Origin of the sequence: Rhizobium sp. BG4 (genome assembly GCF_016864575.1) — a bacterium.
Classification (GTDB): Bacteria; Pseudomonadota; Alphaproteobacteria; order Rhizobiales; family Rhizobiaceae; genus Rhizobium.
In genome coordinates this window covers 626,137-681,635 of the sequence record NZ_CP044127.1, presented here as the reverse complement: position 1 = coordinate 681,635, position 55,499 = coordinate 626,137, and the positions used below count along the sequence as shown (strand labels likewise).

The 55,499-nt window shown below is 58.9% G+C and carries 58 protein-coding genes and 7 pseudogenes (2 of these 65 only partly in view); 37 read left to right on the top strand and 28 right to left on the bottom strand.

Annotation, left to right across the window (positions count from 1 at the left end):
• The 4 genes from F2982_RS30950 to F2982_RS30935 form a co-directional block, all read left to right on the top strand.
• A protein-coding gene (locus F2982_RS30950; protein ID WP_203431342.1) for an amidohydrolase crosses the window boundary here: on the top strand, positions 1-11 show its end. 1,867 nt of this gene lie to the left of the window's left edge; the window shows 11 of its 1,878 coding nt (coding positions 1,868-1,878); the start codon falls outside the window, past its left edge; it ends in the stop codon at positions 9-11.
• A gap of 221 nt (positions 12-232) precedes the next feature.
• Positions 233-670, top strand: coding sequence for a DoxX family protein (locus F2982_RS30945; protein WP_203431645.1), 438 nt, complete (start codon positions 233-235; stop codon positions 668-670).
• The gene (locus F2982_RS30940; protein ID WP_203431341.1) at positions 667-2,265 is read left to right on the top strand and encodes an MFS transporter; all 1,599 of its coding nucleotides are present in this window, start codon (positions 667-669) and stop codon (positions 2,263-2,265) included. The genes F2982_RS30945 and F2982_RS30940 overlap by 4 nt, the downstream gene beginning before the upstream one ends.
• Before the next feature lie 993 nt (positions 2,266-3,258).
• Positions 3,259-3,402, top strand: coding sequence for a hypothetical protein (locus tag F2982_RS30935; protein WP_162708699.1), 144 nt, complete (start codon positions 3,259-3,261; stop codon positions 3,400-3,402).
• Between the two features lie 1,024 nt (positions 3,403-4,426).
• Here the strand turns inward: F2982_RS30935 and F2982_RS31995 are convergent.
• A complete protein-coding gene (locus tag F2982_RS31995) occupies positions 4,427-4,903 on the bottom strand; it encodes an HWE histidine kinase domain-containing protein (protein WP_348652538.1) in 477 nt (158 codons plus the stop codon).
• A 30-nt stretch (positions 4,904-4,933) separates the two neighbouring features.
• The gene (locus F2982_RS31990) at positions 4,934-5,884 is read right to left on the bottom strand and encodes a PAS domain-containing protein (protein WP_246777692.1); all 951 of its coding nucleotides are present in this window, start codon (positions 5,882-5,884) and stop codon (positions 4,934-4,936) included.
• A 318-nt stretch (positions 5,885-6,202) separates the two neighbouring features.
• On the opposite strand from F2982_RS31990, the gene F2982_RS30925 reads away from it, so the two are divergent.
• Entirely contained in the window at positions 6,203-6,421 is a 219-nt protein-coding gene (locus F2982_RS30925; RefSeq protein ID WP_203431340.1) for a PAS domain-containing protein, read from the top strand.
• A gap of 573 nt (positions 6,422-6,994) precedes the next feature.
• Here the strand turns inward: F2982_RS30925 and F2982_RS30920 are convergent.
• The 4 genes from F2982_RS30920 to F2982_RS30905 form a co-directional block, all read right to left on the bottom strand.
• Complete coding sequence (locus F2982_RS30920) at positions 6,995-7,513, bottom strand: DUF992 domain-containing protein (RefSeq protein WP_203431339.1); 519 nt, start codon at positions 7,511-7,513, stop codon at positions 6,995-6,997.
• Positions 7,514-7,560: 47 nt separating this feature from the next.
• Positions 7,561-7,821, bottom strand: coding sequence for a BON domain-containing protein (locus F2982_RS30915; RefSeq protein ID WP_112717071.1), 261 nt, complete (start codon positions 7,819-7,821; stop codon positions 7,561-7,563).
• A gap of 60 nt (positions 7,822-7,881) precedes the next feature.
• Positions 7,882-8,061: a CsbD family protein gene (locus tag F2982_RS30910; protein WP_112717069.1), complete on the bottom strand. Its 180-nt coding sequence runs from the start codon at positions 8,059-8,061 to the stop codon at positions 7,882-7,884.
• Positions 8,062-8,209: 148 nt separating this feature from the next.
• On the bottom strand, positions 8,210-9,721 hold the full coding sequence (locus F2982_RS30905) for a helix-turn-helix transcriptional regulator (RefSeq protein ID WP_203431338.1): 1,512 nt from the start codon (positions 9,719-9,721) through the stop codon (positions 8,210-8,212).
• Positions 9,722-9,876: 155 nt separating this feature from the next.
• On the opposite strand from F2982_RS30905, the gene F2982_RS30900 reads away from it, so the two are divergent.
• The 3 genes from F2982_RS30900 to F2982_RS30890 all read left to right on the top strand — a co-directional run bounded on the left by F2982_RS30900 (position 9,877) and on the right by F2982_RS30890 (position 14,572).
• Positions 9,877-10,644: an EAL domain-containing protein gene (locus tag F2982_RS30900; RefSeq protein WP_203431337.1), complete on the top strand. Its 768-nt coding sequence runs from the start codon at positions 9,877-9,879 to the stop codon at positions 10,642-10,644.
• 177 nt (positions 10,645-10,821) lie between these two features.
• Positions 10,822-13,989 (top strand): PAS domain-containing protein, encoded by a 3,168-nt coding sequence (locus F2982_RS30895; protein ID WP_203431336.1) that lies wholly within the window; start codon positions 10,822-10,824, stop codon positions 13,987-13,989.
• 388 nt (positions 13,990-14,377) lie between these two features.
• On the top strand, positions 14,378-14,572 hold the full coding sequence (locus F2982_RS30890) for a hypothetical protein (protein ID WP_112717061.1): 195 nt from the start codon (positions 14,378-14,380) through the stop codon (positions 14,570-14,572).
• 65 nt (positions 14,573-14,637) lie between these two features.
• On the opposite strand, the gene F2982_RS30885 is transcribed toward F2982_RS30890, so the two are convergent.
• Complete coding sequence (locus F2982_RS30885) at positions 14,638-15,585, bottom strand: LysR family transcriptional regulator (RefSeq protein WP_203431335.1); 948 nt, start codon at positions 15,583-15,585, stop codon at positions 14,638-14,640.
• A 62-nt stretch (positions 15,586-15,647) separates the two neighbouring features.
• Here F2982_RS30885 and F2982_RS30880 point away from each other — a divergent pair, with 62 nt between their 5' ends.
• Entirely contained in the window at positions 15,648-16,571 is a 924-nt protein-coding gene (locus F2982_RS30880; protein WP_203431334.1) for an SDR family NAD(P)-dependent oxidoreductase, read from the top strand.
• Between the two features lie 67 nt (positions 16,572-16,638).
• Here F2982_RS30880 and F2982_RS30875 read toward each other — a convergent pair whose 3' ends face one another.
• From F2982_RS30875 to F2982_RS30855, 5 genes are all read right to left on the bottom strand, one after another.
• A complete protein-coding gene (locus tag F2982_RS30875; protein WP_112717055.1) occupies positions 16,639-17,085 on the bottom strand; it encodes a carboxymuconolactone decarboxylase family protein in 447 nt (148 codons plus the stop codon).
• Positions 17,086-17,178: 93 nt separating this feature from the next.
• A complete protein-coding gene (locus tag F2982_RS30870; protein ID WP_203431333.1) occupies positions 17,179-17,616 on the bottom strand; it encodes a cupin domain-containing protein in 438 nt (145 codons plus the stop codon).
• A 15-nt stretch (positions 17,617-17,631) separates the two neighbouring features.
• Positions 17,632-18,384, bottom strand: coding sequence for an SDR family oxidoreductase (locus tag F2982_RS30865; RefSeq protein WP_203431332.1), 753 nt, complete (start codon positions 18,382-18,384; stop codon positions 17,632-17,634).
• A gap of 12 nt (positions 18,385-18,396) precedes the next feature.
• Positions 18,397-18,909, bottom strand: a complete 513-nt coding sequence (locus tag F2982_RS30860) for an Rrf2 family transcriptional regulator (RefSeq protein WP_203431331.1) — start codon at positions 18,907-18,909, stop codon at positions 18,397-18,399.
• 391 nt (positions 18,910-19,300) lie between these two features.
• Positions 19,301-19,507: a helix-turn-helix transcriptional regulator gene (locus tag F2982_RS30855; RefSeq protein WP_348652537.1), complete on the bottom strand. Its 207-nt coding sequence runs from the start codon at positions 19,505-19,507 to the stop codon at positions 19,301-19,303.
• 500 nt (positions 19,508-20,007) lie between these two features.
• Here F2982_RS30855 and F2982_RS30850 point away from each other — a divergent pair, with 500 nt between their 5' ends.
• From F2982_RS30850 to F2982_RS30840, 3 genes are all read left to right on the top strand, one after another.
• Positions 20,008-20,604 (top strand): dienelactone hydrolase family protein, encoded by a 597-nt coding sequence (locus F2982_RS30850; RefSeq protein WP_203431330.1) that lies wholly within the window; start codon positions 20,008-20,010, stop codon positions 20,602-20,604.
• 185 nt (positions 20,605-20,789) lie between these two features.
• A complete protein-coding gene (locus F2982_RS30845) occupies positions 20,790-21,368 on the top strand; it encodes a TetR/AcrR family transcriptional regulator (protein ID WP_203431329.1) in 579 nt (192 codons plus the stop codon).
• A gap of 69 nt (positions 21,369-21,437) precedes the next feature.
• The gene (locus tag F2982_RS30840) at positions 21,438-22,169 is read left to right on the top strand and encodes an SDR family oxidoreductase (protein ID WP_203431328.1); all 732 of its coding nucleotides are present in this window, start codon (positions 21,438-21,440) and stop codon (positions 22,167-22,169) included.
• A 272-nt stretch (positions 22,170-22,441) separates the two neighbouring features.
• Here F2982_RS30840 and F2982_RS30835 read toward each other — a convergent pair whose 3' ends face one another.
• The 4 genes from F2982_RS30835 to F2982_RS30820 form a co-directional block, all read right to left on the bottom strand.
• Complete coding sequence (locus tag F2982_RS30835; RefSeq protein ID WP_203431327.1) at positions 22,442-23,011, bottom strand: type 1 glutamine amidotransferase domain-containing protein; 570 nt, start codon at positions 23,009-23,011, stop codon at positions 22,442-22,444.
• Positions 23,012-23,773: 762 nt separating this feature from the next.
• Positions 23,774-23,956 (bottom strand): hypothetical protein, encoded by a 183-nt coding sequence (locus F2982_RS30830; protein ID WP_112717033.1) that lies wholly within the window; start codon positions 23,954-23,956, stop codon positions 23,774-23,776.
• Between the two features lie 766 nt (positions 23,957-24,722).
• A complete protein-coding gene (locus tag F2982_RS30825) occupies positions 24,723-24,965 on the bottom strand; it encodes a hypothetical protein (protein ID WP_112717031.1) in 243 nt (80 codons plus the stop codon).
• 161 nt (positions 24,966-25,126) lie between these two features.
• Positions 25,127-26,002, bottom strand: coding sequence for an alpha/beta hydrolase (locus F2982_RS30820; protein ID WP_203431326.1), 876 nt, complete (start codon positions 26,000-26,002; stop codon positions 25,127-25,129).
• A 533-nt stretch (positions 26,003-26,535) separates the two neighbouring features.
• On the opposite strand from F2982_RS30820, the gene F2982_RS30815 reads away from it, so the two are divergent.
• Entirely contained in the window at positions 26,536-26,880 is a 345-nt protein-coding gene (locus tag F2982_RS30815) for a Rap1a/Tai family immunity protein (protein WP_130279705.1), read from the top strand.
• Between the two features lie 233 nt (positions 26,881-27,113).
• On the opposite strand, the gene F2982_RS30810 is transcribed toward F2982_RS30815, so the two are convergent.
• Together F2982_RS30810 and F2982_RS30805 are read right to left on the bottom strand one after the other, a co-directional pair.
• Positions 27,114-27,758 carry a hypothetical protein gene (locus F2982_RS30810; RefSeq protein ID WP_203431325.1) on the bottom strand — a complete coding sequence of 215 codons (645 nt, stop codon included), beginning with the start codon at positions 27,756-27,758 and terminating at the stop codon, positions 27,114-27,116.
• Positions 27,759-28,001: 243 nt separating this feature from the next.
• Positions 28,002-28,256, bottom strand: a pseudogene (locus F2982_RS30805) (HAD hydrolase-like protein); the annotation flags it as partial.
• 524 nt (positions 28,257-28,780) lie between these two features.
• On the opposite strand from F2982_RS30805, the pseudogene F2982_RS31985 reads away from it, so the two are divergent.
• Positions 28,781-28,957: pseudogene (locus F2982_RS31985) on the top strand (SDR family oxidoreductase); the annotation flags it as partial.
• Between the two features lie 114 nt (positions 28,958-29,071).
• A complete protein-coding gene (locus F2982_RS30790) occupies positions 29,072-29,824 on the top strand; it encodes a sulfite exporter TauE/SafE family protein (protein WP_203431321.1) in 753 nt (250 codons plus the stop codon).
• Positions 29,825-29,840: 16 nt separating this feature from the next.
• On the opposite strand, the gene F2982_RS30785 is transcribed toward F2982_RS30790, so the two are convergent.
• From F2982_RS30785 to F2982_RS30765, 5 genes are all read right to left on the bottom strand, one after another.
• Positions 29,841-30,464, bottom strand: a complete 624-nt coding sequence (locus F2982_RS30785; RefSeq protein WP_203431320.1) for a hypothetical protein — start codon at positions 30,462-30,464, stop codon at positions 29,841-29,843.
• A 291-nt stretch (positions 30,465-30,755) separates the two neighbouring features.
• Positions 30,756-31,001 carry a hypothetical protein gene (locus F2982_RS30780; RefSeq protein ID WP_203431319.1) on the bottom strand — a complete coding sequence of 82 codons (246 nt, stop codon included), beginning with the start codon at positions 30,999-31,001 and terminating at the stop codon, positions 30,756-30,758.
• A 338-nt stretch (positions 31,002-31,339) separates the two neighbouring features.
• Positions 31,340-34,003 carry a DNA ligase D gene (gene ligD / locus F2982_RS30775; protein WP_203431643.1) on the bottom strand — a complete coding sequence of 888 codons (2,664 nt, stop codon included), beginning with the start codon at positions 34,001-34,003 and terminating at the stop codon, positions 31,340-31,342.
• Positions 34,004-34,317: 314 nt separating this feature from the next.
• Positions 34,318-34,653 (bottom strand): hypothetical protein, encoded by a 336-nt coding sequence (locus F2982_RS30770; RefSeq protein ID WP_203431318.1) that lies wholly within the window; start codon positions 34,651-34,653, stop codon positions 34,318-34,320.
• A 5-nt stretch (positions 34,654-34,658) separates the two neighbouring features.
• Positions 34,659-34,862: a hypothetical protein gene (locus F2982_RS30765; RefSeq protein WP_203431317.1), complete on the bottom strand. Its 204-nt coding sequence runs from the start codon at positions 34,860-34,862 to the stop codon at positions 34,659-34,661.
• Here F2982_RS30765 and F2982_RS31980 point away from each other — a divergent pair.
• Positions 34,826-35,239 carry a hypothetical protein gene (locus tag F2982_RS31980; RefSeq protein ID WP_348652536.1) on the top strand — a complete coding sequence of 138 codons (414 nt, stop codon included), beginning with the start codon at positions 34,826-34,828 and terminating at the stop codon, positions 35,237-35,239. The genes F2982_RS30765 and F2982_RS31980 overlap by 37 nt on opposite strands.
• A gap of 378 nt (positions 35,240-35,617) precedes the next feature.
• Here F2982_RS31980 and F2982_RS30755 read toward each other — a convergent pair whose 3' ends face one another.
• Positions 35,618-35,971, bottom strand: a complete 354-nt coding sequence (locus tag F2982_RS30755; RefSeq protein WP_203431315.1) for a cupin domain-containing protein — start codon at positions 35,969-35,971, stop codon at positions 35,618-35,620.
• Between the two features lie 73 nt (positions 35,972-36,044).
• On the opposite strand from F2982_RS30755, the gene F2982_RS30750 reads away from it, so the two are divergent.
• The 16 genes and pseudogenes from F2982_RS30750 to F2982_RS30680 all read left to right on the top strand — a co-directional run bounded on the left by F2982_RS30750 (position 36,045) and on the right by F2982_RS30680 (position 49,372).
• Positions 36,045-36,380 (top strand): hypothetical protein, encoded by a 336-nt coding sequence (locus tag F2982_RS30750; RefSeq protein ID WP_203431314.1) that lies wholly within the window; start codon positions 36,045-36,047, stop codon positions 36,378-36,380.
• Positions 36,381-36,989: 609 nt separating this feature from the next.
• Positions 36,990-38,267 (top strand): GAF domain-containing protein, encoded by a 1,278-nt coding sequence (locus F2982_RS30745; RefSeq protein ID WP_203431313.1) that lies wholly within the window; start codon positions 36,990-36,992, stop codon positions 38,265-38,267.
• Positions 38,268-39,008, top strand: coding sequence for a response regulator transcription factor (locus tag F2982_RS30740; RefSeq protein ID WP_130279693.1), 741 nt, complete (start codon positions 38,268-38,270; stop codon positions 39,006-39,008). It begins immediately after the preceding gene.
• Between the two features lie 111 nt (positions 39,009-39,119).
• Complete coding sequence (locus F2982_RS30735; protein WP_112716998.1) at positions 39,120-39,311, top strand: 4-oxalocrotonate tautomerase family protein; 192 nt, start codon at positions 39,120-39,122, stop codon at positions 39,309-39,311.
• 176 nt (positions 39,312-39,487) lie between these two features.
• A complete protein-coding gene (locus F2982_RS30730; RefSeq protein WP_348652549.1) occupies positions 39,488-40,198 on the top strand; it encodes an SMP-30/gluconolactonase/LRE family protein in 711 nt (236 codons plus the stop codon).
• Positions 40,199-40,340: 142 nt separating this feature from the next.
• Positions 40,341-41,354: an ABC transporter substrate-binding protein gene (locus F2982_RS30725; RefSeq protein ID WP_130279691.1), complete on the top strand. Its 1,014-nt coding sequence runs from the start codon at positions 40,341-40,343 to the stop codon at positions 41,352-41,354.
• Complete coding sequence (locus tag F2982_RS30720) at positions 41,354-42,835, top strand: sugar ABC transporter ATP-binding protein (protein WP_203431642.1); 1,482 nt, start codon at positions 41,354-41,356, stop codon at positions 42,833-42,835. Before F2982_RS30725 ends, F2982_RS30720 begins: the two co-directional genes overlap by 1 nt.
• 1 nt (position 42,836) lies before the next feature.
• Positions 42,837-43,814, top strand: coding sequence for an ABC transporter permease (locus F2982_RS30715; RefSeq protein WP_203431312.1), 978 nt, complete (start codon positions 42,837-42,839; stop codon positions 43,812-43,814).
• Position 43,815: 1 nt separating this feature from the next.
• Entirely contained in the window at positions 43,816-44,763 is a 948-nt protein-coding gene (locus tag F2982_RS30710; protein ID WP_199628404.1) for an ABC transporter permease, read from the top strand.
• 569 nt (positions 44,764-45,332) lie between these two features.
• Entirely contained in the window at positions 45,333-45,623 is a 291-nt protein-coding gene (locus F2982_RS30705; RefSeq protein ID WP_203431311.1) for a DUF1778 domain-containing protein, read from the top strand.
• Positions 45,620-46,117 carry a GNAT family N-acetyltransferase gene (locus F2982_RS30700; RefSeq protein WP_203431310.1) on the top strand — a complete coding sequence of 166 codons (498 nt, stop codon included), beginning with the start codon at positions 45,620-45,622 and terminating at the stop codon, positions 46,115-46,117. Before F2982_RS30705 ends, F2982_RS30700 begins: the two co-directional genes overlap by 4 nt.
• Positions 46,118-46,269: 152 nt before the next feature.
• A pseudogene (locus tag F2982_RS30695) lies at positions 46,270-46,479 on the top strand (aldo/keto reductase); the annotation flags it as partial.
• A gap of 80 nt (positions 46,480-46,559) precedes the next feature.
• Positions 46,560-47,054, top strand: a pseudogene (locus F2982_RS31970) (intradiol ring-cleavage dioxygenase); the annotation flags it as partial.
• A gap of 104 nt (positions 47,055-47,158) precedes the next feature.
• A pseudogene (locus F2982_RS31965) lies at positions 47,159-47,740 on the top strand (HNH endonuclease); the annotation flags it as partial.
• 145 nt (positions 47,741-47,885) lie between these two features.
• Entirely contained in the window at positions 47,886-48,113 is a 228-nt protein-coding gene (locus tag F2982_RS30685; protein ID WP_112717548.1) for a helix-turn-helix domain-containing protein, read from the top strand.
• The gene (locus F2982_RS30680; protein ID WP_112716948.1) at positions 48,110-49,372 is read left to right on the top strand and encodes a type II toxin-antitoxin system HipA family toxin; all 1,263 of its coding nucleotides are present in this window, start codon (positions 48,110-48,112) and stop codon (positions 49,370-49,372) included. Before F2982_RS30685 ends, F2982_RS30680 begins: the two co-directional genes overlap by 4 nt.
• 1,103 nt (positions 49,373-50,475) lie before the next feature.
• On the opposite strand, the gene F2982_RS32145 is transcribed toward F2982_RS30680, so the two are convergent.
• The 3 genes and pseudogenes from F2982_RS32145 to F2982_RS30670 all read right to left on the bottom strand — a co-directional run bounded on the left by F2982_RS32145 (position 50,476) and on the right by F2982_RS30670 (position 51,592).
• Positions 50,476-50,598 (bottom strand): hypothetical protein, encoded by a 123-nt coding sequence (locus F2982_RS32145; RefSeq protein WP_281438227.1) that lies wholly within the window; start codon positions 50,596-50,598, stop codon positions 50,476-50,478.
• Positions 50,599-50,926: 328 nt separating this feature from the next.
• A complete protein-coding gene (locus tag F2982_RS30675) occupies positions 50,927-51,250 on the bottom strand; it encodes a DNA-binding transcriptional regulator (protein WP_203431309.1) in 324 nt (107 codons plus the stop codon).
• Positions 51,240-51,592: pseudogene (locus F2982_RS30670) on the bottom strand (type II toxin-antitoxin system RelE/ParE family toxin). Before F2982_RS30670 ends, F2982_RS30675 begins: the two are co-directional and overlap by 11 nt.
• 603 nt (positions 51,593-52,195) lie before the next feature.
• On the opposite strand from F2982_RS30670, the gene F2982_RS30665 reads away from it, so the two are divergent.
• From F2982_RS30665 to F2982_RS30650, 5 genes are all read left to right on the top strand, one after another.
• Positions 52,196-52,459: a hypothetical protein gene (locus F2982_RS30665; protein ID WP_203431308.1), complete on the top strand. Its 264-nt coding sequence runs from the start codon at positions 52,196-52,198 to the stop codon at positions 52,457-52,459.
• A 195-nt stretch (positions 52,460-52,654) separates the two neighbouring features.
• Complete coding sequence (locus F2982_RS30660; RefSeq protein ID WP_203431307.1) at positions 52,655-52,828, top strand: hypothetical protein; 174 nt, start codon at positions 52,655-52,657, stop codon at positions 52,826-52,828.
• 10 nt (positions 52,829-52,838) lie between these two features.
• Positions 52,839-53,291: a zeta toxin family protein gene (locus F2982_RS30655; RefSeq protein ID WP_246777690.1), complete on the top strand. Its 453-nt coding sequence runs from the start codon at positions 52,839-52,841 to the stop codon at positions 53,289-53,291.
• Entirely contained in the window at positions 53,288-53,455 is a 168-nt protein-coding gene (locus tag F2982_RS31960) for a hypothetical protein (RefSeq protein WP_246777689.1), read from the top strand. Before F2982_RS30655 ends, F2982_RS31960 begins: the two co-directional genes overlap by 4 nt.
• A 415-nt stretch (positions 53,456-53,870) precedes the next feature.
• Positions 53,871-54,929, top strand: a complete 1,059-nt coding sequence (locus tag F2982_RS30650) for a GSU2403 family nucleotidyltransferase fold protein (RefSeq protein WP_246777768.1) — start codon at positions 53,871-53,873, stop codon at positions 54,927-54,929.
• 201 nt (positions 54,930-55,130) lie between these two features.
• On the opposite strand, the pseudogene F2982_RS30645 reads toward F2982_RS30650, so the two are convergent.
• A pseudogene (locus tag F2982_RS30645) lies at positions 55,131-55,499 on the bottom strand (hypothetical protein); its annotated part runs 90 nt beyond the window's last position; the annotation flags it as partial.

The following is a 55,499-nucleotide window of genomic DNA, read 5'->3' as shown; positions in this document are numbered from 1 at the left end:
GGGCCGTTTGAGGCTGACGCGATAATCGAACGACGTATCGGCCTGGGCAGCGGGAGACCGCTGCCCCAGGCTTGTTTTATAAGAGGGGAAAACTCCCGCGAATAATTGCGTTTATCGCAATTAAATCGAAACTATTGATGCAATTGTTGGCCGCAATGGTTCCCGGCAATATCGCTCCATCAGACGAACACAGCGCCGCTCGAACCGACCGGCCCAGATCGCAGGAGCAATGATGACCAGCCACTCTCCTTCAAACTCGCGCAGGCTTCTGGCCGATGTCGTTTCGGCGCCCGCCGTGCGAACGGTCGCGCTGCTCTCGCTTTGCGCCGCCTATATCCAGGGCCCGCTGACCAAGATCTTCGATTTCGGCGGCGCGATCGCCGAGATGGAGCATTTCGGTCTCCACCCGGCCCCGGTCTTTGCTGTCGCCGTCATTGCCTTCGAGCTGACTGCGTCGGCCCTGGTTGTCTCTGGCACGCTCCGGTGGGCAGGCGCTCTCGCGCTCGCCGGCTTCACTGTCCTTGCGACCTTCATCGCGCTCCGCTTCTGGGAACTGCCCGCCGGCATGGAGCGGATGATGGCAACCAACGCCTTCTTCGAACATCTCGGCCTCGCGGGCGCCTTCGTCCTCGTCACCATTTTCGATATCACCAAGGGAGCTGAACAATGAGCACCACAAAGTCGCCCGGGGGCAGCTTTGCACCGCTTGCACAACCGGTCTTCGCGGTCCTCTGGGCTGCGACCGTTCTCGGCAACACCGGCAGCTTCATGCGCGATGTCGCCAGTTCCTGGCTGATGACCGATCTTTCGGCCTCGCCGGCGGCTGTCGCCATGGTCCAGGCGGCGGGCACGCTGCCGATCTTCCTGCTCGCCATCCCGGCCGGCGTCCTGACCGATATTCTCGACCGGCGCAAGTTCCTGATTGCCGTCCAGCTGCTGCTCGCCTCTGTCAGCATCAGCCTTATGGCTCTTGCCCAGACGGGCATGCTCTCGGTCAGTGCCCTCATCGGTCTGACATTTCTCGGCGGTATCGGCGCTGCGCTGATGGGGCCGACCTGGCAGGCGATCGTGCCCGAACTCGTCAGACGGGAAGACGTCAAAAGTGCCGTGGCGCTGAATTCGCTCGGCATCAACATTGCGCGGTCGATCGGGCCGGCCGCAGGCGGTCTTCTGCTTGCGGCGTTCGGCGCGGGTCTCACCTATGGTGCTGACGTCGCGAGCTATATCATCGTCATCGCAGCACTTGTCTGGTGGCCGCGCGCCAAAAATTCGAATGATGCTTTGCAGGAGAATTTCTTCGGAGCCTTTCGCGCTGGCCTTCGCTACACCCGTGCAAGCCGCCCGTTGCATGTCGTGCTGCTGCGCGCTGCAATCTTCTTCGCCTTCGCCAGTGCGGTCTGGGCCCTTCTTCCCCTGGTAGCCCGCCAGCTTCTCGGCGGTGGTGCAAGCTTTTATGGTATCCTGCTTGGCGCGGTCGGTGCCGGTGCGATCGGCGGAGCGCTCGTCATGCCGAAGCTGCGCGAACGTTTGAGCGCCGATGGCCTGTTGCTTGGCGCAGCCATCACCACCGCTATCGTGATGTCAGTCCTGGCCCTTGCGCCTTCGAATTCGATTGCCATTATCGCTCTGCTTTTTCTGGGCGGGGCGTGGATTACCGCTCTGACAACGCTCAATGGTGCCGCTCAGGCTGTCCTTCCGAACTGGGTGCGCGGTCGTGGTCTTGCCGTCTATCTCACCGTTTTCAACGGCGCGATGACGGCCGGCAGCCTTGGCTGGGGCGCCGTCGGTGAAGCAGTTGGCGTTTCCGGCGCGCTGGTGATCGGCGCGGCCGGTCTGCTGGTCGCCGGGCTCATCATGCACCGCGTGAAGCTGCCGACCGGGGATGCCGATCTGGTCCCGTCGGCCCACTGGCCGGAGCCTCTCGTTGCCGAGCCCGTCGCTCATGACCGTGGACCGGTCCTGATCCTGATCGAATATCATGTCGAAAAGCAGCACCGCAAAGCGTTTCTGCACGCCCTCGACACGCTCTCCCAGGAACGTCGTCGCGATGGCGCCTATGGCTGGGGCGTGACGGAAGATTCCGCCGATCCAGAGAAGATCGTGGAATGGTTCATGGTGGAGTCCTGGGCCGAGCATCTTCGCCAGCACAAGCGCGTTTCGCATGCCGATGCAGACCTGCAGGGCAAGGTGCTCGCGTACCATACGGGGACCGAAAAGCCGGTTGTACGCCACTTCCTGACGATCGACAGACCAGGTGCAGCATGATCAGCTCACCCGCCACCTCGCCGACCAACGCAATCCAGTCTTTCATTTTATGGGGGTCTCGTAGACCTGCCGCGACGATCTACGTCGACCGGGTCGCCGGCCTCGTCCCGGAAAAGTTCAAGCATATCTCAGAACTCGAAGAGACCTCCGAGAAGGGAGCTGCGAGTTCAAGGTGATCGATCTTGACTAACGGGAGCCGCCTCGACAAATCGCTCGTGACCGGAAGAAAGATGCCAACGCCAAGGAGATCGAGTGGGGTGTGCATGATAACTCGGCCCTCAATAAGCATGTTCGAGGGCCGACCGCTAAGCGGCTTCTCGCCGTACGCGGGGCCCGGTTTTGACCGGCTCGCACGGGGTATGCATCAGGCGATAAGCCCACCGAAGGCTGCCGACGAAAAGACGAGGTCCAAAGGGTTCCAGCTCAGATGGGCCCAGCCCGTCGGCGGGGACCGCGTCGATGGCGTCTGTCCGCTTCCTGTCGTTGATAAACCTTGAGGAAGACGCCGAGGATCATGTTCATCTTCTCATGAAGCGACGCGTGCATTTGAACGGCCGCAGGTTTTTCATCGGCTTCCGTGACCGTGATCGCGCGATCATATGAAAGCTGTCAGATGGTGTTAGACATGCGTGAAGATGGGATCCGCGCTAGCCAATGGATGATGAACGGGTTGCTGCGCTCTTGCAGATGCCAGTCAATGCCAATAACAATATCGCATTGATGGCAAACCGTTCTCCATCAACGACTTGGCAGCCACCACGAATTAAGCCTTGTGGTGGCTTTTTTCTTGGAACCAGTAAGCTCACCGCAAGTTGTTACGCTGCCGCTCGGCGCTCTTTCAGTCGATTGTCAGAGTTTCTTCCTGCGTATGCCGAGCGGCAAACTCCTCTGTACTACCCATGCGGCATCAAAGGCCAAAAATAGTCTACCCATGGTAAGCTTCGCTTAAGATTCATTAGCAAAGATGAATATGCGGACAGTCAGGAGGTAGATATGTCGCAAGTTCATCTCGTCGATCATCTGGAAGCAGCAAAGAAGTTGGCGGAATTGAGCGACAAACCTTTTGTCGCGTACATGATCCAAATGGCGAAAGATGCGGCCTTGAGACCAGAAACAGAGCGAAAACGCGTAGCCTAGGGAACTTCAAGGCTCCACGCAGGTTGACTTTGTGCCGCCCGGCGCTTTGTTTACCTGTTCGAGCAAGCTACCCCAGTTCTTGCTAAGTCGGGCGGCAGTTCTCAACTGTATGACCAACTGCGCCGGTGGAAACACCGGCGCCTTTTTTGCAAAAAAAAGACCCCGGAACCACCTTTGCCCTGGATCCCGGGGTCTCTTCATGCGCACCAGCATTTCTCGTGATGGTTATCTCAGGTCCATCACGAGCGGATTGCTAAAATAGGGCGCAGCGATTTGTCAACATGGGTACAATCCATTTTTCCAAGATTCGATGGAACCCAACGTCACCCGAGTCGTTTAATCGGCGAACGTTATGGAAACCCAACCGCACGCGTTCAATCTCTGCTCCCCTCAGAACCCATTGGCAGAGATAATGAAAGCCCACGCGCCGCCCTCGCGTGGGCTTTTTCTATGCAGGAATGCGATGAAGCTTAGAAGTTCAGCCGGGGATACATTCGCTCTAGCTCCTTTTTGATCGCTTCAATCTCACGCCGCTTATTCTGCATTAGCCAGATGAAGTTCCCCAGAACCAGCTCAGCCCAAGCAACCCGCCGATCACTTCATGCCGAAGCCCGGCCATGCGCACGGTGATCATCCCCAGGAGGAAGGATGCAAGGCTAGCGATCACTGCAACTGCCATCGGCGATACCCATTCGAACTGATTGAAGAGACCGCCCAAGGTGAGAGTTAGAGGCAGCTTGGACGGCCTCAATGGAGCGCGGTGGAGGTGCGCTCCCGGAAACAATTTACACGATCGATGCGCGTTTCTTCAAGCGAGTTCGTCGCACGGATGGGGCTGGGTTGAGCCTTGGCTTGTGCGACGATCTCTTTGTGCGACGGGTTCACCGCCGTACCTGAAACAGTGGCGAGGCCATTTGGCGGCCGCGAGCCGCGTCGGGATGGCGGCGCGGCTGCTGCCTTCATGTCACGAAAACCGACCTGGAGTAGCGCGGTAGACCGAGCAGCGTCGTCACAGTCGCCTCCTTCAGCAAGGCTGCGTTAGTGCATCTTTTGAAGTCGTAACGGTAAACGACAGACCCTCCGGGCGAAATTCGATGTCGGCCTTGCCACGCAGGCTCGCGCCGAGCATCTGAATAAGTTTCGTTCCGAAGCCTCGTCGTCTCGGCTCCACGACAGTCGGCCCGCCGGATTCGCGCCATCGGAATTTGAAGTCGCCTCCACCGACACTCCAGTCGATATCGACGTGGCCATCCGGCACGGAAAGAGCGCCGTACCTTACCGCGTTTGTCGCGAGCTCGTGCAGAGCCAGCGAAAGGCTTGTATTCGACCGATGTGAGACCTCGAGGTCAGGCCCGTCGGACGCGATGCGGCCGGCCTCGTTGAAAGGCGCGACTGCCTGCTCCACTATCTCGCGCAAGCCGAGCGTCTCGAACTCTCGCCCGCGCAGAACGTCTGCGGAGCGGGACAAGGCTGCCAGACGTTCCGATATTGTCGACCTCATCCTCTCGATCGACTGGTCTGCACGCAGCGACTAATTGACGATCGACTGGGTGGTCGCCAGCATGTTCTTCATCCGATGTCCCATTTCCTGGGCCATCATCGCGCGATAGGCCTCCGCCTGCCTGCGTTCGGTCGTGTCGATCGAAACGCCGCTCATCTGCAAAGGCCGTCCCGCTTCGTCGAACTTCGTCTCCGCCCGGACTTCGATCCACGCAGGACTGCCATCCGGCTTGATGATCCTGTACTCGACATGAAGGTTGCCATCGGACGCCAGCGCCGCCGCAACGGTCTGCTGCCACCGTTCCAAATCATCGGGATGCACTGATGCTCGCAAATCGTCGTAGGTGAAGTTCTCGGCAGGTTGGCGTCCGAAGTTCGCCTTGCAGATCGGCGAACAGACCAGCCGCCCGTCCTGAACGTCCAGCGTCCAAACTCCAAGGCCGCCCGCCTTGAGGGTGAAGTTTAGCCTCTCCTCGCTTGCCGTCAGATCGACGATCCGGCGCTGGAGCGTGGCTTCCAGCTCCTGCTGCTCCGGACGGGACGGCGCTGTCCGCTCCGAAGTCGCGTCATACTGGGAGGCAAAGAAATAGGTCAGCTCCCCGCCGTCGAAGACCGGTGATATGAGCAGCCTGTTCCAGAACAGCGAGCCGTCCTTACGATAGTTGAGAAGGTCTATCTCGATGGGGCGTTTATCGGCGACCGCTTTTCGGATTCTTTCGACGTCGTGCGAATTCGTGCCGGGTCCCTGGAGAAAGCGGCAGTTCCGTCCCAGCGCTTCCTGGCGGCTGTATCCCGTGAGGGCGGCAAAGGCTTCGTTGACGAAAACGATTGGGTTGTCCGGGCGACGGGGATCGTTGATGATCATCGGCATCCGCGAGGCCCGCATCGCGGCAGCGAACGGATCTGATCCTGAGCTGGTTTGATTGATCTCGCGGTCGATCCGTCGTTCTTCGGTGCTGTCAATTAGCAGGTTAGTATACACCTTTTGTTCCCTTGTCACTGTCTTGGCTGATCACACCAATTGCGAGGTGCGTACGGCAAGGCGGGGCGGAGTTATGGTTGATTGAGGAGGGATTTTTCTAACCAGGACAAGAAAGGTTATAGACACTATCGACAACGTCTCTTTGTCTTCCCCGAATCCGAGTAAATGCGGGACCATATCCTGCGCCGAAACTGACCGTGTGGACTTTCAGAGGCTGACGATGCAGGACACCGACCAGAGACGGCTGGACGCCAGGACAGCTGGAAACCGCCTAGCGGATGCGCATGTGCGGGAAGACCCGTTGGCCGCGGAGCGCGCATGCCGATGATCGGCACCGATCCGAGCCAAGACGACAACTCGATTATTTTCTGCAACGCGGCGTTCCAGAAGCTGACGGGCTATTCTAATGCAGACCATATCGGCCGGAACTGTCAGCTCTTGCAGCGGGCTGAGACGGATCGGGCCGCGGTGTCGCGCATTCGTGAGGCGATTTCACTGAGAGCTTACGATCGATTTTATCGAGTCGATCAAGCGTGACGACATTCGCCTGACGCCGATACCTCGCCGGACTTCGTGCCGGCCGTGAAGGCGACGCCTCTGTCGCTCATCGTCAACGAGCACGTCGGCGACGCGGGGCGCTGGGGCCTTGGCGACGCAGGCGGGGAGATGAACCTCGTCGTACGGCGCTTCAATTGGCATTTTCATACGGGTCGAAGTCGGAGCCTGTCGAGCCGGACAACGTCAGCGCCGAACTGGGAAACAAATTGCTTCAGGCTTAGGCCAATCAGCTGAGTGCCGAATGGGCTCGGCAGATCGCGTGGTTGGGGTCTGGCGTTCAAGCTTTGTTGCGACTGAACTGACACCCTAATCTAAGGCGCTGCCGCTTTGCCGGTTTCTGCAGAAGAGTTCAATGCCATCCACTCACTTTCACCATGCCGGTGCACGTCCCAGCAGCGTGACGACTACCCTGCTCGATGCGTCTTGGCTCTCTGATACCAGCTGGGTATTACCTTGTAGTCGGCATCCAAAATCATAAGAGGGGCACAGCCTTGCCCCTCTAGTGCGCCCGGCGATCGGATTCATGGCCGTCGGGATGAGAACGATCGCGGATTAGTCTGCCTTACGGAGTTGCAGGCGCGAGACGCCGGCTGCGACATTGAGACCGGTCCCGGCTTCAGCACTGAGCGGCTGCAGGCCAAAATTGGTGGCATTGCCTCCAACCAGCGCGTTTGCCCCCAGGCCCAAACCAAGAGATGCGCCAGCGGACGCTCCGACATAGGTCCCGGCAAGGCTGCCTTCGCCAACTGTCGTCGGCTTCGTGTTGACCACGATCCAGCTCAGATAGGATTTGCCGGTCACCCCGACATCAATGCCGAGCTTTCCGATCGTACCGTTGTAACGTTCGACCTTCCCGGTTCGCTGCTTGAACTGGCAATCCACCGCGCGGCTGGAGCCGATCAGAAGGCCAATACCGCCGGCGACTTCGCAGGAAAGCGTACCCAGCCGCTCTTTCGGCTGTGACGCAACCTGCTGCTTATGCTGCCTTTTGCTGTGGTGGGTATCGGCTGCCGCGGCAACGGAGCCAAAGCCAAGTGTGGTGGCCACCGCGAGAACGAGCGTCTTTTTCATGGTCTCTTCCTTGTTTGAAACATAGCGGTTCTGTTTTGCGATCAGCTTCAGGCGCGCCTTGACGTGACAGCGACCTGCAGACCACAAATTACCTGTTTTGACGTGAAGTCGGCAGCAATCGAGGTCGCCATACGTGAGGCTTCCTCTGACGACGCCATACCGGTCAGCATGATGGCGCCGTCAACTACTTCAACTTTGATCTGACAATCTTCTAGACCGTAGGTATAGGCCAAAAGGCACCTGATCGCCTCACTACTCGCAATGGGGTCCGCAGCGGTTGCTACGCTTGCAAAAGATTGAAAAAGCATCTGGCGTGATCCTTATTGGGTGATGACGGCTCGCCTTTGTAGCGAGCCGTCATCACAACCTCACTTCAGCGCATCCTTGACGGCGTCCTTGCCCTTACCAACGGCGCCTTGTACCTGGCCGGCGGCCTTGTCGACCTTGCCTTCTGCCTCAAGTTTCTCGTTGCCCGTGACTTTGCCGGCGACTTCCTTGATCGTGCCCTTCAGTTCCTTTGCGGCACCTTCGATACGGTTCTTATCCATAATGCAGCCTTTCCTTAGACAGCGTTTCGATCACTGACCCCGGTGTCGACCGGCGCCATGAACGAGAAAATAAGGCTGCACCTAGTGAAAACTCAGAGCTGAAAGTACTAGGGCGATTAGTATCCCGTGACCTTTTTTGCGGTCGAAATCACTTTTTTCTCGGTTTTCTCCCAGGCTGCACCCGATGTTTTTGATCGGGTGCTGTAAAGCCGCGCTCACGCGCCCAAATCACCGCAGCAGCTCGGCGGTTGACGCCGATCTTCGCATAGAGCGAAGCGACGTGGTTTCGAATGGTGTTTTTCGAAAGATGGAGCGTTTCTCCCATCTCGGCGTCGCTCTGGCCGTTGCAGATCAGGCCAAGAATTTGTCGCTCTCGCTCGCTGAGCTCCAGCAATTCTGTCGTCGGGGCTGCCGACCCTTGCTTGAGCGTTGCAAGACGCTCAACGATCGAACGGCTAAACCATGACGTATCGGCCATGACACTTTCGATCGCCTCGACGAGCTGCGCCTCGCTGCGCCGGCGTTCTGTCACATCCTGAAGCGCCCAGACAACACACTGCTCGTCATTGATTTCGACGCGCTCGGCGGAAACCAGACAGTCTGCAAGATCACCGTCTCTCTGTTTCAACCGCATCGGTTCTTCCCGAACGAAGATATTGTCACGCAGCTTCTGCTCCAAAGCGCGTCTGGCGGCGATGTCCTGCCAAAGGTGAAGCTCGCCGGCAGTCCGGCCGACAACTTCCGTCAGCTGGTATCCGGAAATCTGCAGAAAAGCGTCGTTTGCTTCTGTAAATACGAAGTCGTCGAGCCGTGAAATCGCTGCCGGAGCAGGGGACAGCCGGAACGATTTTGAAAACCGCTCTTCGCTCTGGCGAAGTGCGTTTTGGGCCTTTCTCCGGGCGTCGAGATCGGCGAAGGTAAACAGCATGCACGGTTCTTCGACCACGGAAATCGGCTCACCGGCGACGATCACAAGCCGGTCGCCACCGCCAGGCAGAGGCACCAAGGCCTCGCGATGGCGTATCACCCGGCCATCGTTGAGTTTCGAAAGGGCATCATCGGCGGTTTCGCAGTTCGAAAACAGTCCGATCGCCTCGACGGTTCTGCCGATGACATCGTCCTTGGTGAAGCCGGTCATCTCCAGGAATCCCTCGTTGACACGAATGAAGCGCTGATCGTCGAGCCGGCAGATCAGGCCAGGGGCCGGATTGGCATTGAACGATCGCTCGAACCGCTCCTCCGCTTCAAAGCGTGAGGTCTCGTCTTTGACGATCAGGGCCAGTGCGTCAGGCTTGTCGCCAGCGTCGGTGATGAACATCGTGCGAACGGTGTGTACCCAGACCAGGTCAAGGTCGGCTGCCGGCGATATCTCGACTGTCACATCGTCGATTGTTTCGCCAGCGAGAAGCCGCTCTATCGGGTATTGGCCTGCCTCCAGAAGATGATTGTTACGATACCGCAGGGTGAACGTTCGCCGATATCCTGCTGCGTCGCCTCCGAGTTCCTCAATGCTACTCACTCGATGCATGGCAAAGGCTGCTGCATTGGCCCATGCTATCCGGCCTCCCTCTTCTAAAAGGATGATGCCGTCACTGAGGCCTCCGATCAGTTCTTGAAGGCTACCCTTGTTGATCTTCGGCGGCTCAGGATTTTCGCTCATGTCGTCCCTCAAGTGTATCGGTGGACCATAGGTCGCGTCCCTGGAAGCGATGTAAAGGGTGAGTGTTAAGCAACGACCGCGATTTATCGTATTGCCGAGCAACGAAAGTTTAATCGGCGATCCGGTAAGGCTTATCATCTGATGGAGGGCTCTATATGCCAACGCACTGTGATGGCTGCCGCGATGGCGCTGCTTTCGAGGTTCCTTTCTCGATGGCGTTTCAGCCTATCGTGAATATCAGGACTGGCGCTGTTTTTGCGCACGAGGCCTTGGTGCGGGGTCCGAATGGCGAGGGGGCTGGTTCGATTCTCAGCCAGATCAAGGATAGCAATCGTTATGCTTTCGACCAGCAATGTCGGGTCAAGGCGATCGAATTGGCTTCGGGCCTTTACGATCCGGCTGATGACGTGAAGCTTTCAATTAATTTTATGCCGAACGCCGTTTATGAACCGCGGGCTTGTATTCGACTTACACTGGCCACCGCGATGAAGACGGGCTTTCCTCTCGATCGTATTATTTTCGAATTTACCGAGAACGAGCAACTCGATACCAAACACGTCCTTCATATCCTTCGCACCTACAGAGACATGGGATTTAAAACCGCGATCGATGATTTCGGGGCGGGTCATTCGGGTCTTGGGCTTTTAACCCATTTCCAGCCTGACATCGTGAAGCTGGATATGGATCTGATCCGTGGGATCGATGTCGATCCGGTGAGACGCAAAATTGTAAAACACACGCTCGATATGCTCGAGGGTCTGGCAATTGTCCCTCTGTGCGAGGGGGTCGAAACGGTCGATGAGCTGGCGACGCTGAAAGATCTCGGCGTATCGCTCATTCAGGGCTATGTACTGGCAAAAGCGAGCTTTGAAACCCTGACAGTGCCTGCAGCCCCTGGCGACCAGGTCTTAGCCGTAGCTTAGCAACGAACTGCAAGCAATCGCTATCACTGGAGCTGTGCTGAAGGCGCTCAGCAACGATGCTGTCGTTTCCGATTATCGAGATCCAAATATTGGCGGAAAGCCGGGTCATCGAGAGCAAGAATCCCTTGTGGAGCGCCACACGTTGACACATGCAAAATTCCATGAGACGAGCCAATTATGGCCAAACGTCTCACACGCAATTTCACGTTGACCCCCGAACTCGAGGGGTTCATCTCCGAATGTTTGTCGTCCGGCGACTACAGTAACGCCAGTGAGGTTGTCCAGTCGGGGCTACGATTGCTTCGCGATGGACTGAGACCGGCGGCAACAGTCGCATCAGCGTGGCCGATCGGAGGCGGGGTCTGCGGAAAAATCATTCGGGAGATAGACTGGTCTGCGACTGCCCTTGGACCGATGAGCGGTTGGTCTGTCGAACTCCGCACGACTATCGCCAACATTGTGAACTCTCCGGTCGCGAAAGTGCTGATGTGGGGACCGGGCCATGTGATGGTCTATAACGACACTTACGCGAAGATCGCAGGCGATAAACATCCAGGCGCTCTCGGCAGCAACGTCGCGGAAGTCTGGCCTGAGATCTGGGACTGGAACCGCGACATGCTTGAGGCCGGCCTTGGCGGGGAGCTTCGTTCCTATCACGATCAAAGCATGACGCTCATCCGAGATGGGCGGCCTGAGGAATTTATCTTCGATCTCTTTTATACGCCGGTATATGAGGCTGATGGCAAAATCGGCGGCGTGATGTGCACGGTCGTCGACAACAGTGACCGCGTCGCGATGGAAAAGCGCATGAAGGACAGCGAAGGTAAACTCCGCCGCGTGACCGATGCTGTGCCGATGCTGATATCGTATGTGGACCGTCAGCACATTTATCGCTTCGCCAATCATGCCTACGAGACGTGGTTCGGGATGAAGCCTGATGACATGATCGGTAGACACATCGGCGCAGTGATTGGCCAGGGGCCGTACGAAAACCGGCGGCCTGACATTGATCGCGCATTGGCTGGTGAAGTCGTGACAGGCGAGGCCGACATGCCGGTCAACGGCGGCGCGCCGCGTCGTCTCGAGATCCGTTACGTACCCCATGTCGAGGCCGACGGGTCAGTACCGGGCGTCTACATCCTTGGCATCGATATCGAAGATCGTGCTGTGCGCGAAGCCGAGCTGGAAATGAGCAATAGCCGCTTTCGCACGGCTATGAACGCGGTGCATGGTGTCCTCTGGACCAATAGTGCCGATGGTAGAATGGTCGGAGAACAACCGGGGTGGGCAGCACTCACCGGTCAGACTTTTGCTCAATATCAAGGTTTCGGTTGGGCGCAAGCGGTGCATCCGGATGACATGGATGCCTCAGTCGCGACCTGGAACGCGGCTGTCGAAGCCAAATCCATGTATGTGCATGAGCACCGCGTCCGCCGACACGATGGCGCCTGGCGCCAGTTCGCCATCCGGGCCTTGCCGATCATCAGTTCAAATGGCGATATCGTCGAATGGGTGGGCGTACATACCGATATCACCCATCAGCGCGCGGCGGAGGCCACTTTGCGCGATCAGGCGGACGTGCTTGCTCGCCAGGTCCGTCACCGAGAACGGGCCGAAGAGCAGCTCAAGCAGCTGAATGAAAATCTTGAGGCGCGGGTTATCTCCGAAGTCGCCGAGCGCCGTCAGGCCGAAGTAAAGCTGGCGCAGGCCCAGAAGATGGAAACAGTCGGGAAACTGACCGGCGGCGTCGCGCATGACTTTAACAACCTGTTGCAGGTCGTGAGCGGCAATCTGCAACTCCTCTCGAAGGAGGTCACCGGCAACCAACGCGCCGAGTCGAAGATCGCAAACGCCATGGCGGGCGTATCGCGTGGCTCCAAGCTGGCAAGCCAGCTCCTAGCCTTTGGGCGCCGTCAGGCGCTAGAGCCTAAGGTGGTCAACATCAGCCGGTTCGTCCGCGACATGGATGATATGATCCGACGCGCAATCGGCGAAGCCATTGAGGTTGAGACGGTTGTTGGAGGAGGGCTTTGGAATACCTTCATCGACCCGACGCAGATCGAAAATGCTCTCCTTAATCTCGCGATCAACGCACGCGATGCCATGGAAGGACGGGGTAAACTCACCATCGAGCTGTCGAATGCGCATCTTGACGATGCCTATGCGCGCTCGCATGACGAGGTCACCCCCGGTCAATATGTAATGATGGCGGTGACCGATACTGGGTCGGGCATGCCGCCTGAGATCATCGAGAAGGTGTTTGAGCCGTTTTTCTCGACGAAGGCAGAGGGCAAAGGCTCCGGTCTCGGCCTGTCGATGGTCTACGGCTTTGTCAAGCAGTCGGGCGGGCATGTCAAAATCTACTCGGAAGTTGGTCACGGCACGACGATCAAGCTTTATTTGCCGCGCGCGATGGAGGCGGAAGATGTCGAAGTCGCCGTCGATAATGGGCCGATCGTCGGGGGCACGGAAACTGTCCTTGTCGTCGAGGATGACGCGCAGGTCCGCGAGACTGTCATCGCGATGCTGACCGACCTCGGATATCGCACGCTGAAGGCGGTTGATGCATCGAGCGCGCTGACGGTGATCGATAGCGGCATTCCGATCGATATTCTTTTCACTGACGTCGTGATGCCAGGCACGCTCAAAAGCCCCGAACTCGCCCGCAAGGCGAAAGAACGACTGCCGAATATCGCTGTCTTGTTTACGTCTGGCTACACCGAAAACTCGATTGTTCACGGCGGTAAGCTCGATGCAGGGGTCGAGCTGTTGTCGAAGCCCTATACCCGTGAGGCGCTTGCGCGGAAATTCCGGCATGTTTTGGCCAATCAAGCTCAGCGTAAAGATCAAAAGTCAACGGGACTTCCGCCGGAGCCCCTGCCACAACTGGACACGCCGGTGACGTCCGCCAAGAGCGCAGCGGCGGTGACTGCGGAACACGTCGCACGCATAACTGTATTGCTGGTCGAGGACGATGCGCTCATCCGCATCAATACGGCCGAGATGCTGCAGGATGCCGGATTGATTGTCGTCGAGGCGGGAAGTGCTGAGGAAGCCGAAGCGGCTCTGCAGACGATGAAAGTCGATATCCTCATGACCGACCTCAATCTACCAGGCGCATCGGGATTAGAGCTGGCGGCTGAGGCCAGGGCTCTGAACCCGTCAACGACGATCGTATTCGCCACCGGGGATCCGACGGCTGTGCGCGGTGAGACAGGTGCCATCGTTTTGGCAAAACCCTATGACGCCGCGAAACTCGCTGAGGCCTTAGCCACTACAGGGGCATATCGTTTCGCAGAAGGAAATCCGGCGCGCAGCGGCGCCGTCGAAGAGGACAAAGTTTAGGTGCAGTAGCCGCTCCCGAGCCTGAAAATTCCCTTTCGGAGTGCTTGGTTGCGGCGCCGGTGACGTTGGCCGCCCATGCTGGTCATGGAAGTGATCTGCGGATGACATCGACGGGGCGATGAATTGCTGTGCCTGATGCCTCCATCGGCCTTTGACGAAGGAACGGTCGACGCATCGCGGGCTCTTGAAAGCTTCTCGAAACGCCGGCGCGGTATCGAGCCTCATCGGCTACCTGCGTCCATTGGCTTCGTTGTACACCATAAGGACCTGCCGCGTCGGCGCGGTGTTGCGGCCCGCACGCGTGTTGCGGCAGCGCTCGACATCCCAGAGCAGATCGTGAAGATCCACGAAGTCCGGCCATTCATGCTTGAAGGAAAAGCGTCCGCACATGATCAGTCTTTCTTCAGAAGGCAAGATTGCGTTCAACGTCTCGGGTCGCGAGGACTGCCAACATGGCGTTGTCCGCCAATTCGACGAGCGCGGCAGCTATCTCTTCGGGACGCCAGCCGGCCGCACTGCCCGCAAGTGTGACCTCCGACATGCGATCGGCCAACGCTTTCTGGCATCTCGGGAAGCGATCTGAGTGAGCGTTGGGAGGAGGGGGCGACAGCTTTCATGCCCGGGAGAATGGTGCCGCTTGGGTCGTCGTCAAGGCGCAGCTCGTAACGATCCTTCGGCCTTCAGGAAATTAAGGAAGGCGCGCATGCCCGAGCCGAGATGGCGGTGCCGCGGGTAGTAGAGACAAAGGCCCGGGTAGGGCGGTGTCCAATCGTCCAGCACCTGCTGCAGCTTGCCGTTGGCGAGAGCGTCGGCCGCCATCCATCGCGTCACATATGCAAGACCGATACCGTCCAACGCCGCTGCCAAAAGAAGTCTGGACTGGTCGACGACGAGATTGCCGGGCGTTGTCACGACGACGTCCTCGCCGCGGCGCTGGAACTCCCAGCGATAGATCGACCCGTTCGCCATACGAAGCTGGACGCACTGGTGCAGCGAAAGGTCCGACGGTATCTTGATGGCGGGCGCGCCACCAAGATAGGCAGGCGACGCCACGACGATGTGCTGCTGGTCTGGACCGATAGCGACCGCGACCATCTCGTCGGGTACAAGTTCGGCCGCCCGGACCCCACAGTCGTATCCTCCTTCGGCGATATCGACCAGTCTCCCCTCGGAGCGGATTTCGAAGCGCATGGTGGGCTGGAGCTTCATGAAGCGGGTCAGAAGTGGCATCAGGACCTGCTCGGCGGCATTGGCGTCGCAGTTGATCCGTATCAGCCCGGACAACGAGGTGCTCTGTTCGTGCAGCTCCTCGACCGCGAGGCCAATTTCCGAAAGCGCCGGCATAAGCCGTTGCGCAAGTCTCCGCCCCGGTTCCGTCAGCGATACGTTCCGGGTCGAACGGTGAAAAAGCTTCACCTTGAGACGCCTCTCCAGTCCGGCGACCGCGTGGCTCAGCGCCGACGGCGTCTGGCCGAGCCTTCGCGAGGCGGCACGAAAGCCGCCGTGCTCGGAAACGGCAAGAAAGGCCGCGAGCTCGCCGGGCGGGAGCGAGCCGACTGTACGAATTATCTCATCATTGCGTGTAACCTCTGCCATCTAGTTCACGAATGCCACGCGCTTATCTTTCGGGCAAGTCGAATGTTCGAAGGAGTAGGACCATGACTTCATCCATCCCATTTGGGTTCTCGTCGACCGCCGCTGACGTTCTGGAAGGCGTCGAGCTTGCCGGACGAAATGTCATCGTCACCGGGGGCGCCGCGGGCATCGGGATGGAGACGAGCCGCGCACTCGCGGCGGCAGGCGCGGCTGTAACAATCGCGGCGCGCCGCCCGGACGAGGCCGAGAGAGCTGTCGCCGAGATGAGGCAGGCAATGCCCGCCGCTCGGCTAAGCGTTCGTCGCCTCGACCTCTCCGATCTGTCCTCCGTGCAGGAATTTGCCGAGTCCTGGGACGAACCCCTTCACGTCCTCATCAACAACGCGGGCGTGATGGCCATTCCCGAACTGCAGAGGAGTGCGGAAGGGAGGGAGATGCAGTTCGCCACGAACTATCTGGGGCATTTCGCGTTGACGCTTGGCCTGCGAAAGCATCTGGCCAGCGCGAACGGCGCCCGCGTCGTTTCCGTCGCCTCGACGGGTAACCTGTTTGCACCGGTATTCTGGGATGATCCAGACTTCCGCTTCATTCCCTACGATCCGCTGCTTGCCTACGGGCAGTCGAAGACGGCCTGCATTCTGATGTCCGTTGGTATCAGGCAGGCGTGGGCATGCGACGGAATCACGTCGAACGCCCTCAACCCCGGAGCGATCGCTACCGGCCTCCAGAAGCACACTGGCGGCCTTCGCACACCCGAGCATCTGCGCAAGACGATAGAGCAGGGGGCATCCACGACGGTGTTGCTTGCGGCGTCGCCGCTTGTGGAGGGAATTTCCGGCAAATATTTCGATGACTGCCAGGAAGCCCCTGTCGTCGACGAGCGCGGAGCCTTGCCGTTCAAGGGAGTAGCAAGATACGCGGTTGATGCACAGAACGCTTTCCGTCTTTGGGAGATGGCGACGCGGATGGTCTCGTCGCCGCTGTAGTCGGCGCAGCCTGCCGGACCTTTGCGCAGTCCGGCGGGCCACTTTCTTCCGAGTGCTGCGGGCCAAATCAGGCCTTTGCCGCCACCGGAAGGCGAAACGGCGCGCCGAGGCGGTTGAAGGCGTTCATAGCGGCGATCGCGATCGTCAGATCGACGAGGTCCTTCGGGTCGAAGGCGGCCGCAGCGGCAGCATAGGCCTCGTCCGACGCATGGGTCTGGCTGACATTTGTCACTTCCTCTGCCCAGGCGAGAGCGGCGCGTTCCTTGTCGCTGAACAGGTGAGGCACCTCGTCCCACACGGCAACCAGCGTGATCTTGTCGATGGACATCGTCTTGCGCAGATCGCGGCTGTGCATGTCTATGCAGTGGGCGCAGCCGTTGATCTGGGACACGCGCAGAAAGACGAGGTGGATCAGCTCTGCCGGCAGGTTTGTCTTGGCCGTGACATAGTGGTGGACACCGAAGAGCGCCTTGGCACCCTCGGGGGCGACTTCGGACCAGTTCATGCGGGACATGTTGTTTTCCTTTTTTGAGGACACGGCTTTCCGATCGCCGGAGAAGCCGTCGTTGGTTGATCTGTGGTTTAGCGAATAGGTTCGGAGGACGCTTTACGGCTTGCGCGGCGTCGTCAGGACGGTGTCGCTGGTGTCGACGACGAAGACGGCGAGCAGCTTCGCCGGTTCAGTCTTGCTTGCATTGGCGCTGACGTCGTGCCGGTCTCCGGGCAGCTCGGTGAAGTTCTGACCGGCGGTAAAGGTCTTCGTCTCGCCACCATTCACGGCGCTCTGGATCGCGCCTTCTAGGACCGTGGCATAGATCAGCGCAGACTTCGCATGCGTGTGGGCGGAGCTGTAGCCGCCGGGGCCGTACTCGACGAGGACGCCCTTGAGGCTCTTGCCGGGAACGTCGGGCAGGGGATGCTCGTAGACGAGCGTCACCTTGGCATCCTTCGTATCGTACGCGAGTCCTGGCTTCGCGACATCGTGAGCGGACGCGGTGGCAAGGGTGGCCGCGAGTGCCGCAGCCGCATATGAAATGGTCTTCATGATCGTGCGCTCCTTCTATACCTTAAGCCATTCGGCGACCGTGACGCGGCCCTTGATGTACTCTCCACCTGGAACAAGCGAGCCTTTGGCGACGGGGGCGCCGAAGTAATCGACCGCGGCGTCCGCGGTCACCGGACTGCCGTCGCCCTTCGCATCGAGATACGCCCGAATAAAGGTTTCGAACGGTGCCCGATGCGGTCCGGCAAGATCGACCGTTCCGTTCTTCGGCTGCCCGAGCGCGGCCTCTACCAGAGCGGCGGCGACGTCACTGGCCGCGATCGGCTGAAAGTCGATATCCGGTACCTTGACCACCCCGTCGGCTGCATAGGCGCCAGCCAGGGTTTCGATGAATTCGTGGAACTGCGTTGCCCGGACGATGGTATAGGCCTGACCGGAGGATGCGACCGCCTCTTCCTGTGCCAGCTTGCCGGCCATGTAAGGATTGGCCGCAAGCTGGTCGGCATTAACGATCGAGAGGGCGACGTGATGGCGCACGCCCGCGGCCTGTTCGGCGCTTGTCAGGTTCCGGCTCGACGTCCTGAAAAAGTCGGTGATGACGTCCTTGTCGAAGGAGAGCATGTTCGACACGTCGATGACGGCGTCGGCGCCCGTAAGCGCCGCTTCCAGTCCTTGTCCCGTGTAGGCGTTGATGCCGTTGCGTGAGCTTGCAACGACCGCTTCATGGCCGGCGTCCTGCAGCAGCTTCACTGCCTTCGAGCCGATCAGGCCCGTGCCGCCGATGACGACGACCTTCTTCATCTTGGTCATGGGTGCTTTCTCCTATGACGAGGCGCGATTGCCCGTCTTGCGTTCGTGGAGTTCCAGGAAGGCGCATCCACGGGCGGCGATACCGCCGTCGTCGTCTGCGCCGAGATCCGCCAGAAGGTCTGCGACGGACACCTTGGCGAGTTCTGATCGATAGACCTTCTCGGCCTTCAACATCGCGGCGTTGATCTGGCAGGGCTTGGTAAAGTAGCGCTGCGGAAGAGGGTTCGGCCCACGCTGGCGGATCTCTGCACATCGAAACGCGGGCGCCGGACCTTCAACCGCAAGGACGATGTCGAGCAGGCTGATGTCCTTCGGCGCCTCGGCCAGTCGATAGCCACCCTTCGGGCCGGGCGTCGTCACGACGATCCCGGCGCCGGAGAGCGCCTGCAGGTGCTTCAAGAGGTAGCTTGTGGATACGCCATGCAGTTCCGCCAGGGCTGCCGCCGAAAGCACGCCGTCTTCCGACAGTCCCGCCAGGAACGCCACGCAATGAATTGCCTGTTCGACGCCGTCGCTGAGTTTCATCGCAACCTCCATATCATGGATACAAAATATCCATGATTATTTCGGTCGTCAACCCGCAATGTGTGGACCGTGCATTCGACGCCCCTCGAGAGACCGACTGCAGGTTCTGGGGCGAGACGCCTCGGCCTGCCGCCGATTGCGGCAGCGGAAGAAGGTTCCCGAACATGGTATCAGGCCGCCTTGCTTGCCGGTCCTCGAGTTTCAGTGGCGGGACGCTTCTTCGTGTGATCGGTGTGCTTCTGCTCGCCGTCGCCGGTAGCCACAGAAGACTGAGCGACGGTGGAGGAAGAAGATCCGGGAGAGGGGCCGCAGCAGTGACGGGTTAGCACAAGTTCATATGAAGCTCCGGAGTTCTTGAGCGGCCCGAATTTAGAGTGGGATCGAACGCTCCCTAGCCGAGCGCGTGCTCGATGCGTTCGATATGAAGAGCGTCGATGGACGTCCCGACCTCGATGGCTGAAATCTCCGCTTCGGTCAGGCCGGTGGCGATCGCAAGATCCTCGAGGCTGTATGACCGTGAAATGCGGGCTTCGCGAAGGCGTGAGCCGACCGTCTTGCCGGCATCGTCCAAGGACATTTCGATAGTGAGGGGATCCATATTTTCCTCCGATGTGCTGCAAGCACGGTTTGTCACGTTCGGGCTTCCACAACGGTTTATTCTGAAGATGAGTTGGCGGCCGCAAGCCGGAGCTTGCGGAGGCGCTCGTTCTTCTCTTCGCGGAGACGCCGCTCTTCATCTGCAGCGTCGGCTGCAATCTTGTTCGTGTGTTCGAAGGCCGCCGCGCGCTGTTGCACAGTCAGGGTCTTCCTGATCCTGCTTACCATGACAATCATCCTTGAGGGTTGTCTCATATATGGGGTGATTGAGCGGGTCCTTCAACAGGTTGAGGCCTCCCGTCCACTAGCGTACGGCACGCGTCGTGCAGCTTGCAAAGATGCATTCTCTACACCATCTACAGTGGGCCACCCCATTATCACGTGAGCTTCCGCAGCGGCGTCCGCCGGCGTCTGCGTGACGGCTTGCGCGTGGGGTGAGACGGCCGCTCCCTCTCTTGAGGTCGAGCGCCGTCGGGCTTTTCGAAACCTCCAAGGATCGTCATGTCATCCCTCGACCACCTCGTCATCTTCCTGCACGGCATCGGCGCATCCGGCGCTCAGCTCATGCCGCTGGCCTCCTCCTGGCGCGCCGTTTTACCGAACACCCGGTTCGCTGCCCCGGACGCCCCCATGCATCACTGGCGCGGCCACCAGTGGTTCTCGACGGAAGGCAATCCGCTTGATCCAGCCAAGATCATGGCCGCGCGCGAAGCATTCGACGGACTGATCGACGACGTCGTCCAGCGCGAAGGTTTCGCAGACGCGCACGGCAGGGTCGCCTTCGTCGGCGTCTCGCAGGGTGCCATCGTCGCTCTCGATGCGGTCGGCTCCGGCCGCTGGCAGGTCGGCGCAGTCGTTTCCTTCGCTGGCCTCCTTCCGCCCCAGAAGATATCGTTAGTCAGCCGGCAGACGCCGATCCTCATGGTGCACGGGCAGGCCGACACGACCATCCCATACGCTGCGTCGACGCTTGCGGCGGCACAATTCCGAGCGGCTGGTTTCGACGTCGAGCTCGATGTTGAGCCGGGCGTCGGACATACGATTTCGAGCGCCGGCGCCGCGAAGGCACTATCCTTTCTGCGGAAGTCTCTCGTGTAGGCGAAACACACTACTCCCGACCGTCCTGCCATGACCGATCTTGCAGAGGCGATGTCATTATGCGGAGGTCGAGGACGTGAGATAGACTGCGAACGTGATACTTCCCGCGATATTGCCCCGCCTTCATCAAAGCGTTCGCTAAGATAGTTATTGACTGATCTGTCCGTAACCCGTACTGATACCTCATGGCAAGACCAAGAGAGTTCGACCGCGACGCGGCGTTGGAAGCGGCTTTAAGGGTGTTTTGGGCGAAAGGTTTCGCCGCGACATCCACGGACGATCTGCGCGCAGCGATGGGCATAGGTCGACAGAGCCTTTATGGCGCATTTGGCGACAAGCGGACCCTGTACCTTGAAGCACTTGATGCATACCAGCGTCGGACAACGTCTGGTCATCTCAGACGCCTATCCGAGGGCGATCCGCTCGAAGGTATCGAAAACCTGCTTTCAGGTCTCGTCGCCGAAGATGACCAGGAGCGGGTGCTGGGATGCATGGGCGTCGGATCGGTCGGCGAGTTCGGGGTGACGGACCCGGAACTCAATGCCCGCAGGAAGGTATCCAGCGAACGTCTCTACAGGGGCATTGCCCAAAGGATTGGCGAAGGGCAGGAGCAGGGGAAGATCGATGGAAGCCTCAACCCGGCGGAGGCGGCCTCGTTCGTACTGATGACAATGACCGGCCTCCAGCTGGCGGCACGCGGCGGCGCATCCAGCGCAGAACTGAAGGCAATGGCTCGCTTCGCGACGCGACGCCTCGAAAACTAATCGGTCCCTCTAGCAAGAGGGATTTCTTTTCGCCAGTTATGGATCGACCTGTCAAAAATGGGGAAAATCATGACGATCGAAGAACGCAGAACCGCACTCGTCTTCGGAGGTGCGCGTGGAATTGGAGCAGCAGCCGTACGCAAGCTGGCCGAGGATGGCTTCGCCGTTGCCTTCACCTACGTGTCGCGACCCGACAGCGCATCGGAGCTTGCTTCCTCAATTCGAGGAGGAGGGGGAAATGCTGTCGCCATTCGGGCCGACAGCGCCGATCCCGAAGCGATCCGGGCGGCAGTGAGCAAGGCGGTGGACGAACTGGGCAAACTTGACGCCGTCGTCCTGAACGCCGGGGTCCTTCGCCTTAACACTGTCGATGCGGTCACACTCGAAGAACTGGACCTGATGATTGACGTCAATATCCGGGGCGTTTTCCTCGCAATACAGGCCGCGGTCGCACAGATGAAGGATGGTGGTCGGGTCATCACCATCGGTTCCAATACGGCTGAACGAACCGGATTTCGGGGAAGCAGCGTGTACCAGTTCACGAAGGCGGCAGTCGCGGCCATGGTCAAAGGGCTCGCGCTCGACCTGGCGCCCAGGCGCATCACGGTCAACAACGTCCAGCCCGGTCCGACGAATACCGATATGAATGCCGGGTCGATCGAGTTCCTTGCGGATCGGAGCCCGTTGAAGCGCGTCGCCGATCCGGCGGAAATCGCCGAACTCGTGTCGTACCTTGCCGGCCCTGGTTCTGCCTATATGACCGGCGCAAGCCTTACAATTGATGGAGGATGGATCCTTTGAAGGCGCTTGTGGCGACGGGACGCCAAGGGGCATCGACTTGAACCATAGCCGCAGCGGCGGCTATGGTTCCGGCACGATGGACCGTAGTCTCTCGGCGTCCGGTACGTTCATCATCCTTGAAATCGTCGTGGGGACGCTTCGGCTTTTCGCTCTGCCTGAACGACGCCGCCAGCAATTTAAAGAGATCCGTTCAAGAAATGCCGTAAGCAGTGGGCTGACGGCCGCTCGAAGGTGGTGAAGCGCCGAAGAAGCCGACGCTTCTTTATATCCGATTAGGCGCTGCGTGCCTGTTCTGGATGTCTGCCTTCGCCAAACTCCTCGACGATCTTTGCACAGAATGCTGGCAGGTCATCGGGCTTTCGGCTCGTGACCAGCCCTTGATCGGTCACGACCACCTGGTCAACCCAGGTTGCGCCGGCGTTCTCAATGTCCTTCCGGATCGACGAATAGGACGTGACCGTACGCCCCTTCAGAACGTCCGCTTGCACCAAGAGCCAGGGGCCGTGGCAGATCACACCCACCGGCTTGCCTTGCTCGAAAAAGGATTGCACGAACGAAACGAAATCGCCGTCCGCCCGCAGCTTGTCGGCGCCGACGGTCCCGCCAGGAATCACGAGTCCGTCGAAATCGCTAGCCGACACGTCGTTTACCGCCTTATCCACGGGGTAGCTGCCGCCCGGATCAAGATCGCCGTTGTTGGTCTTGGCCTCGCCGGCCTCGATCCCGACGACCGTGACAGTCGCGCCCGCAGCTTCGACTGCGTCCTTGGGCTGCTTGAATTCGGGTTCCTCGGTGCCGCGTGGTGCAATGAGGATAGCGATCTTCTTCCCTTCTAGGGTCATGGTCATCTCCAGTTGGGATGGGATTGGAACAGGAACGTCGTGATTGTAACCCGCCTGTACCGTAGAAGTTCCGGCCGATATGCCCTCAATTCTGAGGACGGTACGATAGAGGACGGTTTCGGCGCAGAAAGAACCCCTTAAAGCATGTTGTGCCCCGATCTCCTGCAACCCAAGAAGGAGAACGACATTGGTCCGTTGGCAACTAATCCGACATAAAGGATCTACAAAGCTTCTCTACCTCGGACATGATGCGACCGCCGCATAAGATCTCGCATCGAGCGGCTCAATGGCCGGGAAACCGCAAGCCAGATTGCCTCTTCAAGGAAGACCCACCTGCGGCACGTCCAGGTGCACAACGGCATTGGCCGCGAACTAGAAGTCGAAGCTCCGACCCAGGGCGACATGAAGCAGACGTTCACAAGTTGCAAGATCGCGTTCGGCGACATGCTGGGCAACGCCGCCTGGAGGCATCAAAACGAGCGCGGGGCGACACGGTTACCGCCTACGAGCGGGCAATCCGGACGCGCTCCCGGCGTGGTCTGAGCGTGGAAGCGCTGCGAGAAATGAACCTACGCGGTGGGCGCGCTGGGAACTACCTCGTATTAAACGCTGTTCCAATCTTGCCCGTACAACTTTCGTTCATCGCCCGCCTGCTAGGCCGACCCGGGCTCGCACGGCATTCGTCCAACCACTCCGGTCTCCGCCGCAGTCGTCGCCGAGAGGGTTCACCCGTTCCCAACCGGGGAGCATCCCTTTTTATATTCAGCCGCTGCCTGGTGAAACGCTGTCGTCGTTCTTGTCTGGAAGCAAACCGGCGCCAGGCGTCTTGCTCTCGTCCTGTAGGTGCGGCTTGTCGTGAGGGCCGGCTGCCGGGAGATCCGCTGCTTCAGGCGATTTCTTTCCTGTCTCTTCGATGGCCTGCTGGGCCTTTGTATCCTTGTGCATTCGGCACTCCTTTGTTGTGAGGGAAAACCCGCGTGAAGGTTTGGAGTTCCGTGCGAGCCGTAGCGAGACCTTCCTGAAAAGAAAGGACCATAGCCGGCGTGACCTCGCCGGATCCTAGCCGTGGACGACGACTATCTGGCCGGCGACGCCGCGGCAGCGTTACGGGGAGCTGGGGCGGAAGTCCTTTGTCCGTGTCCAAGCGAGGGAGCCGCTGCAACGTTTTTTGGAGAAAGACGCTCGGTCCCACGCCGTGCTCGATCTAGACCTGCGCGGTGGTGGACCCGCTTCGAGATCGCCCGGTCCATGAAGGCGCGCGGCGTCGCGTTTGTTTTCATCACCGGCTACGATCCGGACGTCATCCCACCTGAGTGCGGTGACGTTAAGCGGCTACAAAAGCCATTCCGTTCCGGTTGCTTGCCGAGGCGGTAAGAGAGCTTCAAGCCCTGCTGCGCCGCTGTGCTAACAGTCTGTTCCACCCTTTTGCGCGTCCCAGGCTTCAGGCCAAACAGCATTTCCATGCACCATTCTGGACGCGAATGCGCCAGTCGTTGGCAACGGGAGCGGCACCTCGCAGCCGACTTTGGACAAGCAGGCCCGGGCGCGCCCGGCAACTTCGCAGCGGGCTGTCGGAGTTCTGCTGCTGACCGTTTAGAATGCGGGAGCCATCGACCGCCAATGTCAGCTGATTTAAAGGGCTTCAGGGATTGCCTGTAGTGGCAATGGCATCCTTGTGACGCGGCTTCAGCAAGGCTTTGTCTCATGGACGTCAGTCGTTGTCGCTGTCGCGTGTTCCTCGTGCCAGATCATGCAGCGCCTGTGTGTCTTCGGGGCTGAACTCGGACGAGAGGATCACGCTTAAGAACGCAGCGCGAGCGATTTCTTTCTTCGATGCATCCGGATAGCGCGCTTTAACGGCATCGATCAGCGCCTTGGGCTTCATGCCCGGTACTGCCAATTCGCGTATCGTAGTGGCCATGCCTTCGATCTGACGTAGCTTCTTCTCCCGCATTTCGCCTCCTATTGGTTCTCAGGCGACGGTGTCATACGCGCATCAAAACTAGATGACTGCTGCAGAAAACTGTGTGCGGGTGCCACGACGGGTTTTCCACTGGCTGTCGGATCGAGTTCAAAGGCTAGGAATATCGTGATCAAAGGCTAGGAATATCGTGATCAAGCAACAGCACGGGGGTGCTGGAGAGCGGGATCGGCCATGGCTTGACAGCTGACGAGTTCTTGAAGCGCCTCGAGCGCGATGCCAGGGAACGAATGGTGCGGTAGGTGCCCCACCCCTTCAAGGACCCGAACCGTTGGATTTCCGTGCACGCGTCGAAGCCATTCGATGTGACGGGCAGGCTTGATGATCCGGTCGCCGGATCCGAAGATGATCCGCAGCTCCAAGTCGCTTGGCAATCTGGACAGAGTGGCCATGTCGCGGTTAAAGAGCCTCGCCTCGTTGGCCATTGTCACAATAGCGCTGCTATTGACGAAGCGCTCAGGCGCAAGCGCAGCAAGTTCAGTAGGGACTTCGTTCGGAAAGGCTGACGCTGTCAGCCCCTTCCTTGCGAGCAAGGCCGCGTATCGGGAAAGGACATGTCTACTTATGAAGGTTCCAACGATTGGAGCCGTTGCGATACGCAGGTCGAGCATCGGCTTGTCGTAGATCGGGCTGCAGCAGGGAGAAAGCAGCAGCAGGCGGCGGGCAAGATCGGGCCTTCGCGCGGCAAGATGCACAGCGATTGCGCTTCCAATCGAATGCGCGACGACGACTGCTTCAGTGATCTTCAGACCCTCCAGGACGTCCTCAAGCCAGAACGATTGACCAAGCGGGCCGAGTTCAGGGCCGTCCAGGCTGTCGCTGTAGCCGTAGCCGGGCCGGTCGAGCGCGATAAGACGATGGCTCGTGTCCCGGAAGGGCAGTAAAACTTCCTCGGCGAAACTTCCGCACCCATGAAGCAGAATAACCGGCGCGGCCTCACTCGGTCCAGATTCTAGATAGTGAACGCTTGTACCTTTGAAAGTGCGGAAAAACCTGGATTTGGCGTGCATGCGTGCCTCTGTCGATCTGAGCGCAAAACGCTCCAAAAAGCTTCTTGTTCCGTTGACGGATTGGCCCTTTGCTCAGCCGTTTTCACCGCATCACCGCATCACCGCATCACCGCATCACCGCATCACCGCATCACCAGTGAGCTCGATGTGCTCTCCTGTCATCTTGAGTGCACCTACGCGAAACCATTCTCGGCGTAGCGCGCTTTGGTTTTCTCAGGGGTCATGAACGGCCTCGTGGGCGGGCATCACCTGGGGCCTAGTAGGCCGGCTGGTGGCAAGCTGGCGAACGCCGGCTTTCGGCGCGGACGCCCGGCAAACTTGAGGTCTTGGGCTTAAGCGGGTCGGTTCCTCGGTCGTTACCGGGATTGGCGATATGAGGTGTGGCCCCAGACGATCGACTTCGGCTCCGTCGCCCCGGTGAGGGCTGGGTCAATCGTCGCGAGATGCCAGCTGTGCGTCTAAATTACGATTGCACATTGCAGAAGGCGCTATTAGCTCTTCAAACAGCAGAGAAGTGAAAGAGAAGGGATAACATGAAGCTTCACTTGGCCGCAGCATTCCTACTTTCCTCGACCACACCCTTGATTGCAGGTCCATGGACGGGCCAGGACCTTCATGATGCTTGTCAGCGAACACCAAGCTTCGTGACCGGTTACGTGACTGGATGGGTCGACAAATGGTCGGCGGATAACTTGAGCGGTCTGGAAAGCTCGAAGGTCGATGGCGCAACGAGGCTCTGCTTGAGCCGCAACCTCTCCGCCAATCAAATGACGACAGCTTACTGCCGATATCTCGCTAATCATCAGGATGCGCTGTCGCAAAGCTCAGATGAACTGCTGACAAAGGCTCTGGGCGAAGCATTTCCATGTCAGCAATAATGCACTCTTGCGTTGCTTTTGGCATTTGATGGAGGCTGCTCGCAACGCAGCGGCTTTTCCGCTGCGCCTTCGACCGCTGCGGCAGATTCGGCCACGTTCCAAAACACCTCGCCGGTGACTTTCGGCCGCCAATCTCACCTGCATTTATGCGCCCGATCCTGGCGGCCAAACCCAGCAGTCGCTCTTCGATGAGGTCGGGACTATATCCATCTGGCTACTCGATCGAACCGCCATTACCAGCGAGGATCGGGCCAGTCCGCATTTTCCCAGATGGCGAACGTCGCCGGAGAGATCAGATGTCTATCGCCAGTCTGCGATCGCGTTGGGTGGAAGCGCTCATACATCGGATCGAAACTTGAAAGAAGTTGCGCAAAACCAGCCTTCCTTTGCGCCTTCGTCCATGAGCAGAAGAGGCCTCCCCGACTGTTGATCATGTCGAATACTCCAGGCTGTGCTGGGTCGAGGCGCTTCCAGAGATCTATGAGATGAGCGGCCTGTACTCCGAAATCCTCGCGCAACGCCTCTTCGATAACCGCTTCCAAGGCATAAACTATCGCCTGCGTCTTGGCCGTGTGATCGAGAAATGCGAGAGATTGCCTTAATAGCCTCTGTTGTAGCAGCAGAACCGGCCACAGGATCTGAACGCCGTATCGGGCGCCGATTTCCTCACAATGCTTGGGTGGCAGGATAACCTCACGCTGCCGCTCAAATGCTTTGCGCACGTCATAAGCCAGCCCAAGAAACGATCCTTCCTTGTCTCTCACTACCGGCGATCGCTCGTTTACATCATGGATAACGTGGTGCAGCCAGGTTAGGGACGTGTAGTCGCCGATCAACAGCATGCCGGCGTGATTCTTGAGTAGCCCGTAGGAAAGCATCCGCACTATCCTTTTCAATCATATCTAAATGACCTATCAGTGTGGCCGTGGATGTTAGACCGCGGTCTGATTGGCTCTCGACGAGTTCGACATCCTGATATCGCGTCAAGCAATAACTCTGACAACGCCCCTCAACGAGATCAGGGCGCCGATCATTCCTTGAAGGGTCTTCGACCGGCCACACCCTCAGTTGCCGACATGGCATTCTTCAAGCGTGCCGCGATGCCTCCGGCACATACCTTGCTACGAGAGGTAGTCGAGCAGATCCGCCACTGCGTCGATCACCAGCTTCGGCCGGAAAGGATAGCGTGCAATTTCTGCTCTGTCGGCGATGCCACTAAGGACAAGCACTGTATGTAATCCTGCCTCGATGCCAGCGACGATGTCCGTGTCGATGTGATCGCCAATCATGCCCGTACCTTCCGAATGAACGCCGAATCTGTTGAGCGCGGATCTGAACATCATCGAATTTGGCTTGCCGACGATGTAAGGCTCGCGGCTGAAGACGCCCAATACGGCCGCTGCTATCGCCATGACCCTGCCTTTGTCTCATCGTCGTCAAGGTCAATGAATAGCTCGTCGAAGGCTTTTGGAACTTCGGTTGAATGACTCGGAAATGGTATGTCATCGAATAGCGGCCGCACGCTTTCCATGCGCGATTTCGGAACCAGCATGGGGACGAGATCAAGCGAATCGCAGAATTCGGCAAATAGTGTCAGACGAGCTCTGCCCAGGCGATTGTTGGCAAGTTCACGTTCCAGTTCCGATATGCGGGCACGATTTCGGCCAACTCGCTCAGCCAGTGCTGGTTGGCTCAGCCGACGATTTTTGCGGGCTGCGAGCAGTTGTTTGCCCAATGACTGAAAAAACGGTAGTGATCATTCGGAATTCCGCAACCTATTCCACAAATGGACGGAATTCCGTGCGCGCTCGGCTTGATTGGCTGCGTCCCAGCGCGCGCTGGTAACCTGATCCTCGTTCGCGTAACAAGAGCCAGGCTTCGAACGAGCAGCGCTGGGTGCACGAGGCCGCTCTGGTCGGTTCCGCAGAGCGAGCCGAAGATTGCTGACCGGTCAGCTCTCAGGCGCTGGGGCACGGCCGACGATCTGGTCGAGCCGATCTTGTTCCTGTGCTCGCCGGCTGCGAACTTCGTCACGGGTGTGACCTTGCCTGTCGGTGGCGGTTACAGCGTTGGCTAGCGCCCCAGCACCAGTCGAGGGCAGGACTGCACTCGCGCGGCCTCGCTTCGACGCGTGTGCGATGATAGACCATCATTCGTACGACGCGCCCACATGCAAATCCTGGCAGTTTCGATGAATGATATCTTGCTTCTGTTGTTCGCGGGGATGCTGGCGGGCAGCATGAATGCGTTGGCCGGTGGCGGGTCCTTCGTGTCCCTGCCGGCGCTGATTTCGGTCGGAGTACCGTCGGTCGCAGCCAACGCGACGAGCACATTTTCCCTTTTCCCTGGCGGATTGGCGAGCTCCTGGGTCTATCGCGAAGGGTTCGGCAAAGTCTGCGGTGTGCCGGTCTTGCCGATTGCGCTTGCAACGGTCCTCGGAGGGCTCTGCGGCAGCGTGCTGCTGCTATTGACGCCTTCCAGTGTGTTCGACGCCATCCTTCCCTGGCTGCTGCTGATCGCTACGCTCATGCTGGTTTTCGGGCGCCGCATCAGCGCGGCCTTCCGGAGCCGTGCTTCAGCCCGAACCTCAACCATCGTCCCCGTCCAGTTCCTACTCGGCGTCTATGGCGGCTATTTCGGTGGAGCGGTCGGCCTGATGATGCTGGCAGCCTGGAGTGTCTTCGGCGGAGGAGAGATCAAGGAATTGAACCCGATGCGGATGCTGATGGTCACGGCCGCAAACGCGGTGGCTGTCATCGTTTTCGTCATCGCCGGAGCGATTGCCTGGTCTCAATGCCTGCCTATGTTGATCGGGGCGCTCCTCGGCGGCTGGGTGGGAGCGCATATCGGCCGGAAACTGCCGGCTTCTGTGATCAGGGCTCTTACTATTGTGCTCGCGGTAGCAACAACCACGGTATTCTTTGCCCGGGCGTATTTCGCCTAGATACCTGGATCGGAACCTATTTCAAGAAACCGTCGCGTCCGAATTCTTCCCAGCCTTCCAGTTTCGGCGAATTGGCGTCGGCCGTGGTCTCAGCCTTTTTTGCCTTACTCTTTTTCAGTGATCGGGTCAGCTTCGCCTGATATGCGGCGCGGCGCCGATTTTCGGCTTTGGCAATCGCGTCTTCCTCGCGCCATTCCTCCACTGCACCTCGATCCAGAATGTCCACGACAACCTTCGGATCGAACACGTGAAAGGTGATCCGGCGGGCGCGGCCGTTCAGCCGGACTGTTCGTGTTCCAGCACTCGGTAGCCGGCCGTCCGCCAGCCAACGATGGCGCTCGCTGGTCGTGATCGTCAGGATGTCCTGGATCTCGCGCGGGATGACCGGCAACTGCTCGATGCCGTCGAGCACCTTGCTGACGATAGCCGATACAGCATGGAATTCGTTCTTCTGGCTGGCGGGCATCACGAGGGTGATTTCGCCCGCATCGAGATCAAGCGACTTCTTCACGGCGGCCGGAACCCGTGCCCGGAGTTCCAGAAGAATACCCTTGGCGCGAACCGCTGATCCCATGGTCGCTGCCGACGCGAGCCGCCACGTCTTCAGGAGTTCGACGTCATTCTTCTGTTCTTTTCGCATGGCATTGAAATGGGTTGCTAGCGATCCTTCGTCAACACGTATCGAGAGCGATAACTGAAAGCAACGGTCAAGAGTAATACCTCTGACCTACCGAGTTACGGGATTAGGACATGACGACCGTGACGGCGAAAAGCTAAGAGACCATACCGAAGGGAGTTCGCGGACTGCTTGGGTTTGGACACCGATTCCATGATGGCAAGGACACATGGTGATGCTTTACACCGGTCGATACCAAACTCGGCAACGCTGGAACAGGCATTTGTCGGGTCACTCTGTCACCATCGTCGCTCCTTAGATATCTAGGTGTCGCTGCTGCCAGTCCTTGTATGGCGCCAATAGCTGTCCTGGGAATCGCTCTTCGATCGCGGTTTCAACCATGGCGATCCTGACAAAGACCTCGCTGCTGTCGCGGTCTTTAGAAGGAATGTCTCCGCTTTCGTCTTCGAGCTTCTGCATCAGCACAAAGAGTTCTTCGTCGGTCATCGCGGAAAGCTGGTCCGCGAACGCCGCGGCATCAAAGTCTTGTCCCTCCGCCATTGTCTGCCTGCTCCTTTGTCATCAATGGTTTTGGCGATCGCGGCCTAATCGTTATCCAGTTCGATAGAGACCGGGGCGTGATCGCTGGTGTGCTCCCCGGCGCGCGAGCTTGTCGACGCCGCAGGTTTGTAGTTGTTCCGCAGCGAGGGACTGAGCAGGAAATGGTCAATGCGAGGGCCTGCGTCGCAGGCGACGGCGTTGCGGAAAGCGCCAAAAAAATCGTATGCCGGGAACGTGGAATCCCGGGTCCATGAGCCGCGCTAACCGACGGATGTGGCGAATGCGGACGGAGACGGTCGACATTGTGGAACTCCGTGCACTGACTATGGCCTCGCTCGTCATGCCGCCACTTTCATCATCTTGCCAAGACGTTTGATGGCCTGCTCCAGCGAGCGCTGTCCATCACAATAGTCCTGCCAGGCGATCGTCTTGGACAAGAGCGCCGGTACCGTGCGGATCGTGAAGCGTTTCGGATCGAGATCCGTCTTCACCTGGCTCCAGGTGAGCGGCATCGATACCGTTGCTCCAGGCCGGACGCGTGGCGATAGGGGCGCGACCGCCGTCGCCATGCGATCGTTGCGCAGGTAGTCGAGGAATATACGGCCATTGCGCTGGTTCTTGGCCATCTTGATCAGATAGATGTCGGGGTTGTCGCGTGCCATCTGCAGGCAGACATCGTGTGCGAACGCTTTTGCCTCCGGCCATGTCAGCTTCCTGCCCTTGGCCACGGCAAGCGGGGTGACGACATGCAGACCCTTGCCTCCGGTGGTCTTGCAGAAGCTGACGAGGCCGAGTTCCTCTAGTCGATCGCGCATTTCGCGGGCGGCTTCGACCACGGTGGAGAAGGGTACGTCCGGACCGGGATCAAGGTCGAAGACAAGACGACCGGGAACCTCCGGCTGCCCGGGTTCGCAATTCCAGGGATGCAGCTCAACGCCGCCGATCTGGGCGATGGCGGCGAGGCCCTCGACCCGATCGATCTGCAGATAGGGTTTCTTGTCGCCGAACACCTTGACCAGTTCGAGGAGGTTCGACGTTCCAGGCATTGCGTGCCGCTGGAAGAACTGCTCGGCGCCGATGCCGTCCGGCGTGCGGATGATCGAGCATGGCCGCCCCTTTATATGGTCGATAAGCCATGGGCCGACAGCTTCATAATAGTGGGCGAGATCCTCCTTGGTGACCGGCACCCCGTCATTGGCATCCGGCCACAGGGCCTTGTCCGGGCTGGAGATCATCACGCCCATCACTTCGGCCTTGGCGTTCTTGCCGCGTGCCGGCCTTGATGGCTTTGTCGCGGTCGGCGCCGGGGTCTCTGTCTTCGCCGGCGATGCCGGCATTTCCGCCTCGACTTCGGCTGCGGGTTTATCTTCGCGCAATCCCTTAAAGGCGGCCTGACGGACCAGGCCGTCCGCCGTCCAGCCGGCGAACTGGATCTCGGCGACCAGTTCGGGTTCAACCCAGACGATGTTGGGATCCTTCTTCGGCGCGCCGATGCCGGTGAACGGTGATTTGTCGGTCTCGATCTTCCGAAGCTTCGGCAAGATCGCGTCGACCGTTTTGGCCCCGTAGCCGGTTCCGACCCGGCCGACATAGACGAAGTGGTCACCCCTGAACACGCCGACCAACAATGAGCGGAACTTGCCGTTGGTCTTGGCATAAGCACCGATCACGACTTCATGGCCGGCGCGGCATTTGGACTTCGCCCATGTCTTGGTGCGGCCCGACTCATAGAGAGCATCCGCCTGCTTTGAAACAATGCCTTCCAGCGAGAGCTTGCAAGCCGATTTGAGGACGGCGTCGCCACCGGTTTCGAAATGTTCGACGAAACGCAGGCGTGGGTCCTCACCGGCATCATCAAGCAATTTCTGCAGGTGTTCCTTCCGCTCGGTCAGCGGCAGTTGCCGTAGATCCTCATCACCCTCGAACATGAGGTCGAAGGCGAAGTAGACCAGGGCGTCGGTCTTGCCTTCCGACAGCGCCGCCTGAAGTGCCGCGAAATCTGGCGCCCCGTTTTCGTCGAGGGCGCAGATCTCGCCGTCGATGATGGCATCTGGCAGGTTCGCGGCCGATGTTGCAATCGCCGGATATTTTGCCGTCCAGTCCAGGCCCTTTCTGGTCTTCAGCGTCACCTCGCCGTTTTCGATGCGAGCCTGGATGCGGTAGCCGTCGAACTTGATCTCGTGGACCCAGCCCCCGGCCGAGGGCGGGCGTTCCAGCGTTTCGCAAAGCTGCGGAGGAATGAACTCGGGCATTACGGACTTCGCTGGCTTGGCACCCTTGGCTGCGGCTGATGTCCGTTTAGTTTTGGTTTCGGCTTTGCGTTCTTCAGCGGCAAGGCCGTTGTTGCTGTCCCAGACGGCATCGGCCTGAACGTCGCTACTCTGGACCATGAACGGCTTCGGCTTCCTGCCCTTGCCGGCGGCGATCGCTTCAATGGTTCGGCCGGAGGCGACCGACGTTGCGTTGTCCTCAAGGACTGCAGCACCGTCCTCCTCGACTGAGAAGTCGTCATGATGTTTGATCAGTAGCCAGTTGGTCCGCTTGCCGCCGTCGCGGTCGCTGCGCATTCGCACCAGGACAAAGCTACCGTGAAGCCTCTCGCCCTCCAATGTGAACTTGAAGTCGCCCTTGGCCAGGGCCTGCTCAGGCGTCTTGTTGCCTTCCGGCTCCCAGTAGCCGCGATCCCAGAGCATGACCGTGCCGCCGCCATACTGGCCTTTGGGGATCGTCCCTTCGAAGTCGCCATAGTCCAGCGGGTGGTCTTCAACCTCGACCGCCAGACGCTTGTCGTGCGGATCAAGTGACGGTCCCTTGGTCACCGCCCAGGACTTGAAGACACCGTCGAGCTCGAGCCGCAGATCATAATGCAGGCGCGTCGCATCATGTTTCTGGATCACGAAGCGCCTGCGGTTCGATGCTTTCAGCTTCGCTGCGCCGCTCGGCTCCTGCGTCTTCTGAAAATCGCGCTTCTGCTTGTAGGTCGAGAGCTTGTCGCTTGCCATGGCCGTCCTCGGTACAAATCCGCCTCCCGCCTCGTATGAAGACGGGATGAGGCGCGGGCCAGACAGGTTGGACGCTCGACTGCCGCTTCGTTGGCCGCGATGAGAAACCGGAAAAACCATCGCGTTCGTCATCCCTGTCACGTCCGGTTGACTGAGCACGCGACCTCGACGAGCAAAAGGCAATACATAACGATTTGTTCCGTCGCGTTGGAGAGCGGAGGTGGGCAGACGCGCCATTCGGCCTTGAACAATCGACCGAGGCTCTCTGTTGTTGGTATGCGCCTTGCGCATGACTGCAGTGCAGCAAAGTCTATTTAATAGGCGGCGGGGATCCATATGATGTGTCCATCGAAGCGATGCACCTCCTCCCGCATCGGTTCGATATGCAAGCGCCCTACTCCTCCCAGAGGCGTTTGCGGGAACGGCAACACTCCTCCTCCCAGTTGCTGTTCGGTTATTACTGAAAGCCTGCCGCAACTCCTCCCGCGGCAGGCTTTTTCGTTTAGTCCTGCGACAGCGCGGATGCCGGAGAAGGAGGCGTCGGCAGCTAAAGACATCACACGTTGGGGACGTTTGATTTGCTTTCTCGCGGGGCGAACTTTCTCAACGTAGTTTTCGCCCAGATCAGTTGCTTGAGCTGTCTGGAGCATCAGTTTCACTTCTGTTCTGCCCCATAACTGTCGCCATCCGGGTTGAAGCCCGGAACAACGTCACCAAGCGCTATCTCCACGCGCTTCCCGGCCGCGATATGCTGGAACGGCGTATGGGGGCCGAATGGTTCGTCATCGGTAATGACGAAAGCAAGCCTTTTCTCGTCACCCGATGGCACAGAGCGCCGGCTTGTCGTGTCGCTCGGCACGGTCGAGGACGATCCTCGTCTCCGGCAAGTCGTCGCCGAGGATGCAGATAGGGGTTCTCAACGAGGCTGCGGTCATGGGCAGAGGGCTCTCCATCGCCCATCTCGTCGATGCCAAGCCGGAGATACGCCGCGTCGGCATGAGTGGCAGACCTGCAGGGATCGTCACGTTGCCAGGTATTGCGACGGCGGGCGGATTTCAGGGCCGACCGCGCGACAGCGAAGCATTCTTCGGGTTTACGGCGTTCGCTGCGCCGACCGCGGTCCATCAGCACGATACGGAATGCGGTGGAGCGGAACGCTTCCAACAAGCCGGACGACATCACTGTCGAGCAACGCGTCTACCGCTCGAAGGAATGGACGGAGGTGCCGATCTTTAACGTGCGCCGCAAGGACGTTACGATCGCTGCCCGATATTGCTTGTGGCTACGGAGCCTTCGGAATTCCTCGGGTTCCCTATGCCAACCCGATCCACCTCGCCTGGGTGGAGCAGGGCGGGGTTATGGCAATCGCCGGCATCCGCGGTGGTGGAGAATACGGGGGAGCCTGGCATCGCGCGCCGGAGAGGTCGCGAATAAGCAGAATTCGTTTTACGACTTCATTGCGGCCGGGGGGGTCCTCAAGAAGAGCGGCATCACCTCATCGGATGGTCTCGCGATCCAGGGCGAATCCAACGGGTCTTCTCGTATCGCCGAATAGGATAGGGCTATGCGGCTGCAAAACCGGGCAGGCCCTGTCGGCAGGGCAGGAGGTCTTCCTCATCTGTCTCGAGCCTCGGCCCAGTGCGGATAGGTCACATAAGCCGTCGTCGCGCCTTCGCCCTCAGTCGTGATGGTGACGGATTGACCCTTAGGCATGTAAACAATGTCGCCGGGTCCCGCGGTGACCGTTCCGTCGTTGGTGGATACAGACAGTCGTCCCTCAAGCACGATCATGGTGTCGTCGACGGCCATCGTTTCGGTCAGCGACTGACCGGGTGCGTACCGCCCATAGCCGATCGAGACAGGGCCACCGTTTCTCTCGTCCACCAGGTTTCCGACATAAATGTCGGCATCCTGTCCGGGTGATTTGACGAGTTCCGCGTCCGACATGCTGAACTTTCGGACCTTCATCTACAACCTCCTGCGTTTCCCCATCAAATAGTGCAAACGTTCGTAACGCCAACCTGATCCTATGGAGAAAAGTATGACTGAAAAGACCTGCTCCGCGCCGACGCCCGAACAGCGGAAATACCTTGAGATCCGCAATGCGGCGGAGCGTTCGATGTTAGACAAGGTCTTCAAGGCAATCGACGTCGCGGCTGCCGAGGTCGCAGACGGTTTCAAGGAGGCCGGCCTGGAATTCGGCCCGACCAGCACGGAGTATTTCATGTTCACGGTTCAGCAGGTGACATTCGTCCGCTTGTGCGGCGGCGATCCCGATACGCTGAAAGGCGGCGATCCAGAGCTGGGTCAGCGGGTCGTCAACAATGGCCAAAATATCATCGACAGTTATTGGCGAGAAGGCGGCGGTGCCCAGTAAACCGATCCAGGACGTCGTTATATCGCTCTCCGCTTGAGCAGGACTGGTCGGTCGCTGGCACGGACTTTTAGGAGGCAACAAGCGCTCGCAGCGCCGCCGATTGATGACGGCGGCTTAGGAGATAGAGGTAGAGCGCTTCCATCGGGGAAGACCATGAAGGCAAAACGTGCAGAAAAGTACCCGCGATCGACATGGTCTTTTACCATTGCGCCCTTTGTCTCGGGATCAAATGCGAATGCCGCGCGCCGCTCCCCATCAGCGGCTTCAAAACGGAGCTCTTTCATATTGCCGTAGTTGGTCCCTCAAGGTATCGGCCGACGGCCGACCAAGCTTTGGGCCTTTGTCGGCCAATAGCAACAATGCCGCTCGAACCTCAACTTTCACGTCCCGGTCGGCCGCTTTAAATTCGGCCGCAAAGTCGCGTGCGGCGAACATTCGTGATGGGCCGACATCGAGTGGCCGATCGCGCGTTGGGCGGCTTTAGGGACGAAAGCCCAGCCTTCTCGCCGGGCAATGTCACGACCCGGAAAATCAACCTGATGCAATCTCGATAGAAAGGTGCCATCATCGGCCTGACTTCGCCGGGAGAACGGAGTTGGAGGATAATGCATGATCGGAAACGACGCTGAACTTGTCGATCGGCTGCTGGCGATCTCCAGGGCCTTTGCCGGACACATGGATCCGGGGACAGCGTTTCGCGCAACGGCAGTCGAGATCGGCAGGCTGTTGCCGCACGACCATATCGACGTCGCGATACTTCTGAACGAGGGTCGCAGTCACATCTGTTATGAGACCGGCTGCCAGACGAGTTGGAGCGAACTGGTGCTCAGTCCGCCGCCGGTCGAGCTGAGCCCGGTACGCGCGGTGCTCAGAGGCGAGCTGCCCTTTCTTTTGACCGACGACGCGCTGCACGATCAGCGGTTTCATTTCGTCGGTGCGCTCGACGAACCAATCTTTGCCGCGAAGCTCCGCAGCCGTATCATCGTGCCGTTGCGCGCACGGGGCGACATCATCGGCGCGCTCAACATCAGCCGCCATGAACCGGGCTGCTACACCCCCGCCGATCTGGAGATCGCCCAGCAATGTGCGGAATTCATTGCTCCCTATATCTTCGCCCTGATCCAGAGCGAGGAGGCGCACCGCGCCATGCTGGCCGAAAGCACGGCACGCAATCGCGAGGAACTTTTACGCGTCGGGGCTTCGCGGCTGACCGAAGGCATGGAGCGGGAACGGCGGCGCATTGCGATGGACCTGCACGACCAAACGCTTGCAGACCTGTCCCGGGTGGTGCGTCAGGTGTCGGCGCTTCATCGCCATGGTGTTGCCGGAGCCGGGCAGCTTGCCGAACTCGAGCGGGAAATCGTCAATTGCCTGACGGAACTGCGCCACATCGTCGATGACATGCGGCCGAGCGTCCTCGAACTGTTCGGTCTGCGCGATGCAATAGAGGCGCATCTTAACCGGAGCGTCAGCCGGGCCACACCATCGATTGCAGTGAACATCCATGATACGAGCGGCGGTGCAGCCGATGACCTGCCTGAGCGGACACTGACGGCGATATACCGTATTGCGCAGGAAGCGATCAACAATGCTGTCAAGCACGCAACGCCTGGCTGCATCGAGGTGCGCGTCGAATCGACACCGGCGCTGCTGCGGGTAATCGTTTCCGATGACGGATCGGGCTGTTTCCGCGTCGATCCGCAGGCGAGCGGCGGCATTGGCCATATGCACACGCGCGCCGACCTGATCGGCGCGCGGTTGCGTATCGGCCGCTCCGGCCGTAAGGCCGGCACACGGGTGGCGCTCGAAGTGCCACTTGCCGGCGAATCGGTCTTTGCCGGAACGCTGCCGCCCGAAATCGCGCCAGCTGCGATGGAGAGCCTCTAAATGCTGGTGATGGTCGCTGAAGATGACGGGCTACATCGGGCCTTCGTGCGCAATATCATCGAACACCTCTGGCCCGGCAATGTCGAGGTCATCGAAACCGGCCGCGGTGATGTGGCGATGGATCTCGCCCGTAACCGGGAGCCGCCTTATGTCGTGCTTGATCTGCAGTTGCCGAAGGCAACCGGCATCGAGGTCGCACGCTCGATCTGGCACCGGCGCGCCGATACTCATATTCTTTTCTGGTCGAACTTTGCCGACGAATCCTATGTGCGCGGTGTCGCGCGCATCGTGCCGCCCGGCACGGTCTACGGCTATGTGTTAAAATCGGCCTCGGAGGAGGGCATGCGGTCGGCGTTGCGAGGGGTCTTCGCCGAGGGACACTGCATCATCGACCGGGAAGTCAGAGGCATTCAGCATCGGGTGCAGGATCGGCTGGAAGGGATCACCGACAGCGAATATGAGAGCTTGCTCGACGTCGCGCTCGGGCTGACCGACAAGGCGATCGCCACGCGGCGTGGCCTCTCCACACGCGGTGCGCAGGCGCGCATTCGTCATCTTTACGAAAAGCTTGGCGTCGCCGTGCCCGAGGAGGGCGCGGGTGAGGGCGGTTCTCTGTTCAACTCGAGAACGCGGGCAATTTGCCTCGCGCTCGCGCGCGGCCTTATTAATGCCGATGCGCTGCGGCGGGCCCAGGAAAGCCTTGATGCGTGGCTCGCACAGACCGCAACCCGGAAAGAATAGCGGGTAGACTGTGCGAATACACACTCCGTTCTGCGTCTTCGTGCGTAGCGGGATATTCCGCATCCGTGGCTTACTGTCGGCACAATGATAAGAATGTTGGGAGAACACCTTATGCCCTTCGTCAATATTCAGATACTCAAAGGACATTCTCAGGACCGCAAGAACGAGATCGCGCGGCGTGTCACCGAGGCGGTCAGCGAGGTGGCGGAGCTGCCCAAGGAAGCGATCTGGGTCGTTTTCGAGGATGTTGCCGACACGGATTGGTACGTCGCCGGAAAGACCGTCAAGGCGACCAAGAGCTGAGATATGGCGAAAAGCGCGCGTGATCCCGGTTTTGCGGATGTCGTCGGCGATGGGGCTTTGGAGACGCTGGCAAGCGGGCTCGGCTTCACCGAAGGTCCAGTTTGGCATCCCTACGAAAAATGGCTTGTCTTCAGCGACATGCCTGAGAACCGCATGTATATCCGCCGCCCAACGGCATCATCGAGGATTTCCGGCGGCCGAGCCACAAGGCGAACGGCAATACACTCGACCGGCAAGGACGTCTTCTCACCTGCGAACATGCAACGAGCCGTGTTTCGCGCCTCGAGCGCGACGGTTCGACCAGCATCATTGCCACGCACTACAAGGACAAGGAGCTGAACAGCCCGAACGATATCGTCGTTGCGACGGGCGGAGCGATCTATTTCACCGACCCAACGTTCGGGCGCATGGAATATTACGGCGTGCCGCGGCCGCAGGATCTCGCCTTTCAAGGCGTGTATCGGGTCGACCCCGACGGTTCGAACCTGACCCTGCTTATCGACGATTTCGCCCAGCCGAATGGACTTTGTTTTTCCCTTGATGAATCGCGTCTCTTCATCAACGACACGGAGCGCCAGCATATCCGCGTCTTCAACATCTCGCCGCGGGGCGAGCTGTCGGGAGGCGCCGTGTGGGCCGAGACCAAAGGTGAGGAACCGGGCGCGCCCGATGGCATGAAGATCGATAGCTGCGGCAATATCTATTGCTGCGGACCGGGCGGCATCCACGTCTTTGACCCGTCTGGCCATACGCTCGGCATCATCCGCACGCCGGAGCCGACGGCCAACTTTGCCTTCGGAGACGATGACTTGAAAAGCCTTTATATTACTGCTTCGAGTTCGCTGCATAGACTGAGGGTGCGCGTGCCGGGGTTGAGACTGTTCTGAAGTCCGGGAAACCGGCTAGCAGGAATGGCCGTCGATGGAGGATCGGCGCCACGGATGCCTCGGCATCCGGATGACGGTTGCCGGAGGGCCGGAACCGGGGGAAGAGCCTTTCGCTCAATGCGAACAAATTGGGAGGATTGAAATGCATAAAATTTTCGTACTCGCCGGCCTTGCAGCGCTGCTTGCATCGGGCACGGCTCTTGCTGATACCAGCGGAAAGAAGATCGCGTTCTCGAACAACTACGCTGGCAATTCCTGGCGACAGGCGATGCTGAAGAGCTATGACATCGTCACCAAGAAAGCCGTTGCCGATAAGATCGTCGGCGCCGCCGACGTCTTTACGACGGCGGATCAGGAGGTGCCGACCCAGGCAGCGCAGCTACAGAATCTGATCCTGCAGGGATATGATGCCATCGTCATCAATGCGGCTTCGCCGGATGCGCTGAACGGCGCCGTCAAGCAGGCTTGCGATGCAGGTATCGTCGTCGTTTCCTTCGATGGTATCGTCAACGAGCCCTGCGCCTACCGTGTCGTCGTTGACTTCGAGGACATGGGCAAGCAAGAAATCGAGCAGATGAAGAAGCTCCACCCTAATGGTGGAAACCTGCTTGAGATCCGCGGGCTGGCAGGCACATCCATCGACGATTCCATTCACAAGGGTCTGCAGGAGGGCGTCGCCGCTCATCCGGAATTCAAGATCGTCAGCTCTGTGACGGGCAACTGGGACCAGACCACCGCACAGAAGGCCGTGGCGACCGTCCTGCCTTCTCTGCCGGACATCATCGGCGTCGTTACACAGGGCGGCGACGGCTATGGTGCCGCGCAGGCCTTTGCGGCAGCCGGCAAGCCGCGTCCGACCATCATCATGGGCAATCGGCAGGATGAGCTGCAATGGTGGAAAGAGCAGAAGGCCAAGGATGGTTACACCACCTGGTCGGCGTCGATCGCTCCCGGCGTTTCAACGCTGGCCTTCTGGGTAGCGCAACAGGTCCTCGATGGCCGCAAGGACATTCCGCACGATCTTCTAGTGCCCTATCTCGCCTTTACTCAGGACGATTTTGAGAAGCATCTGGCGGATATCCCGGCTGGTAGCGTCGCCACCACCGAATACACGCAGGACGATGCGATGAAAGCTATCAAGGCTAACATCAAGTGATGGTGCCAGCACCGGCTGAGGACACCCGGCCCATTGTCAGCCTGAGCGGCGCCGAAAAGCATTTCGGCGCCGTGAGGGCACTTGATGGCGTGGATTTCCAGGTCAATCCCGGCGAGTGTGTCGGGCTTGTCGGCCATAACGGCGCCGGCAAGTCGACGCTGATGAACATGCTTGCGGGAACGTTGACGATCGACCGCGGCCGGATGACGATTGCTGGGACGGTCGAGGAGCATTATTCGGTTGCCAGGGCACAAAAGGTTGGGGTCCGCTGCGTCTTCCAGGAGCTTTCGCTTTGTCCCAATCTCTCGGTCGCTGAAAACACCCGGATCAATCATCCTGCGTTGCGTGGCTTCGGCTGGCACCAGCGAGCCGCGTCGCTCATTACCGCTAGCCTCGACGAGATATTTCCCGACCATGGCATCGATGCTTCCGATGTCGTGGCGGATCTCTCGATCGGCCGACGCCAGATGGTCGAGGTTGCCCGGGCTTTCACGGTAACGGAGGATCCGCTGAATCTCGTCATTCTGGACGAGCCGACCTCTTCGCTTGACGCCCACACTGCCGGACAGCTGCTTGCCTTCGTCCGGCGGTTTGTGGCGGGGGGAGGAAGTTGCATCCTGATCTCCCATGTGCTCGGCGAAGTGCTGCAGAACTCAGACCGGATCGTCGTCATGCGCGACGGCAAGGTCGTCGCAACTGATCTGGCCGGTGCGTACGACCGGGATAGGCTGGTCGCCACCATGGGCGGCGCCGCGCACCGGGGAAAGATTTCGGCGCAGGTGGTTGCATCCGTCCAACCGGCAGGCGCGCCGCGTGTGAGGGCGAAGCCCGCCCAGCAAAAGGATGGCACGCAACTCGTCGCCCGGGCCGGCTCGATCATCGGCCTTGCCGGACTTGCAGGTCATGGGCAGACCGACTTGTTGCTTTCGATATTCAAAGCAGCCAACCGCGGAACAACCGGTGTCGAGGTGACGGCACCTGTGGCCCTTGTTGCCGGAGACAGGCAATCGGATGGCATTTTTCCGCAGTGGTCGATTGCCGAGAACATCGGTATCCGCTCGCTGAAGCGGCTGTGCGACCGGTTGCTGATCTCGCCGAAACGCGAAGCCGAGTTGGCGGAGATCTGGAAGAGCCGTATTGGCATCCGCACGCCGGACATGAGCAACAATATCGTGTCGCTTTCAGGCGGAAACCAGCAGAAGGCACTGTTTGCGCGTGCTCTCGGTTCCGATGCGGATATCATTTTGATGGACGATCCGATGCGCGGCGTCGATATAGGCACCAAGCTCGAGGTCTATGATCTCATCCGCCGGGAAGCGGCAAACGGTCGTACCTTCATCTGGTATACGACCGAGACGGAAGAACTCGACAACTGCCATCACGTTTATGTCTTCAAGAACGGTCGCATCGTCGCTAACCTGACGCGTGACGAGCTGACCGAGGAGAAGATCATTCAATCCTCCTTCGCCGAGGTGCATTAGGATGACTTTCGTTTCGCTCGACCGTTCCGTCACGCGTGCGGCCCGCAATAGCGCCGGCAGGACGAGGGCCTTGCGCGCCATGCTGCCGGCACTGTCGCTCGCGCTCGTGCTGATGGCGATCGCTTGGCTCAATCCGCGCGCGATTTCCTATTTCGGCTTCAGTCTCATGCTGAACCTCGCTATTCCGATTGCGCTTGCGACCATCGCGCAGATGTTCGTGATCGCCGGCAACGAGCTCGATCTTTCGATTGGCACTTTTGTCGGTTTCGTCGGTTGCGTCACTGCGACTTGGCTGCGCGATGCGCCGCTTCTCGGCATCGCCATTCTGCTTGGATCCATTGGTATCTATGCATTACTGGGGGCATTGATCCACCTGCGAAACCTGCCATCGATCGTCGTGACGCTGGGCATGAGCTTCGTTTGGCAGGGGCTGGCGATCCTGGTCCTGCCGAAGCCAGGTGGCAAGGCGCCGGACTGGCTGCAGGCGATCACATCCTTCAAGCCGCCCATTGTTCCCTTTCCAATCGTTGCTGCCGTGATCATCGCCCTGATCGTCTATTTCGGGCTGATGCGCACCTCCTATGGCGTGATCTTGCGCGGATCGGGCGGCAATCCGGCAGCGCTTGCACGCGCCGGATGGTCTCTGTTGCGCACCAAGGTCACGCTTTTTGCGCTTGCCGGCTGCTTTGGCCTCCTCTCGGGGCTGACGCTGATCGGGATCACCTCGTCGGGAGATGCCAATATCGGGAATGGTTACACGCTCTTGTCGATCGCAGGCGTCATTCTCGGCGGAGGCGAATTCATGGGCGGGCGCGTATCGCCGATTGGTGCCGTCATAGGCGCGCTGACGCTCGCGCTTGCGGCGTCATCGCTGCTGACCTTCATGCATATTCCGCCGGATTGGCAGGTCGCGGCAAACGGTGCGATCCTCATCATCGTGCTTGCAGCGCGTGCTCTCATCAGCCGCAAGGAGGCGTAATATGGCGCGTTTGAAGGCTCTTGCTGCAAAGCCCTGGATCTGGTCCTTTATGGGCGCATTGGCCGCCTGGGTGGCGACGATCGCCTTTACCGGCGGCTACGGTGCCGGCGGTATGATCACGGCAGCACTCTCGCTCGCCGTGTTCATGGTCATCGTCGGTATCGGCCAGATGTTCGTCATCACACTTGGTCCCGGCAATGTCGATCTCTCGCTGCCGGCCAATATCGGTCTCGCCAGTGCCGTCGCCATGAAGACGATGGACGGGCAGGACAGCATGATCGTGATCGGCCTGCTGGCGGCGCTCGCCAGCGGCGCTGCGGTAGGGGTTGCGAACTATCTGCTGATCTGGGCCTTGCGCATCCCACCGATCATCGCGACGCTGTCGGCAAGCTTCATCATCCAATCGATCGACATCAGCTATGGCCGCGGGCTGCAAATCAAGCCGCCGCCTGGCTTTGCCGAGTTCACCAACATCCAGATTCTTGGCTTTCCGGTACTGGCTATGTTCACGGTGCTCTTCACGGTGGGCGCTTCGATTGCCCTAAACCGCATGATCTATGGCCGGTCCGTCCTGGCAATCGGGCAGAATATCCGCGCCGCATGGCTCGCCGGCGTCAATGTCGGCCGCATCCGCTTTTTGACATATACCCTGTCTGGCATGCTCGGGGGATTGAACGGCGCACTGCTGGCCGGCTATTTCCGCGGTGCCAATGTTGATATCGGCAATGAATACCTGCTGTCGTCCATTGCGGTGGTCGTCATCGGCGGCACGTCCGTGGCCGGCGGCAAGGCGAATGTTCCCGGCATCTGGGGTGCGGCGCTTTTTCTCGTGTTGTTGCTGACGATGCTGAACACCTTTGGCGTCAGCGCAGGCATACGCCTGCTACTCACCGGCCTCATCATTGTCGGTGTCATCACCGCAGCGGGAGGCCAGAAGCCGGCGCGGTAAAGGGCTGGTGTCGTTTGTCAGTTAACCGTGAGAGCGCGGCTGTTGTTTCCGGTTTATCACTTAAGCTCCTGTTCGGCACTTCGCGTATCGATAATCCAACGGCGCTGATTAACAGCCTGACCATCGGAACTGTGTGCGTGCAGGAGGGCGGTGTTGGTGCCGGTTGTGGCCCCGAGGTCATGGCATCTTGCCAGCTTGACCGGAGATGCTTGCTGGCAACGTTCAATTGGGTGGTAGTCATCGCCCTGCACGGCGGAAGTCCGTAATATGCGAGCCGTACGGTCAGATCAGCGTAATCTTTTCCGAAGAGTTGAGGATCCCGCGCACAAAGGTCTCAGGCATAGCCATTAGCCTGCCTCCTAGCTTCGAGTGGTGAATCCAAATGAGCGAGGTTGACGCCCACTACAAAGAAATTTCCTTGGATAGCTCTATTACGACTGGGCCGGTGGTTCGCACCCCATCGAGAGCCCATTGTACGTGTCAGCTCATAATCCCGTAACGACACGACCGTTACGGGGCTTGTAACGATAGTGTCGTTACGCTATAGCATTATCACATTGGAGTTGCCCATGCCGACGAAACGCAAAAATTTGGAAGCAAGCGTTCCATTGAATATCCGTATCAAGCCCGCAACGCGCAATCTTATCGACCGCGCGGCTGAACTGCTTGGCAAGACACGCACAGATTTCATGCTGGAAGCCTCTGAACGCCGCGCCGAGGAAGTACTGCTTGACCGTACCGTCTTCACGGTAAGTCCTGAGGTGTATGCCGAATACCTTACCCGACTTGATGCGCCCGCGAAGCCGAATGCGCGTCTGAAACGCACAATGTTGACCCAAGCTCCATGGGATGAGGCGTGACCCTCACTTCGCCTGCCCCTTTGGCCGAGCATCATGAACTTGTCGGATTTGATTCCGGCGTTTCAGAACTGGATGATTGGCTGCGCCGACGAGCGCGAGTTAATCAGGCAAGCGGTGCGTCTCGTACTTTCGTGGTTTGCGACGGAAATCGTGTCGTCGCCTATTACGCTCTCGCCTCCGGCGCGGTGAGGACACCAGAAGTTCCAGGCCGGTTTAAGCGAAACATGCCAGATCCGATCCCAGTCGCTGGACTTGGTCGCCTGGCTATCGACCGGACCTATCAGGGCCGCGGTATCGGTCGGGCATTGGTGCGTGATGCAGGGTTGCGCCTGCTCAACGCAGCCGAAATACTTGGTATCCGCGGCGTGCTGGTGCATGCGATTTCAGATGACGCACGTACCTTCTACGAGGCCGTTGGATTTCTCCCATCTCCGTCTGACCCGCTGATGCTGATGATCGGATTGAAAGATCTCAGCAACGCGTTGAGCGCGTAGACGCTATCATCGAGTGCTCGGTTTCAGCAACGCTGAGCGGCATCGCTGCGCGGGATGTTCGTTCCATCCAGAAGGTGCAAGTGAACAGAACAAGTGCTGCAATCAGCCAGTCAAGGAGGTGCGGCAGGATGGAGATAAAAATCGGTGACGGCCCCGCCGTCACGAGCGTCCTCTGCGGCACGTCCAATTCCGACCACATGAGTTACGATGTCCAGGCGATGACAGGACCTCTTCCGGACGAGCGCATGCGGGCTCGGATGGTCGCGCACATGAAAACAATTCCCGGCTTCGGCTCCATCGGCACGATGCCGTGGTATATCGGCAAAGAGAATATGTATTCCGGCCTGATCCGAGAGGCATAGACAAATGCCGCGCAGCGCCTGCAGTAACGGCGCATTGATTAACCCGCCATCACGTTGGCACAATCACGGGAAGGCCGGCCTTGCCTTCCACTAGACGCGCGCTTCTGACGGCCTTTCTGACGCTGCCGCTCGTTGAGGTGGCGAGAATGAGGCGTTTGCGCAGGCCGTTCCCGAACTGCCGCTCACGCCCGCATATAACGATGGAGACGGACCGACCCTTGAACGGGAAGGCGGCCCCTTCTTCAAGCCGAACTCGCCGCTGAACCGGGATCTCTATTCGGATGCACCCGGAGGCGAGCGAATAACGGTCGCAGTTCGTACTCGACATTCGCTGCCAGCCGCTTGGCGGCAGCCGCGTTGAGATTTGGCATGCGGACGAAAACGGCGCCTAGGACACCGTGGGTTTCCGTCTGCGTGGGCACCAGTTCGCCGACACCAAGGGGCGCTGGTGGTCCACCACCATCATGCCGGCGCTTTATCCCGGCCGAACGCGTCATTTTCATTTCAAAGTCCAGCGTCCGGGTAGGCGCGTTCGCACCACCCAGCTCCATTTCCCTGGAGAACCCAGAAATGCTTGGCAGAGTGCTTCCGTCTTTCTGGGGCGGCGGATCGGCAGTTATGGTCTCCGCGGCCTGGTACATCCAGGCTGGGATGGCGTGGATGTTGAAGAGGGCCGTATTCCGGCAGGGCGCAGGCTGCAGTCCGGCCGATGTCCGCAGCAGATTTCAACCGCATCGTATCGATTGGCATAGACGAGCATGAGCCTGAACTGCCTCGGCTGGATGAGCCGGGGGGACGCATGCGGCCGATGGATTTGCAGATGAAGCTCAAGCGCCGTTCATGTTCGAGCAGGAGCGCGACCGGGTTATGCAACTCTCGTCGCGGATCGTTCGAAATCGGCTGTTTCGCCGGCTCGTTCTTCACGCCTATGACAAACGATCCGCCATCACGGGATTGAAGCTCATCAACGGTGGTGGCCGGGCGGAGGTCGACGCCGCACATATCGGGCCGGTGGAAGCGAGCGGACCCGACATTCTTTCCAACGGAATTGCTCTTTCGGGCACCGCACACTGGATGTTTGATCGCGGTCTGATTGGTCTTTCGGACGATCTTGATATCCTGATATCGCGTCAGGCGAATGATCCTGACAGCATTCAAGGACTCCTCAACAAGACTGGGAAGGCGACCATGCCTAGCATGGGTCTTCGAGCGGCCACATCCCCAGTTCCTGAGATGGCACCGTGAGAACTGCTTCAAGTAGTAAGCGCAAGGGTAAGTCGTGCGATGTAGTCCCGAGCGGGTCTATTTCGGTCAGTTGGCCAAAAAAATCCGAAAATCATCCCGATCGGTTCTTTTGTCTTTCTTTTGCGCCATCCGATGATATAATCATCCCGATAGGGGTGATTATGGACAAGATCAAAGATACAAAAACTCTCGGCATGCTGATCCGTCAGGAGCGCAGACAGCAAGGGTTAACCCAGGAGCAATTGGCCGGGGCGATTGGTGTGGGCGTACGGTTTCTGCGTGAACTTGAGGCCGGCAAAGAGAGCTGCCAGATTGGCCGTGCGATGCAAGTCTTGGCCGGTCTTGGTCTTCTTGTTTCCGTTGGGCGTCGCCAGGGCCCGCGATCGTGACCCGCGTCTTGGACGTCTATTTTCGCGACACCAAGGCGGGCGTGCTCGGCCGGCTTGACGACGGCCTACTGATCTTCGCCTACGATGGCGCGTATCTCCTGGACCAACGATCGCGAGCGATCTCGTTCTCGATGCCCCTGCAAGAAGAACCCTTTGGTGATCAGGTCGTGCGCCCGTTTTTTTCCGGTCTCTTGCCGGACGAAGGCGCGCGGCAACGCCTAGCTGGTGCGCTCGGCCTCTCGGCAGGCAATGCCTTCGGGCTACTGGAAGTTATCGGCGGCGAATGCGCAGGTGCCTTGTCAATCTATCCCACCGGCACAGCGCCCGAACCTCCCGGCCAGTCCCAAGCCGAAATTCTCACTTCGGAACGTCTGGACGAGGTTCTCAGCAGGCTGCGGACCCGGCCTCTGCTTGGCGGAGACGAGGGCATCCGCCTGTCGCTCGCCGGCGCGCAGGACAAACTGGCGGTCATTGTCGATGGAGATTCTATCGCCTTGGCAAGAGACGGAAGACCAACGACCCATATCTTGAAACCAGTCATCCAGGCGTTGGAAGGCACGGTGGAGAACGAGTATTTTTGTATGCAGCTGGCCGCCCGCCTCAAGCTGCCCGTACCCCATGTTCAGATTCGCCTGGACGGGGCGACTGCCTTTCTCCTGGTTGAGCGTTATGATCGAACGAAAGCTGCGGACGGCATCATTGAGCGCCTACACCAGGAAGACTTCTGCCAGGCCCTTAGCGTACCGCCAGAGCTGAAGTATGAGGCCGAGGGAGGACCGGGAACAGAACGATCTCTCGGGCTGATCGACAACGCCTGCGCGAGGCCCGTCGCGGATCGGTTGCAGTTCATCCGCATGCTGATCTTCCACTATCTCGTCGGCAACGCTGATGCCCACGGCAAGAACTACGCCCTGCTTTATGGCTCCGATGAACCGGATCTGGCGCCGATCTACGACGTCGTTTGCACGGCTGTTTATCCCCGCTTGTCAAAGAGGCTCGCCATGAAGATTGGTGGCCGCGATGTGCCCGACACGATCCAGTTGAAGCATTGGGCGACACTCGTGCCCGAAACCAAATCTTCTCAGCGCATCCTTGTCCGCGATCTTGCCCAGATGGCGGAAAGGATTGTGAGCGAGGCCGACGCCCTTGTTGCAGAACTGGCCCACGAGGGGATCAGGCACCCCATCCTGAGTGCAATTCGCAAGGTCATCTCAAGTCGGGCTGGTTTGCTACAGAGAGCCGCGGAGCATGTATCTTAAGCAGTTAGTGGTCGCGGATATCCAGCGTCTTGTCCTTCGATCAAAGGGTCGGTGGTTCAAATCATTTCCTTCGGCTCCGGAAACTGCTTTCCTCGTCTGAGATGCAAGACCACCTTCGTTTCGAAGGGCCGGAGTGTACGCTTTGTCGTGACCAACCTCCTCGGTAGATATTCAAGCGAGGAGGTTGGCCTGAAACGACTACGCGTCGCTGTATGAGGGGACAGCATAATGCGCATATGCCTCTAGCAACATTTGCAGGTATTCGGTGGTGCTTGAGGTCTGCTCACCCAAAGCTGGTCAGTGAAAAGGTATCTTCGACCACATGGTCTCCCACTCAATTTCGATACCGCGCTGTGCTGCAACGTTGATCGCCTGAGTTGGGGCCTTATCATCCGGCCACAAATCCTCTTCGAGCGAGATTCAAACGTCGTTGTCTTCATCGACGGTGATTTCGGCCAACAGCGCCCCCAGTCGTTCGCTTACGTTCGTCGAGTCATCTAAGAGTGCGCTTCTCATGAGAAGAACGATGTTGCGTTCGTTCAACTCAAGTTTTGGACGGTCATCGACTACGTGGAATTCAGGTTTGCTAGTGTCTGATTTCGCTTTATCGCCGATCGGCGGGAGCGATTTGCCTTCATCTTCGCACCAGAAAGCAGCGTCGAAAATGTCGACTGGGGCAGCGCCACATGCGGGGCAATGCCACAGATTTTTAGCGATCTGAACGCCCGTGATCTTCCCATCGCAATGCAAGCAAAACCAGGTGTCGGAGTCGCGGTCTCATAGCGGATGGCGAGCTTTGCCGTCCCCATCAGGTTTTGTCGACCTCCTTGGCCACTCGGACGAGATCTTGCTGCGAACCTGCGACATCCGATTGTTGCCTAGGCTCAGCGCTTCTTCGAGTAAGTCGGCGTCGAACACGGGGCACTGGTCGTCGGCTGCAACACTCGTCCTTGTTCAAGATACCCCCAGCGACGCGCACTTGCGTCGGTACTTCCCATCGTAAAATCCGCCGGTGAAACGTGCTTCGCGACCACTGCTTCGATGGTCGCCACCTGCTCGGAGCTTGGGATCCACCCATTCTTGTTGGCGGTGACGAGTTGTGTCTAATTCGCAATGCCGAGGTGTATGGCAATGAAGTTCAGAGCTTCATGTAGCGCCACCCTGGTGACTCGGGCGGGATGTTTTCCAAGAAGCTTGAGGTGGCTAATTTCTGCTGCTTCGGTCATATTCAGTTCCTGAATTGATCCGACCATGTGCCCGCTAATGGCCAGACCTGCCGGCACAGTGTGACAATTCAGAGATGGAACGCTGACATAGCTTTGCGTGGCGGGCACACCGGCCTGCGTGTAAGGCCGCCTCATGTATGACAAGCGGCACGCCATCGGTCAAGTGAAGACCATAACAGACCAGTTAGTAGCACGCGTTTTGAGGCCCGTAATGATGTGAAAAGGTAGCCAATTCAGTACAGCGGGAAAATCCGCTCACTGATCGTAGGTTCGAATCCATTCAAGGCGAAAATGACGAAATCGAATACGCGAGGGACCGGAGCTCCGGTTACGTTAACATCTGAAGTCCGTGTTTCTGCACAAGCGAAAGTAGCTTCAGCGCGGGTCCGCTAGGCCGTTTGGCGCCGGTTTCCCACTTTTGCACTGTCGACTGACTGGTGTTCAGATAGCGGGCGAAGATCGGCTGGCTGACGTGGTTCTTCTCACGCAAAGCCTTGATCTCATCCGGCGTCAGGTCAGGTGGGACCACAAGACAATCTTCATCGAATGTCCGCATCGTTTCCTTATCGATGGTCCCCGCCGAATACATGCCTTCAACAGCACTGTGGATTGCCTCGAAGGCATCGCTCTTGAACTTGCGATTAGTCGCCATGGTCTATCTCCAAAAGGCCTCGAGTTCCGACTCGAGATCAGTTTTCGTCTTGCGGCGGTAGAGGTCAGCGAGCTTTCGGAATGCTTGAAGCTCGTCGTCATCAATGTTCGCCCGATCTTTCTTCGCGAAGAGATAGGCGAACACCCAGAACTCGCCTGCCTTGGCCAGAACGATTGAACGATGCATGTTATCGTTGAGACGCTTATTGAAGACACCACCACCAAGATCGTCGGCCTGTCCAAGTGCCATTTGGCGGATTGCCGCCGACAAAACCTTGTCGGAAATGCGCGCCTTCTTTGCCGCCTTGGCGAACCATGCTGTTTTGAACACTCTGTCTGACATCGGTTTATATAGCACTAAGTGCTATGCCCATCAAGGTATAGGGAGAGAACTATTCAGCTTCCCATACCTGATTCTAGGAATGCAAGCAGCAAAGGCAGGCTGGTCCTGCGGAAGGTGCCATCAAAGGACTGCTGCCGCACGGCCCACATAATCTGCGGGATATCCTGGCAACGCATTTCCTCAAGCAGACCGGCTCCTACAAGCCCCACGGCAACCGATGCTTCTTGTCTCAGTCGCTTCGCCAATCGGCAACGTTCATTCAGCAGCACACAATCACCAACCAGCGTCGCTGGTCGTTGGCTAGGCCAAAGTTCGTAGCGGGCCACAGGTTCATATCTGCTCAAGAGCATCCAACCCGGCGGCTCAAAGGTGGCAGCATCGTTCGCACGTTCATCCTATTCCGACCCTGACCAGAAGCTTGCCGAAGTTACCACCCGATAGCATGCCGATGAAGGCGCTGGGGGCGGCCGACCGACTGATGGCGAGTGGACCGCGCCCGAACGTTGTCCGCAAGACCTGCATGGAAGCCGCCTGCCTGGTCTCCACCATCTGCATGCTGATGTGCACCTTCCGTGATCCGGACGTCGCTGTTGGCGGGCTGCTGTGTCGTCCATCGGCCACGGACTCGGCGGCTTCAATCTATTTGCGATCGGCCAGACCCTCGCAGGGCCGTCCGCGACCGCGAAGTGGATCGGGCTGCAAAACTGCTTCGGCAACATCTCGGGGATTGTAGCGCCGGTCATGACTGGCTTGATCGTCGACGCGACGGGGGCGTATGGCTCCGCCTTTCTGCTTGCCGCGCTCATGTCCGTCATCGGGCTTCTGTCCTGGACCATTGGCATCCGCCGGATCGAACCGCTCCGGTGAACCCATTGATCAGACGCGCGTTGAGCATGTTGGTTTTTTGAAACTTGGTGGGCGCTGGTTCACATCCCTTCAATCGAAGCTGTCTCCTTCGGCCCGTTGCATTCAGTGCTGCTGTCGCTGGCACCTGGCACAAGCTGTATTTGCAGCCGACGGCCTGTCGCATTATGTTATGGAAGAATGGAAAGGAGATCGCTGATGCTCTTGCAGAAATACCGCGAGAACAGGCAAGCCTTGAAGGAGATCGGCCGGGAAGCCATCGCCGAGAGCCGCCGTATGGGCCTAACGATCACTGCCAAGGATCGGCAGAACGAGGCGAAGGATAAGGCCCGGCATGAGCGCAAGGAACGTGCTCCGGCTACCGTGAGGTAGCAATCGCTCCATGCCCGAGTTGTCGTGTATCCTCCTCGCAGGGCCGAACGGCTCCGGCAAAACTTCCGCCTTCGCGAAGCTGAAGCTCGAGGGTGTTTGGATCAACGCGGACGAGATCGCCAAAGCGATGCCGGCCGCCGATAACAGATCGACCGAAATCCAAGCTGGTCGAGCGGCTCTCGTGAAGATTCACGAGATGATCGACACCAGGCAGTCTTTTATTTTCGAGACGACGCTGAGCAGCAACCAATCGTTGAGAATGATGCGGGCTGCCAAGGCAGCCGGGTTCAAGGTCGGCCTTTACTATGTTGCTTTGGATTCCGTTGAGACGAACGTCGAGCGCGTTAGACAGCGTGTCCTCAAGGGCGGTCACGACATCCCGGAGGAAAACATCCGCAGGCGGCACGATGGATCCTTCGAGAAGCTGACGAAGCGCTCGGGATTGCAGACGAAGTTTTGTTGATCGACAACTCAGGGATAGAACCGCACGAGGTCTTCGCCATTAACGGCGGCGTCGTCCAGTCCTTCGACATCGATGACAACCAAGCGCTGCACAAGCTCTTTGAGGCCAAGGTCTGCGAAGCGTACCATCTCATGCGAGCGCTGGAATGCTTTGAGAGCAGTTGATTGAGGAGGGATAGCCTGCCTTCGGTTGACAGACCTTTAAATCTCGCCCACTTTCCGACCGCGCACCGCAAAGTTCGGCGAACTGCCCTCATGGGGCTTGCCGAAAGGAAAATCTACCCGGCGCGGGCTCCAGGTCAGAATGAGAATGATAATCGCCGGCGGCGATCGCTGGAGGTCCATAAAAAGGCGTTATGCAACAGGGACGTTAGATCAGTAGCTTAGCATGTGAGGGGCGATAGTTCGGGTCCGTACAAGTCGGGCATCTCGACACCGGCCTTATATTATGTCCGAGAAGATAGTATAGTGAGGATCACGGTAGGTGGTGTCTTGCACTGGCAGAGGCGGGCAGCGTCCACCGGGGAAAGCCGCAAAACTTGCTATACTAGATTTGCGAAAAAGATATAGAGGTGGCATGATTAAGCAGATTGACCTCATGTTTCGCACCATGGTCGCGGAACTCCAGCAACGGGCATTTGATGATGATTGGGCGGAAGACTTCCCTCCATCGGGTAGATTCGTGCCAGTAGCAGTTGATGGCCGGCGTTACTGGTATTTCGACCAGCCCGACGGAGAGGGTGGGCAGAAACGCCGTTATGTCGGGCCTGCCGACGACCCCCTGATTTCGGAACGGGTCGAAACCTTCAAGGGTGAGAAGTCTGACTATAAGGCTCGCCGCAAGTACGTTTCTACGCTAACGCGCGAAGCCGGTTTAATTGCCGCTGATCGCTTTACCGGTGATATCGTACAGGCGCTTGCCAAGGCCGGTCTCTTCCGGCTGCGCGGTGTTCTCATCGGCACTGTCGCTTTTCAATGCTACTCGGCATATCTTGGCATCCGTCTGCCTTCGGCGGCGATCCTAACAGGTGATGCAGACCTGGCCCAGGATTTCGCGATCTCCGCCGAGGTGGCAGATTCGCTGCCGCCGATCCTCGATCTCCTGAAAGGGCTTGATCCAACGTTCCGCGCAGTGCCGCATATCAGCGGCAGCTCTCGATCTCATGCCTTCCGGAACCAGAGCGGTTACAGGGTCGAGTTCATGACGACAAACAGGGGAGCCGAAGAATATTCGGACAAACCCGCCAACATGCCTGCTCTCGGAGGCGCGTCAGCCGAACCGCTAAGATTCATGGATTTCTTAATCCGCGATCCCGTTCGTTCGATCTTGCTACATGGTGCCGGTATTTCAGTTGCTATCCCTGATCCTTGCAGGTACGCGGTGCACAAGCTTATCATTGCCGGCCGCCGTCAGAATGACGCCGGCGGCCAGGCCAAACGGGATAAAGACCTTAGACAGGCAGGAATACTATTCGAGGTCCTGCCGGTCACGGGCCATGGGCCATCACTGGCTGACGCTCTGGAAGAGGCATGGGATCGCGGACCTGCTTGGAAGCTGGCCATCTCGGAAGCAGCCGAAACCATGCACAAGGAATATGGGGACGCTATCAATCGAATGGTTGGCATTCTCAAGAGATAAAGGTCAGGCCTGCTCAAAAGGAACGCCTATGACAATACTCATTCGCATCAGATTGTGCGGCCCCACCTGAAAAGCAAATAAAATCAATAGACCGCCGCGACCTTATAGGAAGCGATGGTTCACATCCCTTAAGAGCGAAACGACGAGCTCGGCTCGGACGTAGGGTGTAGCCGACATCCAAGGCGAGCATCTCATTCGATTTTATGCAGCTTCCCAAGCCTGATTGAGGATCTTGGCCGCAAGTGCGGCCTTGTCTTGTGGCAGGGAGCGACCATAGTGCTATTGCACGACGTCGGGCATGTCCTGAATGGCGTAGCTTGCCTGCTCGTAGGATCCGGTCTGCTTCAGAATATGCGTCGCAAGAATGTCGCGCAGGTTATGGGGTCCATGCGGCAACAAGCCCTTGATCGCACCCCCGTCCGGTATAGGCATTATAGATGCCATAGCATTGGATGACCGTCCGCCAAGCATCGCAGAAGGTTGTCGAGTTGTAGGCCGCATCAAGGCTGGTGGTCTTGAGCGTCTTGACGAACAGGCTCCGTCGAGCAGAACACCACGATGGCGGTCGAT

Excerpts from the sequence above, each read along its gene's own strand:
- F2982_RS30945 (WP_203431645.1), top strand. The coding sequence starts at position 233 with ATGACCAGCCACTCTCCTTCAAACTCGCGCAGGCTTCTGGCCGATGTC.
- F2982_RS30940 (WP_203431341.1), top strand. The coding sequence starts at position 667 with ATGAGCACCACAAAGTCGCCCGGGGGCAGCTTTGCACCGCTTGCACAA.
- F2982_RS30935 (WP_162708699.1), top strand. The coding sequence starts at position 3,259 with ATGTCGCAAGTTCATCTCGTCGATCATCTGGAAGCAGCAAAGAAGTTG.
- F2982_RS31995 (WP_348652538.1), bottom strand. The coding sequence starts at position 4,903 with ATGAGGTCGACAATATCGGAACGTCTGGCAGCCTTGTCCCGCTCCGCA.
- F2982_RS30925 (WP_203431340.1), top strand. The coding sequence starts at position 6,203 with ATGCCGATGATCGGCACCGATCCGAGCCAAGACGACAACTCGATTATT.
- F2982_RS30920 (WP_203431339.1), bottom strand. The coding sequence starts at position 7,513 with ATGAAAAAGACGCTCGTTCTCGCGGTGGCCACCACACTTGGCTTTGGC.
- F2982_RS30915 (WP_112717071.1), bottom strand. The coding sequence starts at position 7,821 with ATGCTTTTTCAATCTTTTGCAAGCGTAGCAACCGCTGCGGACCCCATT.
- F2982_RS30910 (WP_112717069.1), bottom strand. The coding sequence starts at position 8,061 with ATGGATAAGAACCGTATCGAAGGTGCCGCAAAGGAACTGAAGGGCACG.
- F2982_RS30905 (WP_203431338.1), bottom strand. The coding sequence starts at position 9,721 with ATGAGCGAAAATCCTGAGCCGCCGAAGATCAACAAGGGTAGCCTTCAA.
- F2982_RS30900 (WP_203431337.1), top strand. The coding sequence starts at position 9,877 with ATGCCAACGCACTGTGATGGCTGCCGCGATGGCGCTGCTTTCGAGGTT.
- F2982_RS30895 (WP_203431336.1), top strand. The coding sequence starts at position 10,822 with ATGGCCAAACGTCTCACACGCAATTTCACGTTGACCCCCGAACTCGAG.
- F2982_RS30890 (WP_112717061.1), top strand. The coding sequence starts at position 14,378 with ATGATCAGTCTTTCTTCAGAAGGCAAGATTGCGTTCAACGTCTCGGGT.
- F2982_RS30885 (WP_203431335.1), bottom strand. The coding sequence starts at position 15,585 with ATGGCAGAGGTTACACGCAATGATGAGATAATTCGTACAGTCGGCTCG.
- F2982_RS30880 (WP_203431334.1), top strand. The coding sequence starts at position 15,648 with ATGACTTCATCCATCCCATTTGGGTTCTCGTCGACCGCCGCTGACGTT.
- F2982_RS30875 (WP_112717055.1), bottom strand. The coding sequence starts at position 17,085 with ATGTCCCGCATGAACTGGTCCGAAGTCGCCCCCGAGGGTGCCAAGGCG.
- F2982_RS30870 (WP_203431333.1), bottom strand. The coding sequence starts at position 17,616 with ATGAAGACCATTTCATATGCGGCTGCGGCACTCGCGGCCACCCTTGCC.
- F2982_RS30865 (WP_203431332.1), bottom strand. The coding sequence starts at position 18,384 with ATGACCAAGATGAAGAAGGTCGTCGTCATCGGCGGCACGGGCCTGATC.
- F2982_RS30860 (WP_203431331.1), bottom strand. The coding sequence starts at position 18,909 with ATGAAACTCAGCGACGGCGTCGAACAGGCAATTCATTGCGTGGCGTTC.
- F2982_RS30855 (WP_348652537.1), bottom strand. The coding sequence starts at position 19,507 with ATGGATCCCCTCACTATCGAAATGTCCTTGGACGATGCCGGCAAGACG.
- F2982_RS30850 (WP_203431330.1), top strand. The coding sequence starts at position 20,008 with ATGTCATCCCTCGACCACCTCGTCATCTTCCTGCACGGCATCGGCGCA.
- F2982_RS30845 (WP_203431329.1), top strand. The coding sequence starts at position 20,790 with ATGGCAAGACCAAGAGAGTTCGACCGCGACGCGGCGTTGGAAGCGGCT.
- F2982_RS30840 (WP_203431328.1), top strand. The coding sequence starts at position 21,438 with ATGACGATCGAAGAACGCAGAACCGCACTCGTCTTCGGAGGTGCGCGT.
- F2982_RS30835 (WP_203431327.1), bottom strand. The coding sequence starts at position 23,011 with ATGACCCTAGAAGGGAAGAAGATCGCTATCCTCATTGCACCACGCGGC.
- F2982_RS30830 (WP_112717033.1), bottom strand. The coding sequence starts at position 23,956 with ATGCACAAGGATACAAAGGCCCAGCAGGCCATCGAAGAGACAGGAAAG.
- F2982_RS30825 (WP_112717031.1), bottom strand. The coding sequence starts at position 24,965 with ATGCGGGAGAAGAAGCTACGTCAGATCGAAGGCATGGCCACTACGATA.
- F2982_RS30820 (WP_203431326.1), bottom strand. The coding sequence starts at position 26,002 with ATGCACGCCAAATCCAGGTTTTTCCGCACTTTCAAAGGTACAAGCGTT.
- F2982_RS30815 (WP_130279705.1), top strand. The coding sequence starts at position 26,536 with ATGAAGCTTCACTTGGCCGCAGCATTCCTACTTTCCTCGACCACACCC.
- F2982_RS30810 (WP_203431325.1), bottom strand. The coding sequence starts at position 27,758 with ATGCTTTCCTACGGGCTACTCAAGAATCACGCCGGCATGCTGTTGATC.
- F2982_RS30790 (WP_203431321.1), top strand. The coding sequence starts at position 29,072 with ATGAATGATATCTTGCTTCTGTTGTTCGCGGGGATGCTGGCGGGCAGC.
- F2982_RS30785 (WP_203431320.1), bottom strand. The coding sequence starts at position 30,464 with ATGCGAAAAGAACAGAAGAATGACGTCGAACTCCTGAAGACGTGGCGG.
- F2982_RS30780 (WP_203431319.1), bottom strand. The coding sequence starts at position 31,001 with ATGGCGGAGGGACAAGACTTTGATGCCGCGGCGTTCGCGGACCAGCTT.
- ligD (WP_203431643.1), bottom strand. The coding sequence starts at position 34,003 with ATGGCAAGCGACAAGCTCTCGACCTACAAGCAGAAGCGCGATTTTCAG.
- F2982_RS30770 (WP_203431318.1), bottom strand. The coding sequence starts at position 34,653 with ATGCTCCAGACAGCTCAAGCAACTGATCTGGGCGAAAACTACGTTGAG.
- F2982_RS31980 (WP_348652536.1), top strand. The coding sequence starts at position 34,826 with ATGGCACAGAGCGCCGGCTTGTCGTGTCGCTCGGCACGGTCGAGGACG.
- F2982_RS30755 (WP_203431315.1), bottom strand. The coding sequence starts at position 35,971 with ATGAAGGTCCGAAAGTTCAGCATGTCGGACGCGGAACTCGTCAAATCA.
- F2982_RS30750 (WP_203431314.1), top strand. The coding sequence starts at position 36,045 with ATGACTGAAAAGACCTGCTCCGCGCCGACGCCCGAACAGCGGAAATAC.
- F2982_RS30745 (WP_203431313.1), top strand. The coding sequence starts at position 36,990 with ATGATCGGAAACGACGCTGAACTTGTCGATCGGCTGCTGGCGATCTCC.
- F2982_RS30740 (WP_130279693.1), top strand. The coding sequence starts at position 38,268 with ATGCTGGTGATGGTCGCTGAAGATGACGGGCTACATCGGGCCTTCGTG.
- F2982_RS30735 (WP_112716998.1), top strand. The coding sequence starts at position 39,120 with ATGCCCTTCGTCAATATTCAGATACTCAAAGGACATTCTCAGGACCGC.
- F2982_RS30725 (WP_130279691.1), top strand. The coding sequence starts at position 40,341 with ATGCATAAAATTTTCGTACTCGCCGGCCTTGCAGCGCTGCTTGCATCG.
- F2982_RS30720 (WP_203431642.1), top strand. The coding sequence starts at position 41,354 with ATGGTGCCAGCACCGGCTGAGGACACCCGGCCCATTGTCAGCCTGAGC.
- F2982_RS30715 (WP_203431312.1), top strand. The coding sequence starts at position 42,837 with ATGACTTTCGTTTCGCTCGACCGTTCCGTCACGCGTGCGGCCCGCAAT.
- F2982_RS30710 (WP_199628404.1), top strand. The coding sequence starts at position 43,816 with ATGGCGCGTTTGAAGGCTCTTGCTGCAAAGCCCTGGATCTGGTCCTTT.
- F2982_RS30705 (WP_203431311.1), top strand. The coding sequence starts at position 45,333 with ATGCCGACGAAACGCAAAAATTTGGAAGCAAGCGTTCCATTGAATATC.
- F2982_RS30685 (WP_112717548.1), top strand. The coding sequence starts at position 47,886 with ATGGACAAGATCAAAGATACAAAAACTCTCGGCATGCTGATCCGTCAG.
- F2982_RS32145 (WP_281438227.1), bottom strand. The coding sequence starts at position 50,598 with ATGACCGAAGCAGCAGAAATTAGCCACCTCAAGCTTCTTGGAAAACAT.
- F2982_RS30675 (WP_203431309.1), bottom strand. The coding sequence starts at position 51,250 with ATGGCGACTAATCGCAAGTTCAAGAGCGATGCCTTCGAGGCAATCCAC.
- F2982_RS30660 (WP_203431307.1), top strand. The coding sequence starts at position 52,655 with ATGCTCTTGCAGAAATACCGCGAGAACAGGCAAGCCTTGAAGGAGATC.
- F2982_RS30655 (WP_246777690.1), top strand. The coding sequence starts at position 52,839 with ATGCCCGAGTTGTCGTGTATCCTCCTCGCAGGGCCGAACGGCTCCGGC.